Source organism: Lysinibacillus sp. NPDC056959 (assembly GCF_042674095.1).
In the GTDB taxonomy this organism is placed as follows: Bacteria; Bacillota; Bacilli; order Bacillales_A; family Planococcaceae; genus Lysinibacillus; species Lysinibacillus zambalensis.
Map to the genome: position 1 here is coordinate 1 of NZ_JBHURE010000018.1, position 57,671 is coordinate 57,671.

The window sequence follows — 57,671 nt, forward strand, 5'->3', positions numbered from 1 at the left end:
GTGCGAAAGCGAAGCGGCAGCTACAAATGTTTTAACTGTGCGAAAGCGAAGCGGCAGCTACAAATGTTTTAACTGTGCGAAAGCGAAGCGGCAGCAACAAAGCGCCCAGTCGGAACGGAAATCAAACACACGTTATCGTAATATACCTAAAAAATCCTCTACTCTACTATACCCTACAATCGGTTTATCTTCATTCAGCAGAAGATTCCCACCTCTGAAGGTAATGAGATGAATGTGGATCCTTTCAAATGGTGCAAAGACACCTACTGAAATAGAGGAACTCAATCTAAGAGCGCCACGTCCTGAGGCAACGACTGAGTGACCAACATCATGTTGCTGACGCTACGTTAGCACTGCGCTTTCGCAACAGAAAACATTTGTTGGCCCAAAGCCTCCGGCGGATGTCACGGATTTTGAATTGTGCGAGCACAATTCAAAATCCGGGCGCAATTACGCCAAGGCGAAATTGATTTTCTGTTACGATGTTTTTAAGAAAACTTATAAAATGATAAAGAGATGCCCGTTTGTGCGAACATCTCCTTAAATATATAACATGATTCAGTAATAGGTTTCACGCTTCGTGAACTAAAGAGGTTTGAAGAATTAAACTTCAAACTAAGGAGTCATTCAATAATTGCTGCATATCTTCATTTACGTTACTTGTAAATTGTAACCTTTCACCGGTCAATGGATGAAGCATCTTTAAGGACACACAATGTAATGCTTGTCTATTTATATGATCACGACTTCCACCATAAAGTTCATCTCCAACAAGTGGATGTCCCACAAAGGCCATATGCACACGAATTTGATGTGTTCGCCCTGTGTGCAACTTTAGTTGTATATGTGTCATCGGTTCACCCTTTAAATAAAAGTGCCTTAATATTGTCACATCTGTATGCGCAAATTGACCGTCCTCACGCACCTCACGCTCAATAATGCTCGTCTCCTTGCGTCCAATAGGAGCAATAATTGATTGTACATCTCGTGCCACATGTCCATGTACAATGGCTTCATATTGTCGAGAAATCTCTCCGCTACGCTGTGCAAGTCCCGTTAAATGATGAATATGAGCATGTTTGGCAATGCATAGCAAGCCAGAAGTATCACGGTCAAGTCTCGTGACGATATGAGCCGTTGATGCTAAACCTTGCTGCTGAAAATGACCACATACTAGATTCGCTACGCTATGTGTTGGATGCTCACGCGAAGGAATCGTACTTTGATGTGCTGGCTTATTAAGCACTAAAATTGCTTCATCTTCGTAAATAATAGAAAGTTCACCATGTTCAACAGCAAGCCCCTCACTTTTTTCTTCAGGAGGGAATGTAACTTCAACTCGATCGCCAATGTGAAGAGGATGTCGAACATTGCGTTCGACATCATTTACTGTCAGTAAGCCTCCATCAAATTTAATAGCTGTTAAAGCTCGCTTGGAGATGCGCCATTCAGCTAAGGCCTCCCTTAGTAGTTGGCCTTCCTTTTCCGCTATAAAATGCAGTGTAAATCTTGTATCCATTTTACTCATTGGCCACGAATGATTCATGCACTCGTTCCCAGAATGGGAATGGACGGAAACGTGCAAAACGCACTCTTTCAGTTGCTACATTAAATGCAATCGACTTCACATCACCTTGCGTGACTTGTAAATGATCAACTGTCATATTAAAGTTTTGTTCATTGACTGGACGTAAAACACAATGATGGTGTGCTGGTAATATGAGTGGTGAACCAACTGTACGGAAGACACGGTTATTGATAGATGCTATCTCAGTAATTTGGAGTGCCGCTAAAGTCGGATGAATAATTGCTCCACCGAGGGCTTTATTATAAGCTGTACTACCAGAAGGCGTTGATACACATAGACCGTCTCCACGGAAACGTTCAAACTGATTACCATTTAATTCTACATCCATTACAAGCGTGACATCAGGTGATTTCACAGTTGCTTCATTTAACGCTAAATACGTATTGGATTCCGCATTATGATGCTCCACCTTTACCTCTAGTAGAGGATATTCCACAACGTTAAAGTCCTTTTTCGCAATGGATAAAACAAGCTTTTCTAATTCAGATGGCTTCCAATCGGCATAAAATCCTAAATGTCCCGTATGAATACCTACGAAGGCAACCTGATCAAGCAAATGAGCATATCGATGAAAGGCATGTAGTAAAGTGCCATCTCCTCCAATAGAGATTACGATTTCAGGAGCCTCTTCATCATAAGTTAACCCAAAATCCTGCAAATACGTTCTAGCTAGCTCCATTAATTCGTTCGACTGTGCATCTCTACGTGATTGAATGGAAAATTTCATTTTGAGTCACGCTCCTTCTCCGATAGTAAATTAGGATTCGATGCTTCTTTATATTCGCTGAAATAAGCCTGCGCTTCTTGTATCTCACTTCGAATGGACGACATTTCCTCATCCAATCGGAAAGCAGCCTCTGCTGCACTTTGAAGGCGATTTTTAATTTCCTCAGGGAACATACCTTTATATTTATAATTTAAAGAATGCTCAATAGATGCCCAGAAATTCATGGCTAGTGTTCTTATTTGTATTTCAGCTAATACCACTTTTTTCCCCTGTATCGTCTCTACAGGATACTCCACAATCATATGATATGAGCGGTAGCCACTTGGCTTATTATGTGTAATATAGTCACGCTCTTCCACAACACGCATATCTTTACGTTGCCTTATTAGCTCTGTAACTGTCGATATATCATCTACAAATTGACACATAATACGTAAACCTGCGATATCTCCTAGCTCGTCACCTAGCTGCTTTGAAGGCTCAAAGGAAAGTCCTTTTTCTAGTGATTTATCATATATACTTGCTAAAGGCTTTACACGTCCTGTCACAAATTCAATTGGTGAATTTGCATTAACAATACCAAACTGTGAACGCATACCCTTTAATTTTACTTTTAACTCATCTACTGCTTGTTTATAAGGACTTAAAAATATTTCCCATTGTCCCATCGCAAAAACCTCCCGACATTCGGTATCGAACAAAACCAACACCGTCTGTTCGTTTTGTCTTTTTATTCAGCTAGAAATTTCTCGAAGTGTTGTTCCACCGCTTGGACAAATTCCTCCCCATAATTGTAATTTCCTTCAATATTATACACGAGCATTTCCAATTCATCGTAAAAATTGGTAAGCTCAAGTACTTCTTCACCTAGTTGTAGCTTTGGATTTTTCCCTTTTTGTAAAATATGTACAAGCTGATCCCAACTACTCGGCGGAAAACGCAAGTAATGATAATCTTCTCCTGTATCAAGTAAATAAATAAACGCAAAGTCATCAGAATCTGCAATTAATTGTGCAGCAGGTTTTAACTGTAAATTTACTTCATTGTCGTTTAAACTAAAATGAAGATCTTCGTTTTCAAAATTCAATGTTTCTATTGTATAAATTTTACGCACACGCGGTTCCCCTTTTCGTCGTACTCTTCCTCTTATTTTAGCATAGAGGGTAAATAGTTGCAGTGTGTAAATACTAAATCAATGAAATAACGAACGAAACTTTTTTATTATAGCGTGTAGTTGATTTCCGTTCCGCGACTGGGCAACTCCTTTGGGATCAGCAATAGAGAAATGAAGGCTAAAACCATCACGTCCTATGATAACGCCTCGTGACCAACATCGTGTTGACCCTAGACCCTGCAGCGAGCAAATAGAGGAACGAAGGCTAAGAACATCACATCCTGTGATAATGCCTCCGCGACCAACATCATGCCGTCGCTACGTTAGCAATAAAAGCGGCTCATCGGACGCCCCCAGGAAGCTCTGCTCTGCGCGAAAGCGAAGCGTCAGCGGCAAATGTTTTATCTGTGCGAAAGCGAAGCGGCAGCAACAAAGCGCCCAGCTGGAATGGAAATCAACCAAACGCTATGCTGTTTTCCCCTAATCAACACACTAAAAAAATAAAATAAACAGGTGAACATAATGGCACAACAAATTGAAATAGAGTTTAAAAATCTTTTAACAAAAGAGCAATACAAATATTTACTGCAAGAATTCAGCATTTCCGAAAATGCTATTCATCGTCAAACAAATCATTATTTCGACACACCTTCGCAAGCTATTCGGAAACTCCAAAGCGGACTTCGTATTAGACAAATCGACAAATACTTTGAGTGTACTTTAAAAGAAAAAAATGCAGAGCATGCACACTTAGAGACGACTGACGAATTAACTGCTGAGCAAGCTAAGAAAATGCTTGTTAGTGAAGGTTTCTATGCCCAAGAAGTAGCCAAAAGACTAGTTCTCTTTAACATTCCTTTAGAAAAATTGGAGGTATTTGGTTCACTAACAACCGATCGTGTCGAAATACCTTATAAGGATGGCCTTCTAGTATTCGATCATTCTTTCTATTTGCAGTGCGATGATTATGAGGTAGAATATGAATCAAAAGATGCAATAAAAGGAAATGTAATCTTCGACGAATTTCTACAGCAATATGGTATTGAAAAACAGGCAACAGATAAAAAAATTGCGCGTTTTATGAAAGCATTACAAATGAATAAAGAACAATCCTAATAGATCAATTATGCCCCTGCATAATTGCGTCGCGTCCTGAATCGGCTTTGGCTTGCACAAAGACTTCCTTTCCGATTCCGTGACATCCGCCGGAGGTATTAGGCCAATGTGATGTTGGTCACTCCATACGGATGTTGCTGAAATAAGTTAGCTAGATAACAAGAAAGGGTGGCAACTCCTTGGATATCCAATCACTCAGAACTTTACTTGACATTCAAGCATTACAAACACTAGGAGCTTCAGAAAATTCATCGTCAAACAATCTTACAGACAGCAATTCTATGTTTTCTGACATGATTAGCGAAATACTTGGCGACTCAACTACTACTAACAATGCAAAATTGTCTAGTTTGCTCGGAGGAGTATCAAGTGCTTCGTCTATGATGGATCAGTTTAATAGTTTAACTGGTTTATCTGAAAACATGCAAAATAATGCGTATCAAGCATTACTTTATAATGGTTCTAACAGTGTCTTTATACCTTCATCTGTACAAGCAGCTTTAGCAAACACACAATCTAGCACAACAAGTACAAAGCTAGACTCCTACGTTTCAGATAACGTAATTGGTTCAACAGCATATGCCAATTCATTAGCAGGTGCGAATCAGTACGCTTCGATAATTCAAAAGGCAGCAGCTACATATAATGTACCCGAGAAACTCATCGCTGCCGTGATTAAGCAAGAGTCTAATTTTAATGCAAATGTGGTTAGTCATGCTGGAGCACAAGGATTAATGCAATTAATGCCAAAGACAGCACAATATTTAGGCGTTACAAACGCCTTTGATCCAGAGCAAAATATTATGGCAGGAGCCAAATATTTACGCCAAATGCTAGATAAATTTGATAATGATCCTGCATTAGCATTAGCTGCTTATAACGCAGGAGCTTCACGCGTTACAAAGTATGGTGGCGTTCCTCCTTTCAAAGAAACGCAGAATTATGTCAAAAAAGTAATGAATTACTACACAGTTTAACTTCTTTCACCAAATTCACTGAAAGAAGTTAAAGCCTCCGGGATGTCACGCAATTATGCCGAGGCATAATTGATTCGCATAATCATTGTTAATACAGCGTTTTTCGGCAAATTTCACCCACGTGGTGAAATTTGTGCTTTTTTAGCGAAAACATTTCGGAAGAGCGCTTTGTTTGTGTTAACGAAAAGACGTTGATAGAATGAAGGTAGTCACAAGGAATTCACATTTAAGAAAATGACTAAGTATAAAAATATACTTTACGATATAAAGAATTAAAGGGGCATTAAACTTATGAGTCGAAAATACACTGTTCCTTATGAGGAGCTGGGGGCTGAAAAGCTTTCAGAGCTAATCCATGCGTTCTATAGAAGAGTTTCACAGCATCCTGATCTTATTCCAATCTTTCCAAAAGATTTAACGGAAACAGCACGCAAGCAAATTCAGTTTCAAACACAGTATTTAGGTGGACCAAATCTTTTTACTGAGGAGCATGGTCATCCAATGATGCGTGCACGTCATATGAATTTTCCGATTACACCTGATCGTGCTCAAGCTTGGCTTGAATGTATGTCCGAAGCGATGGATGAAGTAGGAATGGAAGGTAAGTTCCGTGAAGTTTATTATCAACGTTTAGTATTAACAGCTCATCACATGATTAATACACCAAATGACGATGAGGGGGAATTGTTACGTGAATAATATTCAAATGCTACAAGAGCCAACTCCTGAGATTTCTACTGCTAATAAGCCTATTGAATTGTATATTTTCGTAGATCCACTTTGTCCAGAAGCTTTTAAATTGCAAGCTGTTCTTCGTAAGTTACAGCTAGAGTACAATCATTACTTTACATGGCGCTTTGTACTAAGCACAGAGCTTGCTTCTTTGAATTGTTTAAGTAAGCGTGTAAAAGGTTGTGTATCTGGTATTGAACTCGACATTAATCACCCTGTTTTGCCATCAATCGCTATTAAAGCAGCAGAGTTACAGGGGAAACGTGCAGGAGCACGCTATTTGTCGAAACTACAAGAATATGTATTACTAAACCAACAAGATGTCAATTCTTATGCTACGCTGTTAAAAATTGCGGAAGATGTTCAATTAGACATGAATGAATTTTCCGCAGACTTTGGTTCAAAAGAAGCTGCACGTGCCTTCCAATGCGATTTATATATTAAACGTGAGATGGAAGTTGATGAAGTCCCTAGCATTGTGTTTTTCAATGAATGTATTGAAGATGAAGGTCTTAAAGTTAGTGGCAACTATTCCTATGAAGTTTATGAACATATTTTACAAGAAATGATGGATGAACAGCTTGTGCGTCAACCATTACCAACAATGGAAGAATTATTTACAAAATTCCATACCCTTTCAACGAATGAAGTAGCTTTCATCTACTCATCAACAGAGCAAAATGCTGAACGTGAATTAAAGAAACGTATGCTACAGCAAAAGATTGAACGAATTCAGACAGATCACGCTACATTGTGGCGTCTTAAATAATGCAATTATACTATTATTCTAAAGAACAGGGATACAACACACATTCAATGTTGTGTCCCTGTTCTCTTTTTTTATTTATCGGAACATTTTTAAGTTATATACTTCTAAAAAAAATAAAAGAAGCGCCACTATCCTCGACAGATAGTGACGCCTCTTTTTCACAAAGGGGATGGGAGAAATGTTCACGTTCAAACAAAGGGGTGTATGTTTGTTTTTGTGATTTATTTCACATGATTCAATTTATCATGGAATAGTAAATATAGCAACAAGTCCAATGATAGATTCACAAATTTGTCAAATAGAAAGCGATTACAAACAGTATTTTTTCAAGATACACGCTTTTAAACATTTAGAAATCAAAAAAAACATTATTCTTACAATTTTCATTATTTAATTAATCATAGAAAAAAGGCTGTAGGGAAATTCCTACAGCCTTCCAAATTAATTATTCAACAATAATTTTTCTAACTCATTTAAACGTTCTTCAAATACTTTACATGCATCATCAATCGGTTGTGCAACGTTCATATCAACGCCTGCTGCCTTTAATACCTCAATTGGGAAATTAGAGCAACCTGCTTTTAAGAAGTTATTAATATAACGTTCTACAGCTGGTGTACCCTCTTCTAAAATTTGTTTGCTTAATGCTGTCGCAGCTGATTTACCTGTAGCATATTGATACACATAGTAATTATAGTAGAAGTGTGGAATACGAGCCCATTCTAAGCCGATTTCCTCATCTACAACAATATCCTCACCGAAGTATTGTTTATTTAAATTATAGTAAACCTCTGTTAGACGCTCTGCTGTTAAAGATTCACCGTTCTTATCCATTTGGTGGATTAGGTGTTCAAATTCAGCAAACATTGTTTGTCTGAAAACAGTACTTCTGAAGCCGTCTAGCCAATGATTTAATAAATAAATTTTCTGTTGAGGATCTTCAATTGTTTTCAGTAAATAATCATTTAATAGCTCTTCATTACAAGTTGAAGCTACTTCAGCTACAAAAATAGAATAATCGCCATAAACGAACGGCTGATTTTTACGTGAATAATAACTGTGTACACTATGACCAAATTCATGCGCTAGTGTAAACAGATTATTAACATTATCTTGCCAGTTCATTAATATATATGGATTTGTTCCATAAGCACCTGAAGAGTATGCACCACTGCGTTTCCCTTTGTTTTCTAAGACATCCACCCAACGATTATCTAGACCACCTTGAACAATGCCTTGATATTCCTCACCTAGTGGCGCTAAAGCTTTTACTAAAATATCCTTCGCTTCGTCGTATGTGATTTTCATATCCACTTCCTTAACGAGTGGAGCAAATAAATCCCACATATGCAATTCGTCTACACCTAAAAGCTTTTTACGTAACGAAATATAGCGCTGCATAGCAGGTAAATGCTTATGGACTGTTTCTACTAATTGATCATAAACACTTTCCGGAATGAAGTTATTAGACATTGCTGCGTGACGTGCAGAATCATAATTACGAATACGTGCACTAACATTATGCTTTTTCACATTGCCCGTTAATGTAGCGGAAAACGTATTTTTAAAGTTACCGTAAGTTTCGTACATTGCTTTAAAAGCATTTTCACGAACAGTGCGATCTTTACTTTCTAAAAACTTAATATAGTTACCGTGTGTTAGCTGTACTTCTTCCCCTTCTTCATTTTTCACTTTAGGGAAGACAATATCAGCGTTATTTAACATACTAAATGCATTTGAAGCAGTACCTGTAACCTCAGACATTTGTGCAAGTAAAGCTTCCTGCTCTGCTGGTAATACATGAGGACGTGCCATCGTGATTTCTTTTAAAGATTGCTTATACAGTTGTAAGTCTTTATTTTCTGCTAAGTAACTTTCTATCGTTTCTTCACTCAATGATAAAATCTCAGGTGTTAAAAATGATAAGGCAGCTGAAATACTAGTCGCTAATGTTTGAATACGACTATTCATATCTTGATAGAAGCTATTTGTCGTATCTTGGTCATTACGCATATGAGCATACGTGTAAAGCTTCATTGCACGTTCATAAATTTCATCGTGATAAGTTAGAACTGCCGCTAATGCATCTGCTCCATTTTTCACAGTACCTGCATAACTAGGTGCTTTTTTCGCAAGTTCTGCAACTTCTTTATACTCTTCTTCCCATAGGGCATCAGTTGCGAATATATCCTCCAAGCGCCAAGTTAACTCTTTTGGAACATCATTTCTTACTAAAACTTGATTACTAGCCATGTGCCAGCCCCCTTTATATGTGTGTTTTTCCTATACTCTCATATTTTCTCAGTATATTGTGTCAATTGCAAATAAATGTGCGTACACTTGCTCATAAATATCCGGAAAATGATTATCTTTTTCATCCCTTTTCGCCAGCATCATTCCGTAATTTTTAATAGCTTGTACAGCCTGGGTTGTAAGTTCTATATGTTGTTGGCTTAAAAACAATCGTATATTTCTCTCGTCTAGTTCATGAGGTGCTAGTTGTAAACGTCGACAATAATGATGCAATATCGTCTGCCACTCAATAGAAAACATCGGTATCGCCTCTCCATCTTTTACCGGAACACCTACGTAATCAGGCATCCTCGTTAAAGCAAAACCTAACTCATAACTACTTCGTAAAAATGCATCTTGCACCCCATTTTTACTATGGAATAATCGTTGATATACGAATTGCTTACAATACTTTTTATATAGCTGCCAATAAAAATGAAATTCCTCTTTCGTAATTGTCTTAGGCTCATAAAAAGGAAAATGTTGCTTATGAGTAGTTAATTCCTGTACTTTACCTATAAAAGTATGCCCATGAACATAAAGAAGATTCGCCCAATAAATAAATCTTGATGTGTTTGCATCATATGTCACTAAATAAGATAAGCCTAGTGCTGTAGTATTTATCACTTTTTGCATAATCGGAGAAATAGAAATTTTTTGAATACCTAGTGTAGTTTGTTTTTGAGGTGTTTGAAAAAGCCACAACGGCTGTATACAATTTTTCTCATATCCAGATGTACGTAATAGCCACTTTTCATGAGAAATTGTACTACACTGAAATTCAATGGCAATTTGCTTATGCTCCTTGATCAAAAGCATATCTGGCCGCTGTGAAAGCTTCCGTAAAAAAGGCTCCAGCTTTACTGTATGCCCGAGGTTTTTCAACCATTCAAATAATTGGATTTTTCCTTGTAAATGAAGTTTTGATTCACCCTCTGCAAATAACTGTATACAGCTATTAGTAGCAATATGAGCGAAATGAGGGATATTATACTTGCCTATCTTTAATTGGACAGGCTGCTGGCATTGAGGACAATAAAATTTCATCTGCCGCCTACATCGTTGTAAAGCTTCCCTTGAATATTGGTATGGGAGAAAAATCTGCTGCTGTTCATTATAGGCCATAAGCATAAAATCATCTCCTTTTTGCCTAATTGTATAGGAGCCTTTTTATAGCGACAAATAAAGAACGGCTTTTTCTTGAAATTTAAAAATTGCTATCTTTTTTCAATTACTTACGTTACCAAAAACACTTACTGAAAGAAGTTAAATAAAAAGACTGCAAACAAACTTGATAATCACCAAGTTTATTTACAGTCTAAGCCACTGAATCAAGTACTCATTACTTTAAATAAAATATTTTCGTACTGTTTCAAAGCAATCAAATTCCATAATTTTTTCGCCATATTCCTCTAAACGATGGATTGTAAAATTCGATGGTAGTAAAAATTCTTTAATAACCGCATTTCTATCGTGATGATTTAGCTCTTCTTCTGCGTTCACAAAGTCAACTACTAGATAGTACCAATCTTCATATTTAAATAATGAGGAATCCACTAATTCATCTGTTATGCGTTTCGCTACAGGGATTAACTCATCAATATCTTTAAATTTATAAACATAAATGTCAGTATCCATAAATAATTCTGACTCATCAATGTCACCAAATTGAGTTAGTTGACTGAGAAGATCCTCTCCAACATCCTCGAATGGAGCAAACATATCTTTGTGTTCATCAAAATGCGAAGAACCATCTAAGGTTTCACCGTCTTTTAAAATATGTGCACGTGTGACAATGATCTCTAAGCCTACTTCAGAAGCATTGATATGAATCCAAATTGGACCTTCTACATCAAAATAATCCTCCGTATTTACTTCATCAATCATATCCCAAAAAAGTTGTTCACCCTTTGCTCGGTTGTACCAAATTTCCTCACGACTATAGCCGCGATCCTCTATATCATTGTACGTAATAAAGAGCTTGAGTGTATTTTCGTTTACACGTTCGATGTCCACTAGACCTCATCTCCCTTCACTGTCATTTGTCGAAAAACAGTTTGTTTCATTAGTATGCTATTATTCATTGTTTTTAACCTCATACCTCATTTTTGTTTTTCAACCTTTGACCACACTACAGTAAACCCATCGAGCAACCGAAATCAAAAAAATTTATGTCCACAGTTGTCTCTAATTATATTGTATGCTGTTCTGTCATAAAATGAAAAGGATATACACCGTTTCACAGAAGTTATTTGAATTATTGAAATTGTAGTAAACTATTAAGCTAAAATCAAGTTTAACATACTTTACCGAAATATATGACTTTTCCCTATTATTTATTATACTCTATATAGATGGATTTTCATAAGTAAAACACAAAAAAATAGATGTCACAATATGCTTGTTGCATATGTAACATCTAATACTTATTCTATGCAGAATACGGCAATATTAGTTCACCATACGCTGTGCTTCTTGCAGTTGATAAGCACGAACCTTACGAGGTAGGAAACGGCGAATTTCATCCTCGTTGTAGCCGACCTGTAAACGTTTCTCATCTAAAATAATGGGACGACGTAATAGACCTGGATATTCTTGAATTAATTCATACAAACGTTGTAATGGCAAGCTTTCCACATCAACATTTAATTTCTGGAAAATTTTTGATCGAGTCGAAATAATTTCATCCGTACCATCTTCTGTCATACGCAAAATTTCTTTAATTTCACTAATGCTTAATGGTTCAGAAAATATATTACGTTCTGTATATGGGATTTCATGCTCCTCTAACCATGCTTTAGCTTTTCGGCAAGACGTACAACTTGGTGATGTAAATAAAGTTACTATCATACTGACACATCCTTTCCTTTTAATCATTATCTATACTAGTGTGTTAAATTAGAATTAATTTAATGTAAATATACATACCATTATACAGTACTCTGTGATGTTTGAATATAGTTCCAATAAAAAAAGAATAACCATTTGACATGAAATTTTCTATTTTTTCACATAAACTTCAAAGTAGTTACTTCTTAAGATGTGTAATGAACTACTACTAATATTCCCATTCGCAGAGCATTTTAAACATCCACTGCTTGATTGTTTTTGTTCTCATTTAAGAATTTTAAACGAGAATACTGTCAATTCTGTGTGTACAAATATAGACGTATATTTACTAATATCGGTTGCATTTCCAAATAAATAGATTGTTACCATAACGTGCGGTTGATTTCCGTTCCGACTGGACGCTTTCCTAGGGGCGTCCGATGAGTCGCTCATTCGTAACAAGATCAACTTATATATATGGAATGTGTTTTAACAAATGTCATCCGCAACTTTTGGTGATGAGCCACACCTTAAAATAATTTAAGATATCGCTATAATGCTTTTCGCTTTCGACAGAAAACATTTATTGCTAAACTGAAATATAAAAGCAGCAAAAGTAGCATATAACTTTTTCCCGAGAAAAAACACCGCCAAAAGTCTGACTTTACACACTTGCTTTTCACCGAGCCTTTATAATATAATTTTTTGCAATAAATCAATTATGTCTTTGGTGAATTCACCTCGCCATCTACGCAGATGGAAGACAGGTATTGAGCTAAAAAACGCTGACGAAGAGTAGTACATTTGCCTTTTACACGTTTAGAGAGTCTGTGGTTGCTGCAAACAGATCGTGTAAGCATTTGGAATGGACTTCCGAGTTAGCTTTGTGAACGTCTTAGTTTCTTAATTTAAGTCTATTAGCAAAGTTCGTCCCTTCACGTTACGAAGAAGAGTGGCCGTTTTAGGCAAGCTGGGTGGTACCACGGATTCAAACATCATTCGTCCCTTCATTAGAAAACTAATGAGGACGCATGATGTTTTTTATTTTGGTTCATCACCAAAAATTGTGAATGACTTTTATTAGAACGTCTACTATGAAAAAGTTGATTGTAGTGGAGACTGGGCAACTCCTTGGGGATCAGCGATAGAGGAACTAAGGCTAAAACCATCACGTCCTGTGATAACGCCTTCGTGACCAACATCATGCCGCTGTCGCTACGTTAGCACTACGCTTTCGCGCAAAAAACATCTGTTGGCCCAAGCGGCTCATCGGACGCCCCCAGGAAGCTCTGCTCTGCGCGAAAGCGAAGCGGCAGCAACAATTTTTTTATCTGTGCGAAAGCGTAGCGACAGCAACAACAAAGCGCCCAGTCGGAACGGAAATCAACCACACGGTTTGGTGATGACTCTCCATTTTGGTATTTATGTAAAAATAAGGGACAGAATTCAAGGAGGAAATGACAATGACAACTATTTTTTCAGGCGTACAGCCAACAGGTATCGTTACTTTAGGGAACTATTTAGGAGCATTTAAGCAATTCCCTGCATTACAAGATGAAGGTGATGCTGTTTATTGTATCGTCGATCAGCATGCCATAACAGTGGCTCAAGATCCAAAAGAATTACGTCAAAATATTCGCAACCTAGCAGCAACGTATATTGCTACAGGCATCGACCCTAAAAAATCGACATTATTTATTCAATCAGAAGTACCAGCTCACGCACAGGCAGGCTGGATGTTACAATGTGTTGCATCGATTGGTGAGCTTGAACGTATGACACAATTTAAAGATAAATCGCACGGTAAGGAAAGCGTATCTGCCGCTCTTTTAACATATCCACCACTGATGGCAGCAGACATCCTTTTGTATAACACAAACATTGTTCCTGTCGGTGATGATCAGAAGCAGCATATTGAGCTTACTCGTGATCTAGCAGAGCGTTTTAACAAACGTTATGGTGACGTTTTAACGATTCCTGAAATTCAATTACCTAAAGCAGGAGCTCGTATCAAATCACTACAAGAACCTACAAAGAAAATGAGTAAATCTGATCCAAATACAAAAGCAACAATCAAGCTTTTAGATTCAGCGAAAGATATTGAGAAAAAAATTAAATCTGCTGTTACTGACTCTGATGGTATTGTGGCATTCGATGTGGAAAATAAACCTGGTGTTTCTAATTTACTAACAATCGAATCTGCCATTTCGGGCGTATCTATTGACGATCTTGTAAAAAAATACGAGGGCATTGGCTATGGTGGTTTCAAGCAAGGTGTTGCAGCAACAGTTATTGATCACCTGACACCAATTCAAGAGAAATTCTATCACTTGGTAGAATCATCAGAATTAGACATCATTTTGGATGAAGGTGCTGAAAAGGCAAATGCTATTGCTAGCGCTACATTAAAACGCATGGAAGAAGCAATGGGCCTTGGTCGCGCACGTCGCTAAGAAAAAAGCTTTAACGTGAAATGAAGAAATGCTATAGCATTGTTGAAATTTATCGAAAGAGCTTGGCCAAAAAGAGAGTAATTTAAGCGTTACATCTTATCCTTGTTTATCGTTTTATCATAACCAAGATCAAGCACAACAGCACATAACACAACAGCTGATCCAATTGCCACATAAAATGCTGTTGTCTGTGCCATAAATTTAAAAACAACTGTCCAGGTATATCCGAGTGTCCGATAATTCAAATACAATATGAGATTCCCAACGGAGAGAATCAATAAGCCGTAGCTCATTAAAAATAAAAAGAGTCGGAACAAGTTAAGGGCATCCTCTCTATTTTTTCTTTATTATCATCTATTCATAAAACTATAAAAAAAGACGTCAGCCACTTAAATTAGGCTGACGTTTTTTATGTTGTTTAAAAACTAGTATGTCAATAAAAGTACTGTCTGTTTATGCGAAATAAATTTTATCATATCAAAAGTAACACTATGTTTCTTACTATAATTGGAATAATTGAAATAATTGAAATAATTGAAATAATTGAAATAATTGTCATAATAGATTAATAACAGTGAAGCTATTTTACACCGGTTATTATCGCTGCTATGTTTTCGCATATAAAGGCACGTTGCTGCAGAGTGGTTGATCTTCGTTCCGACTGGGCGACTCCTTGGGGATTAGCGATAGAGGAACGAAGGCTAAAACCATCACGTCCGATGAGCCGCTTGGAAGCTCTGCTCTGTGCGAAAGCGAAGCGACAGCAACAAATGTTTTAACTGTGCGAAAGCAAAGCGACAGCAACAAAGCGCCCAGTCGGAACGGAAATCAACCCCTCGTTTTGCAGAAGAGCCTTACTTTATTTAATATGACGACATCTTAATTAACCGCCCGTAAAAGCCCGAACACTAAAAAATCAGTGGAGATGAAGCTCCCACTGATTTTAGTTTTACTTTATTATTCCTCGATTTTTTTGAATAGTAGACTTGCGTTGTGTCCACCAAACCCAAGTGAGTTACTCATAGCATATTGAATATCTACTTTTCGAGCTTCATTAGGCACATAATCTAAATCACATTCTGGATCTGCGTCTGTTAAATTAATTGTCGGTGGTAAGATACCTTCTTTAAGTGCAAGCGCTGTGAAAATTGCTTCTACACCACCAGCTGCACCTAATAAGTGACCTGTCATTGATTTTGTAGAACTCATTGCAAGCTTATAGGCATGTTCACCAAAAACAGTTTTTACTGCTTGTGTTTCAAATAAATCGTTATATGGTGTACTTGTTCCATGTGCATTAATATAGTCAACTTGTGAAGCTTCTACGCCGCCATCAGATAATGCTTGCATCATTGCACGAGAAGCACCTTCCCCTTCTGGAGCTGGAGCTGTAATATGATGTGCATCCCCTGTTGCACCATAACCAAGAACTTCTGCGTAAATTTTTGCACCGCGTGCTTTTGCGTGCTCATACTCTTCCAAAATAACAATACCAGCACCTTCACCGATAATGAAACCATCGCGATTTTTATCGAATGGACGGCAAGCTTTTTCTGGATCAGTGTTTAAAGATAATGCAGTATTAGCGCAGAAGCCTGCTACTGCCATCGTAACGATTGGCGACTCAGCACCGCCCGAAATCATAACATCTGCATCACCACGTTCAATTACTTTAAAAGCATCCCCAATAGAGTTTGTACCTGAAGCACAAGCAGTTACTGAACAAGAGTTAATGCCCTTTGCACCAAAGTGAATCGACACTTGGCCTGAAGCCATATCTGGAATCATCATTGGAATAAAGAATGGACTTACTCTTCTTGCTCCACGCTCTTGGAAAGTTAAAAATTGTTGTTCATATGTTTCCATACCGCCGATGCCAGAGCCAATCCAGACACCTGCACGTGGTGCTAGCTCTTCATCGATTGTTAATCGTGCATCTTCCATCGCCATGATAGATGCCGCTAAAGCATACTGTGTAAAGCGATCCATTTTACGAGCTTCTTTACGTTCGATATACTTTTCGATATTAAAATCCTTCACTTCAGCAGCAACTTTTGCTGCGAAAAGATCTTTATTTAAACGCGTTAATTCGCCAACGCCAGATTTTCCAGCTTTAATGTTAGTCCATGTTTCTTCGATGCTATTTCCTAGTGGTGTAACTGCGCCAATTCCTGTAATTACTACTCGTCGTTTACTCATTGTATTACTCCCCTCAAGCATTTTTCGTTTTTATTTTCCCCATCTCATTGTAACGGCGCCCCATGTTAAGCCACCGCCAAATCCAACAAGTACTAATAAATCATCATCTTTTATCTTACCTGCTTCAAGCTCATCTACCAAGGAAATACCAATAGATGCCGCAGACGTATTCCCATATTTGTGAATCGTTTTTGACATTTTTTCCGGTGGTAGCTCTAGACGCTCTCGCGCTGATTCCATAATTCGAATATTTGCCTGATGCGGCACTAAAAAATCTACGTCTTCTTTTGTTAAACCTGCTTTTTCTAAAACGTTCATTGCAGATTCACCCATTTGACGAACGGCAAATTTAAATACTTCACGTCCATTCATAGCGATTGTATCCTGCTGTGTTAAATACAAATTCTTTCCACCTGTACCGTCAGCACCAAGTTCAAATGATAAAATACCTCTACCTTCTGATACTGGACCAATAATTGCTGCACTTGCACCGTCACCGAATAATACAGCGGTATTACGATCTTCCCAGTCAAGTACTTTCGACAGCTTTTCAACACCTACTACTAAGACATATTTATAAGCATTTGATTCTACAAATTGCTTTGCCGTCACTAAACTATATATAAACCCTGCACAAGCAGCCGCTTGGTCCATCGCTGCTGCATTAACTGCTCCAATTTGCTCCTGAACCATACATGCGACACTTGGAAAATTTTGATCTTGTGTTACTGTTGCTACAAGGATTAAGCCTATTTCCTCTGGTGAGATTCCCGCTTTTGCAATAGCTTCTTTTGCTGCAGCTACTGCTAAATCTGAAGTTTCCTGATCATCAGCAGCAAAATGACGTTGCTCAATCCCTGTGCGAGTTCGAATCCATTCATCCGAAGTATCCATTATTTTTTCTAAATCAAAATTCGTAACGACCTTCTCCGGAACGTATTTGGCAATTCCTAAAATACCAGCGTTCATTTAGCAACCCCTCTGCTTTCTTACTATCAATTATTAGTAACTGGTCATAATTATAACTCATAATGACGGAGAGGTGCAAGATGAATTAAATTTAACGTTCCTCTTCACCATAACATGGGGTTGATTTCTATTCCGACTCGGGGCGTCTGATAAGTTCTATTGCATCGCTCAGTCTTCACTCCAATCAACTTATATACATGGCATACAATTTAACAAATGTCATCTCCCACTTTTAGAGCTAATGCAAGAAAAAGCATATTTTTGGGGATAAGTGAGGTTGAAAAATAATGGCGGTTAATGAAAAAAGCTGCAAATAAATTTGCAGCTTTGGCCTAACAATTATTAACAAATATTATCAACAACGTAAAAGTCGATATCGCAAAAAGATGAAAGGTGGCTCTCGCATGAATCTGCGTACTTCCAATCTATTCTCTAATAGGTCGTTAAGGATCTTGTTCTCTTTGGAACACTTAATGCTCTGAAGAAATTGCTTGATGAGTTGCAGTACAGAAGGTTTCAAACGACTTGTTGTACGTTTCTTTTTGTTAGGTTTGCTACCGTAGTTGTGTCAACGTAATCACTGATGCTTTAATCGTCTGGTGTTGCGGTGGTGTTTTTGGTTCAATAAACAACGTTGAGTAATACGCATCCGCAATGGTAATCAAGTAAATCACAAAAAGTAATCGTTTCATTCAATAGTTCAAAAATTCATTTCTCCCTTTTTTATCAATTCGAATTGTCTAGTTATAATACGAATGATACGTAAAAAAGTTTCAAATTAAACATGACCAACGCATAGATGACCCCCATAAGCTACTTCGAAATGAAATAGCTTAGATCTAAAACATTTGTTGCCTTTTAACGCCTTTAATAATTTCTTTTAAAAAATCCCCCTTTTATATTTCCGTTTATTCCCACCAACTCTCAAGACATATAAAAAGCCACACCTGAATTGCCTAAAATAACTCTTCAAACTCATAATGAAGAACAGGTGCAAGATGAATTAAAATTAATGCTTTGACGGGGCTTGAAACACTTCTACACGCTACGTCACACAAGCATTTGTGACGTTTTGAATTTCAGTGATGTATTGAAATTGCATTAAAAATAAAAAAAATGTTGTTGTTGTGACAAATTCGCCATGTTTCACAGAAAAGGTTCTTTTTATTTCGATTTATGTTATGATATGATAATGAATATGTAGTAAAATCTTATGATATAAAAAAGTTCGGTTGAGGTGAAATTAATGCGATATATCGTAACATTCATATGGTCATTCCTACTAGTTTCAATGTTAAACTACGTAGTAGGCTCTGTACTTGGTGCAGATTTTAATATCGATACTGCTATTGTTACATCAGTTGTATTTACAATTCTTGTTTTCATTATCGGTGCAATTATTCCAAACGAGTCAACTCCAGAAGCAGCAGACAATCATTAATTCAACTAGAAAAAAACCTGTTTCGCTTAATGCGGAACAGGTTTTTTTTGTTATTTTTCAACGACACATTGACCATCATGCATTTTAATGTGTAATGTTTCTCCTGGTAATACTTCACCTCGAAGCAATTCTTTTGCAATCGCAGTTTCAATATATCGTTGTACGAAGCGTTTTAATGGTCTTGCGCCGAACTGAGCATCTGCTCCTTGTTCTACAACCCAATCAACTACATTTTGTTCTACTTGTAAAGTAATGTCTTGCTCTGCAACTCGTTTGACAAGCTGTTCGATATATTTCCATGCAATGGCTGTAAAATGCTCATCTGATAGTGCATGGAACATAATAATATCATCCATACGATTTAACAGCTCTGGTTTAAAATGTTGACGCAGTGCAGCCATCACTAAATCCTCAACAGCAACATCGTCTTCTTTTGCTTCCATTAAATAGCTTGAGCCAATGTTAGAAGTTAAAATGACCACTGTGTTCGTAAAGTTAACCATACGCCCCTGGCTATCAGTAATTCGACCATCATCTAAAATTTGTAGTAAAATATTTGCGACATCCGGATGGGCCTTTTCAATTTCATCTAATAATACAACTGAATACGGATTTCGGCGAACAGCTTCTGTTAATTGCCCACCTTCCTCATAGCCAACATAGCCTGGAGGTGCCCCTACAAGACGCGATACGCTATGTTTCTCCATATATTCACTCATATCAATGCGAATAAAATGATCCTCAGAATCAAACAATTGTGCCGCTAGTGCCTTCGCAAGCTCTGTTTTACCAACACCCGTTGGTCCTAGGAATAAAAAGCTACCAATTGGTCGATGCGGATCTTTTATACCTGCTCGAGCACGCCATACCGCTTCTGTAACAAGTTGTACTGCATTATCTTGTCCGATTACACGCTCATGCAATGTATCTTTTAAGCGCAATAATTTTTCTCGCTCACCTTCTACTAATTTCGTCACTGGTATTCCTGTCCAGCGCGAAACGATTGATGCAATTTCATCAGCTGTTACCTCTTCACGCAAAATACGTGATTCCGTACCATTTTCTAATTGTTTTTCCATCTCTTGAATGTCCTTTTCAAGTGTAGGAATTTTCCCATGACGTAGTTCAGCTGCTTTATTTAAATCATATTTACTTTCTGCTTCATCTAAGTCACGGCGGTATTTATCAAGTTTTTCACGTTTTTTCTGAATGCCGTGTAACGCTTCTTTTTCGGTTTCCCATTGTTTACGCATGCCCTCAGAGGATTCTTTGAGCTTTGTTAATTCCTCACTGAGTTGCTCTAGACGTTTTTTACTCGCCTCGTCTTTTTCATTACGCAATGCTTGCTCCTCAATTTCAAGTTGCATAATACGGCGCGTTACCGCATCCAATTCCTGTGGCATGGAATCAATTTCTGTTCGAATCATCGCACATGCTTCATCGATTAAATCGATTGCCTTATCTGGCAAGAAACGCTCTGTAATATAGCGATTTGAAAGCCCAGCTGCCGCTACGATCGCACGGTCATGAATACGTACCGCATGATGCAACTCAAAGCGCTCTTTCAAGCCTCGTAAAATGGAAACTGTATCTTCAATAGACGGCTCTCGTACAAGCACCTGCTGGAAACGACGCTCTAAAGCAGGATCTTTTTCAATATACATACGGTATTCATCTAATGTTGTAGCCCCGATACAATGTAGCTCACCTCGTGCAAGCATTGGTTTTAGCATATTCCCAGCGTCCATTGCACCATCCGTTTTACCCGCACCAACAATTGTATGAATTTCATCGATAAATAAAATGATGCGTCCCTCTGATTCTTTTACTTCTTTTAATACACCTTTCAAGCGCTCTTCAAATTGGCCACGATAACTAGCACCTGCTATTAAAGCACTCATATCCAACTCATACAGTACGCAATCTTTTAACCCCTCAGGAACATCGCCCTTTACTATACGTTGAGCTAACCCTTCTACAATAGCTGTTTTACCAACCCCAGGCTCCCCTATTAAGACAGGATTATTTTTCGTTTTGCGTGTTAAAATACGAATGACATTACGAATTTCTTCGTCACGACCGATAACCGGATCCATTTTACCGTTTTTAACTTCTTCTATTAAATTACGTCCAAATTGTTCTAATGGTTTTTTGTCATTTGTTTGTTGAAATTGCATATTTAGCACTCCTTTTTAATAATGTTAAGCGGAATCCCGTTTGCCATTCTATTTCACAGAAAATGTTTGACCTTTTTTGACTAACTTTATTTTACAACACTCGACAAATCAGAGCAAAGAATTAGCCCTAAAAATTCTTCACTTATTACTGGAAAATTACGTTATAATGAAATTGTATTTCTTAGATTTAGTAAATTACTCACCTAATTTTGTAATAATTAAACAATTTTTACAAAAAAGAAAGAGATGTGTTGAAGAAATGACTATTATGGATAATATACAAGTGAAATTTCACGATCTTTTTCAAAAGCACGGTGTTTTTATTAAAGTGAATAAGGATAGTAAAATCTTTTTAGAGGGCGAACGTGCGAAAGAAATTTATTATATAAAAACAGGAGCTATCTCGATTAGTCAAGAAACGGAGAATGGGAAGGAATTAACCATTCGTATTTGTGGTCCAGATAGCATCATTGGAGAAAGCTCATTATTTTGCAACTTTACGTATAATTCGATGACCGCTAAAGTACTAGAGCCCTCCAGTTTATATGTTCTTAGCCTCGAAACATTAGAACTTTTACTAGTGGAACAACCTATTTTAATGGTGGAATATATGAAGTGGTTGCAAACAGAAAATTTAAAGCATCAAAGCCGTTTGCGTGATTTGATTTTAAATGGGAAAAAGGGCGCTTTATTTTCAACGCTTATCCGTCTTTCGAATACTTATGGGAAGCCGTTAGAAAATGACACTATTTATATTGACTTCCCGTTAACACATACAGAGATCGCTAATTTATGTGCGACGAGTCGAGAGATGATTAATCGCATGCTGAATGATTTAAAGAAGCACAATATTATATCTTTTGAAAAAGGTTATATAACCATTCACGATCTACAATTTTTAAAGGATGAAATCGCCTGTGAAAATTGCCCGTTACAAATATGTCGTATTGATTAATACACTTACATACGAAATCCCCGCTTATGAGTTATAGGCGGGGATTCTGTGTTCTATTGAAATAATTATGGCTCTTTTGCAAAGCTAGGGGTTGATTTCCGTTCCAGGCTACTCGCTTTCCTGTGGGCGAGCGTCGAGCCGCTTCCTTCGCTCCGCTCAGTCCAGGGTCTCGCCTGTCTCGCTTTCCCACGGGAGTCGAGTAGCCTTCCACTCCAATCAGCGATAGCGTAGAACTTTTATAAATTTTATATGTATTTCAAAATTGGACACTATGAAGACGCATCATAATTGAACAACTTATAGCAATAACGCGATTGTATATCTTCGTTTTCCGCAGACAAACCCTTTTGCTAAAGTAGTGTTTTTGCTCATTGGAAGCTGGATGTCGATAAAAATGAATAGAAGGGTGATGAAAAGTGAAAGTTTATCGATAAAATTTAAAAGTTTGGCGATAATTCCAGAAAGTGTTTCGATAAAACTAATAAGTTGGAATCATTTTGTTAAAACGTATGCTATGTGAATCAGTTGATTGGAGTGGAGACTGGGCGACTCCTTGGGGATCAGCGTCACAGATGAGACCCTGGAGCGAGCACCGCGAGTGAAGCGGCTCATCGGACGCCCCCAGGAAAGCGCCCAATCGGAACGGAAATCAACCACTCATTTTGCCAAAGAACCCTACTTTATATAACACCATAATTTTTTGACACAATAGTTTTAAACAGCAAAAATCCCCGCTTAGAGTTAAAAGCAGGGATTTTTTATTGTGCATTAAGCAGAGTTAGCGTACACCTAATGCCATTTTTGCATAGCGTGACATTCTATCTTTTGACCAAGGTGGATTCCATACAATATTTACATTTGTACTTTTTACCTCTGGAAGCTCACCTAATGCTGTATTCACTTGATCAACAATAACAGGTCCCATTGGGCAGCCCATAGACGTTAACGTCATTGTAACCGTTGCTGCACCCTCTTCATCTAACTCTACATCATATACTAAACCTAAGTTGACGATATCAATACCAAGCTCAGGGTCAATTACATTTTCTAATGCACCGAACATGCTGTCTTTCATATCTTGATCCATCTGTATTTCTCCTTTCGTCACAGTGTTAACTTAATCATAGCAGATGCATCTTATTATGCCAAATGCTGTGCAAGCCATTCAGTTGCTGCTAACGTACCATCACGTGAGACAGCATGACCAGCTTTCTTATTAGCTAAAAATTTCAAGTTTTCTGGATTCGTTTCATAATATTTACGTAAAGTTAAATAAAAATCATATGTTTCCTTGAAAGGTACAGTTTTATCTAACTCCCCATGCCAAAATAGGACAGGTCGTTCTGCAAATTTGTCTGGTGTTAGGCTCACATCATATTTAGCTAGAAGCTCATTCGTTTGTTGTACTTCTTCTTCGGACATTGGCAAATTCACACCGTTTTTTGCGAATTGCTGTAATTGATACTCCGCTAATTTAGTGAAACTTGGTGCACCCATACAAACTGCTGCTGTCTTGATCCAATCATAGCGCTTTAAACAGCCTGATGTGACAATACCACCCATTGATGTACCAGAAATGCCAATTTTATCATTCAGTAATAATTTTTTATTCTTTAATTCATTATATAATTGTTCCACTTCATGAATAGAATTTAAAACAATATCCCAAAAATGTAAGCTCAATTGCATCTCAGTCAGGCCTTCACTACGGTCGCCATGTAATTTTGCATCTGGCAATAGGACACGCACCCCTCTGCCTACTAATTGATATGCATAATGTAAGTTATGTTCTTTTGCACTCGTGAAACCATGTAAAAAAATTACTACCGGGGTTTCTTCATTCATATTTTCCGTATGTATATGTAATAAAGGAATATTTCCCCACAATTCTTTCTCAACAATCATCTTTGTCACTCCCAACATTTGTCTCATCTTTATGTTAGCAAACTTTTTTCACTGTGACAAAATTTTGACGAATGGTTTACAAAACGATACTATTCAAATTATAAGAAAGGGGCAAAAAGCTATGAAACCGCATTTAATCGTTTTGGACTTAGATGGTACGTTATTAACGGACCAACAACAAATTTCGGCAAAAACTAAAAAAACATTATTGCAGGCAAAGGAGCAAGGCCATCAAGTTATGATTGCTACCGGTCGTCCTTATCGTGCGAGTGATCTTTATTATCACGCACTTGGCCTTACAACGCCCATCGTAAATTTTAATGGTGCTTACGTCCACCATCCTAAAAATGCAGCTTGGCAGACTAAGCATACTCCTATTGATTTAAGCGTAGTACATGATGTCGTCAATTCCATCAATAGCTATGAATATGAAAATATTATAGCGGAGGTTAAGGACGATATTTATGTTCATACAGAGAACTCACGGATTTTAAATATATTTAATATGGGGAATCCTAAAATTACTCATGGGAATCTCTATACCCAGTTACTTGAAAACCCTACTAGTTTACTGATTCAAGCGAATGAAGTGAATTCAATGATTATTCGTGACCATTTACAGGCTGTCCATGCAGAAGTCATTGAACATCGTCGTTGGGGTGCCCCACTTCACATTATTGAAATTGTTCGCCGTGGCTTAAATAAAGCAGTAGGAATCGCTCATGTAGCACAGGATTTAGGTATCCCACGCGAGCGTATTATTGCATTCGGTGACGAGGACAATGATTTAGAAATGATTGAATATGCCGGTATCGGTGTCGCAATGGGCAATGGAATCCCTGCTTTAAAAAACATTGCCAACGAAATTACGACAACCAATAATGACGATGGCATCGCTAAAATGCTTATCGAGCGATTGAAACTATCCTAGTTAAATAAAAACACCCTATTTTTGGATCATCACCATAAGTTGTGGATGTCATTCATTAAAATGTAAGCCATCTATAAAAGTTGCGCGAAGTCCGCCCAGTCGGACGGAAATCAACCACACGTTATGGTGATGAGCCCATTTTTCACTTTAACTTTCGAGTTAACAATACACTGAGTTGCAATTATACTGAAACACGATATGATAATATATCTATATAAAATTTTATTAGGAAGTAGTTTCGAGAAATATAGAGTGGAAATTGAAAACTCGACACGTGTTCACCTGTTATGTAGTATAGGTATTTGTAAACTTCTCATATAGAGTTAAAAGAATATTAAATTAGGGGGACAAATGATGAAAATTTTTACTGATAGTGGCTGTGATCTACCAAAGTCTTACTACGAAGAAAACAATATTGAACTTCTTCCACTACGAGTGCAATTAAACAATAATGAATATGATGATGTCATTTCGATTGATTCCAAAGAAATTTACGACGCTATTCGTCAAGGTGCTCGCCCAAAAACATCCCAAGTATCACCAGAGCTATTTCTCAATCATTTCGAAAATCTAGCGAAAAATGAAGAGGAAGGAATCTATATTGCCTTTTCATCGGAATTATCAGGCACCTATAATACCGCTGTCATGATTCGCAATCAAGTACAGGAGCAATATCCCTCCCTTAAATTAGCTATTATCGATTCTAAATGTGCTTCACTAGGTTTCGGCCTAGTAGTCGAAGAAGCCGTTCGCCTTCGAAATACAGGTGCTTCACTGGAAGAAATCGAAGCAAAAATTACAGCCCTTACCCCACAGATGGAGCACTTATTTACGGTGGAAGATTTAGATTACCTTGCTAAAGGTGGTCGTGTATCTAAGGCAAGCGCATTTCTTGGGGGGCTCCTAAGCATAAAACCCATCTTAAATGTAGAGGATGGTAAACTTGTCCCGATTGAAAAATCACGCGGACGTAAAAAAGCCATCGCTCGCATGTTAGATTTAATGCAGGCGCGCGGTGAAAATTTCTCTGAAAAAGTTGTTGGTATTAGCCATAGTGATGATGTGGAATTTGCCAACGAAGTAAAGGCTTCTATCCAAGAAAGATTTTCACCAAAAGCTATTCAAGTAACAATGATTGGTTCAGCTATCGGCTCACACGTAGGACCAGGTACAATTGCCATCTTCTTTACAAATAAAAGCTATCAAGCGTAACAAAAATCCCCTCCGCACTGAAAAGTGTTAAGGGGATTTTTCATTTTATCCTACTGGGATTAATTTAGAGCATCTTGCTCTTTACGTCGTACTTTACCTCGTCTAATAATAACAACTACAAATCCTATGAATATTAACCATACTAATCCTAGTGCTACCATATAAGGTACATTTAATCCTTCATCATTTCTAACTTGATAAATCTCTACCATTTCGCGATTTAAAATAACTGGATAAACGTCTTTTTCATTAATACGAACTTTTTCTTCATGTATAATACCGTTTAGCATTTTACCTTCACCAAGCTGAGCAGGTGTTAAATCAACGCGTTGTGTTTCACTAGTATTATTAACCATGATGACCCATTTTTCTTTATCGGACGTACGTGTAAATACAAGTAGGCCATTTTCATTTGTGAGAACTTCAAAATCACCATTGCGTAATGTCTCAGATTTATTACGTAAAGATTGGACATTTTTAATATAGTCGATTAATTCTGTATCAGTTTTAAAGTTATAAATTTGGTGCGTATCTGGCTTTTTTTCACCGTTCATTGCAATTTCTGTACCATATTGTACAACTGGAATTCCTGGCATCATAAATAAAGCACCCATCGCCATTTTCAAACGCGTTGGTGGGAACATATTTTCTGTTGCAGAATCAAATGTAAATCGATGCGTATCTAGCGAATCAATCATAATCTGAGTTGGTTTCTTACCTGCAATAGGCTCCATCAACTTAGTAGAATCCATATCAACATTTTTAAAGATATTACGGTAAATATCAGCTGAACCTTTAGAAAAGCTTGCATCAAAGTTTGCATCACTTTCTTCATTTGAAATGACATAGAGTGATTTTTTCGTATCTTTTAATGCTTTAATTACTGCATTGATAAACTCTGTATCAGCACCAGCAATATTTGTTAAACGCACTCCACCAACATCGTATGTAGAGATAAAGTCTGTTGCTGATTTAACAAGTGCGTCTTGTACGTCTTTGTTTGTTAAGTCCCACTGTACTTGTCCATTATTTGTTGAAGCAATCCAGTCCTTTTTCGCTGAATCTTTTGCCCACTCATGATTCGGACTTACATTGTTTAATGGAAAATCAACCATGATCGATACGTTTTTAGCTTTATAGGCCTCAATGACACTTTGAAACTCCTCAGCCGTCCCAAAATGACGCTCAATTGAAGAGTAGCTCGTCGGCATCGATCCATCATATTTCTCAGTGGCAAAAATCGGGCCAATAGAAGCGATTGTAAAGCCCATCTCTCCGATAAATTTTAGTTTATCCTGTAAACCTGCAAAATCGCCTCCTGCAAATTTAGTAGCGTCTTGCGTATTTGTATCAAAATCGTTAGTGCCCGAACCATTAAAGAAACGGTCAACGAGTAAATCATAGATGCTTTCTTCTGCAATCGTTCTTGTCGACGTTTCATCAGCATGTGCAACTGGTGTAGCACTCACTAATGAAGTTGCTAGTAAAAGCGATGCAGCTGTCGCACTTATCCACTTTTTGAATTTCACTTTAATTCCCTCTCTTTCAAACCAATCCTCCGTCATTTTACCAAATAAAATAGTCACGTCGCTATCTTTTCAAAATATTTTCCGAAAATGACAAAATGAATTACGGCAAAAAGGTGTCAACTTCTCCTTCAAATACAATTTATCGACTTGATCGTGGGACCTAAACAATTTCTCCTTCAAAAAAAGCCGTGAAGCGAGAACTTCACGACTTTTACAAAATTATGCTAAGAAATTTTGACCCATTGGTAATTTGAAACCTAGGAACAATGTAATCAATAAGAATACTGCAAATAAAATCCAAAACATACCCGTTGGTTTGTTTTTCTTTTGACGAACTAATACCATTTCCATCATACCAATGACTAAAATACCACCTATAAATTTAAAGCCATAGAGCATACCCATACCATAATCCATGCCTTTAATAAATAGTGCTCCACCAGTAATGATAATTAAAATGTAGAATAAACGTAATGTCATATGTAAGCCTTTTGACTGCTTGCCCATTAATGCCGCAATTAAAAAGATTACGATTGCAACTACCCAAGTAGTAATATGCAAATGCGTTTGGCTAGTTAAGAAATCCATTATTGTCCCACCTCATATTCTTTTTTCTATCAAACTCTATCCTACCATGTGATGGAAAGGGTTTCAAACATTACAATAGTGTTCATATCATATACATTAATTCCCTCGGCATAATTACGTCCGAATCAGCTGAAAGAAGTTAAAAATCCGCGGAGGTAAACTCACGCGGATTTGAAAAATTATTCAAAATGATTCACTAAAGTACCGATGCCTTGGATAGATACTTTTACAGTATCACCAGCTTTTAAGAATTGTGGCGGATTCATACCTTTGCCAACACCTGCTGGAGTCCCTGTTAAAATAACGTCACCTGGCTCTAATGTAACATGCTGAGATAAAATCGATACTAATGATTCTACAGTGAACATCATATCTTTTGTTGAGCCGTTTTGACGTACTTCGTCGTTCACTTTTGTAACGACTGTTAAATCTTGTGGATTCGGAATTTCATCTTTTGTTACAAGGTAAGGTCCAAGTGGACAAGTTCCATCCAAGCTTTTTCCTAAGAAGAATTGCTTATGTTTTTCTTGTAAATCACGAGCTGTTAGATCATTGGCAATCGTATAGCCAAATACATAATCGTATGCTAAGTTTTTCGGAATATTTTTACCACGTTTACCAATGACAACCGCTAATTCGCCTTCATAATCCATTTTAGATGAAAGATCGGCATGAATAGAAATTGTTTGGCCATCAGCAGCAATAGCAGTCGGAGATTTTGTAAATACCATTAAGTCTGTTGGAGCTGCTTCTGCACCCATTTCTTTAGCATGTTCATCATAGTTTTTCCCAATACACATAATGTTTTTTGGTGTGCGTGGAATCGGTGATAACCACTCGATCACTGTAAATTCGCGTTTGAAACTATTAGCACGGTCTGATTTTTCAGCGGCTTCTACTAATTTACGAATCTGTTCAACAAAATCAAAGCCTAGAGCAATGCCATCTACAATTGAACTTGAAAAAGAAGGGAGAACTTGAAGTTCATTTTGAATAGCGAGTACATCCCATACTGCTTCTTCTTTTTTTACTTTTGGTCCAAAGCTTACATGTCCACCTAATTTAAATGATAAAATTTTCATGATTTTCAGAGCTCCTTCTTTTTTTTACATAATACAACAAAATTATAGAAATTGCCTTACTTTTACGAAAACTATTTTTATTCCGAATAATTTGCTGGTTTTTTACCATAACGTGTGGTTGATTTCCGTTCCGACTGGGCGCTTTGTTGTTGCTGTCGCTACGCTTTCGCACAGTTAAAACATTTGTTGCTGTCGCTACGCTTTCGCACAGTTAAAACATTTGTTGCTGTCGCTACGCTTTCGCACAGTTAAAACATTTGTTACTGCCGCTTCGCTTCGCTGCAGGGTCTCGGGCCAACAGATTTTTTTTTGCGCGAAAGCATAGTGCTAACGAAGCGGCAGCGGCACCGATGTTGGTCACGAAGGCGTTATCACAGGATGTGATGGTTTTAGCCTTCGTTCCTCTATCGCTGATCCCCAAGGAGTCGCCCATCCTCCACTACAATCAACTAACATACGTTTTAACAAATGCTATCCCAAACATTTTATAATGAGCAAATCGCAATTAATTATTCTTATTATACAAGACGTATTCATTAACTTTATGTTGCCCTCACATTGAAAATGCACGCTAATTTCCACCGCAGATTGCGCGCTTTTTGCACGAGAGTCAAGCCCATAACAATTATCCTGCTTTAGTTTTCGTCTTATACGTTAACTTGCGCCATAAAGCCTCTAACGGACCTTGTTGCCATTTCGCTAGCCAAATTTCTGCCACAATCATTTGTACAATAATAATGCTTACCGCAATTAGCACGCCTGTTGCGACGTTTACTTTTCCATACAAGCCAAATCCAAATTGATAAAACAGACATGTTCCAATGACCGATTGAAGTATGTACATTGTAAACGACATGCGCCCTATTTTCGCAAAAGGACTAAGCAATTTTGGTACAACTGGGAGTAAACAAAGTAAAACAATGAGCCCCGTATAGCCTACTGCTAAAATTGGACCACCTATGTATACTTTCAAGTAGTCTAATAAATACGTACGCGTAAACATGATCGGTGAGCTTTTAATAAAAATACCAATTGCTAACCCAGCTACTGCTAATGCCAGCCATAGCCATTTAAGTTCTCTCGCTCGTTCTACTAAACGCCATTTAGAGGCTGCGGCACCAATTAACATAAATGGTAGAATTGTAAATAATGCCACAAACCACATGCCGATTCCTGCCTGAAACGATAAATCAGTTAGACGTTGCATAAATGCATCAACCCAACTCCCTGTTCCATAAGCAGTTATCGCCTGCTCTACTGAAGTAATATCTAAATACTCATCAATCTTTGTATTAAAATTAATATATCCTACTACAAATAACATAAAAGCTTGCATGACGCCGCTAATCATAATGCCAATTGACAATAACCAAATTGGATGTAGACGTAGTAAGAGCACTAAAAAAACGCCGCAAAATGCATACACCATCAAAATGTCGCCCCACCAAATGAGCACAGCATGTAGCAAACCAAATACAAATAATACAGAAAGTCTTCGAAGTCCTATCGCATAAAAATTTTGTTCACGACTTTGTGCTTTCCGCCATTGCATAGCGAGTCCGTAGCCAAATAACATGGCGAACAGTGGATAAAAGCTACTTTGTACATAAATATCTAAATTTTGCTGCCACACAATATCTGACGGTGTTGTAAACCATGATGCCAAATCAATATAGGGCATTGGCAAATAAAAGGCAAACATATTAACGAGTAAAATGCCTAGTAAGCTAATACCACGTAAAATATCTAATGTTGCGATGCGCTCCTGCAACATTGTCGGTTTTAACTCCACAAAAAAAGCCTCCTCTATGTATATGGCGAAAACAGGACTCTCTAACACGCATTCCCTTATATGAAACTACCCAGATAGCCCTGTTTTCACCGCTTTCACTTATGCATGTATAGCCCGTTCAATATCAAATAAATAGAGAACCTTATCACTCACTTTAATTTGAAGGATCGATTCTATCGCCTCACTATACACTCTAAGCTGGACACCATATCGTTCTAAAAGTTCTTTCGTTAATGCTGGTTCCTCAGCAAAATGTGATTGGATACGATCGGTCTTATAATCAAGTAAGATCCATTCACCGTTTTCATCCTCAAATAAGCAATCAATAATTCCTTGTACAATTTGAGCGTCGCCATCTTCATCTACTCGACTAATCGTAAATGGCAATTCTCTGCGAATTGTTTTTGCTTTTTTAAAGCGTTGTCCAATGTCTGTTGTAAAGAAATTATATATTTTTTTCGACGGAACAACTTTCCCCTCAGCCTCGGTCAGAAGCTGTCTATTCACTAAATTAGTGACAAACTCCTGAACCTCCTGTACGTCCGTAAAGCCGTTTTGAGGGACATGTTGCATAACTGTATGAACCGCTGTACCTATTTCTGCACCTGTCAGCTGCTTGTCCTGTAAAAAGGTTGGACGGGGTGCAACGGTCGTCGATTTTTGCTTAGAAGGTGCTGAAAAGTAATACTCAGGCTCTTCCTGTCTCTGAAGATTTTCTAAACGCTTAATTTCACTTACAGATGTTTTTGAACGTTTTTGTGTTGATTTCTGAAACGCATACTGTGCTTGAAAGCGCATCGTAATTTCCGACTCCAAAGCTTCGTCCTCGGGTGTTTCTAGCAATTGCTGTACCTCGTCCTCTAACGCCTGTATATCATACGCATAATGGCTTGTTTCAATAGCTCGTACCCACCAATGCGATACATCATCTGCTGCCTTATAAGGGGAAGCAGCAATGGCTGAAAAATCTGCATGTCTTGCTACTGCAGGCCCAAGCCAATCAAAGTAACTATTTGCTCTAGCTCGTAAATACTCCTGTAAAGGGGCATCTAACGGCAAGCTTTGTGCATCCAGCCAATTGTCGCGGGTTTTATCCCAATTTTTTACCGAGCCGACTAAAATAAGTCGCTCCTTTGCACGTGTCATCGCTACGTATAATACACGCATTTCCTCAGCACGCATTTCAAGCTCTTTCTTCTCCTTCAAAGCTAAAAATGGTAGAGATGTATACGTAATACGATTTTCTGGATCAATTGCCTTCACTGCAAGACCAAAATCTTGATCGAATAAATAAGGGTTATGGAAATCCATTTTATTAAACGGTCTCCCCATCCCTGCCACAAAGACAACTGGGTACTCTAACCCTTTGGAAGAGTGAATAGTCACAAGGCGAACGACGTCATCCTTTTCTCCAATCGATTTCGCCGTCCCTAAATCATCGCCTCGTGTACGCATACGATCAATAAAACGTAAAAAGCGAAATAGTCCTCGAAAGGCTGTTTTCTCATACATTAAAGCACGGTCGTGTAAAATGCGTAAATTGGCCTGACGCTGCTTCCCATTCGGCATCGCTCCAACCATCTCATAATAATGCGTATCTAAATAAATTTTCCAAATTAAATCTGACAGCGAACCACGTCGCGCTAAATCTCGCCAGTTTTCAAATGCTAGCATAAATCGTTGAAGCTTCACAAAAGTGTCAGACTGCACACCATGCCCCTCACTTCGAATGAATTGCCTTAATGCATCATAAAACGGCGCTTTCGTATCTGCTAGTCGAATTTTTGCTAGCTCATTTTCTGTTAAGCCAACAAATGGAGCACGTAGCACTGAAGCTAAAGGAATATCCTGATATGGATTATCAACAACCTTTAGTACATTCAGCATAATCATCACTTCAAGCGCATCAAAATATCCTTTTGAGGACTCCGCATAGAGCGGGATTCCCGCAAGCTTAAATTCCTCTACTAAATCTGTTGACCATGTCATTGAACGCATTAAAATTACAATATCACTATATTTTAACGGACGTTCTGTCTTCGTTTTTGTATCGAATACGGTTGTTCCGTCCTCCATCATTTGTCGAATACGCTCAATAATAAAACGTGCCTCATACTGTGATTTTTTTAATTCCTCTAATTCAGAAGCGTTGCTTACAGTATCTTCTGCTTCTTCGTCCAACTCCTCTTCCTCGGGAGGATGCATGATGACTAGCTCTACTGGAACTTCTTTGTCATCATAGGGGGCTGCTGGCTTTAGTGAAGCATTTTCATCATAAAGAATTTCTCCAACTCGCTCACCCATAATTTGTGCAAATACATAGTTTGTAGCGTTCAACACTTCTTCTCGACTACGGAAGTTAGCGTTTAAATCTATACGCATCCCCGTCAAATCTGGCGTCTCTAGAAACTCGCTATACTTTCGCATAAAAAGCTTCGGTTCTGCTAAACGGAAACGGTAAATACTTTGTTTGACGTCCCCAACCATAAAAAGATTTCCATCTTGCTCACTACCCGTTTTCACAAGCTGTAATATAGTTTCTTGTAACATATTTGTATCTTGATATTCGTCCACAAGCACTTCTTTAAAATGTTGCTTTAAATCTAGAGCAACAGGTGAAGGCTGTAATTCACCTTCAACTTCTACAGTTAAAATTTGTAAGGCGAAATGTTCTAAATCTGAGAAATCAATAATTCCTCGTTCTAATTTCGCGATGCGGAACTGTTCACTAAAAACATTCGTCAATTCGACCAATGTTCCTATCGTAGGCCCCATTAATCGAATCTCTTCCAGCAATCGTGCAGGAGTACGAACGAAGAAAGTCTCTTTAAGCTTGTTTACAATTTTTTTAGCTGCCTCACGCTTTTTCTTAGCAAGCTCCTGTAGCTCCACATCTACTAAAGCATCCTTGGATACACGCTTTAACGTTGACCACTTTACGGTAGCAAAATAATCAAAGAGTTCTTGCCATGTTCCTTCACGACTAATGCGAATGCCTTCCTGAATCATAGCAAAATCCATTTCTGCAGTTTCAGCATATGGTCCTGGTCCAGCAGGCTGTAGCGTTATGGCACGCATTTCAGAAATTAACACAAATGCCTCTTCAAGACTATGCTTGACTGTTAATTTCACATATTTTGATAGCTCTAAATCATCAATTGTTACGTCCGCTGCTAAGTCGTATGTCTCTGGTAGACTACGAAGCCATTTTTGAGGCTCTGCATGAACACAGGACGTATCATAAAGCTTGCTTATTAAAGTTTCTATTGCCTGATCATCACGATCCGATGTAAAGCTATCAACAAGGCGATAGATTGCTTGAACCTGTGCTTCATCCTCAGAATCGTAAGCATCTTCTAATACTTCGGCTAATATATCGTCCCTTAACAAAGCAACCTCTGCCTCATTTGCTATACGAAAGCCTGGATCAATATCTAGCATATAGGCGTACTGCTTCACAATAGCTAAGCAGAAAGAATGCAGCGTTGAAATTTGCGCTTTATTGACAAGGCTTAGCTGGCGTCGCAAATGGTTAGAAGTTGGATTTTCTGCAATAGCCTTTTCAAGTGCCTCCGCCATACGGTGACGCATCTCAGCAGCGGATGCATTTGTAAATGTTACGACAAGTAACTCGTCGACATTGATGGGATCCTCTGTCGCTACTACCTTTTCAATCATTCGATTAATGAGAACTGCCGTTTTACCAGAGCCTGCCGCAGCCGATACAAGTGTATCCTGGCCGCTTGCATAGATTGCCTTCCACTGGTCGTCAGTCCATGTCACTTCCGCTGGCTTTTCAGGTATTTTTTGTACCAACTTACTTCATCTCCTTCCGAATTATTTCAACGATATCATTCGGTTTTGCTTGCTGTAACTGACGGTAGCTTTGCTTACCATCAGATGGGTCAAATTGACAAACAGCTGTAAATTGACAGTAGTCACAGGCTGTTTTTGATTTCAGTTTATACGGACTAATGGAAGTATCCCCCGCTAAAATTCCGTTACCCGCCTCTTGATGCTTGCGCCGTACAAAATGCTGTAGATTTTTCATATCATTAACAGGTACAATCCGTGACTGAGATTCTGATGGTGTCCCATCTTTTTTCATATAGACAGGAATAATTTTTGAATGTCCACTCGATTCCTCTAATTGCTCGTCCATCGATAAAATGGCCTCCGCATTTTCTGACAAAAGACCTTTCATTTTATACTGTTTTAAACGGTCTTCCTCTATTTCGCTGTCGCTTAAATCCTTATCAAGCTTTAGCATTGGATTGTGGACATGTACATAAAGAACTCCGGCTGGTTCCGCTTCACCTGGTAGCCAGTAAGAGGAATTTTCCATCGCTACATCTAAATACGTTAGTACCTGAAGTGACAATCCGTAGTAAACCTCATTCAAATCTAAATCACGGGCTGATGATTTATAATCGACGATCCGTAAATAAGAGCGGTCATCAATAGACGCACTATCCACCCTATCAATACGACCTCGCATTAACATTTTCTTACCACCTGTTAAATCAATTTCAAGCGGTGGAAGCTGTTCATTTTGGCCCGGTCCAAATGATGCTTCAATGGCGATTGGCTTAAAATGAGATACATTTGCATGCTGTGTAAGTGCAGTCATTGTTCGCTCAACAATCCGAATAAGCTTACGTTGAATGTAGCGATAACGTGCGCTTGACAGTAAGATTTGATGTGAAAACACCGGCACAATTTGCTCAACAGCTTGTCGTGCTAATTGCTTAATTTGCTGCTTTGTTAAACGTATCAATGAAAGTTGCAGACGATGTGTCTCCTCAGTAATCCATTTCAATGCCTCATGGAATAAATCGCCCATTGCGAATGTTTCTAGCCTGTACTCTGCCCGCTCTTCTAGACGAAGCCCATACGTTGTAAAATGCGAAAATGGACAACGGAAGTATTTCTCAACTCGAGACACACTAGAAGTTAGCTTTTGACCATATAATTCTTGCGTAATGTAGTTTTCTAAAGGCTCTGCCTCATTTTTATGAGTGATTGGATGTAAAACTCGATCATAAACAAGGGCCCAATAAGGGTCCTGATTATAAATTTTTTGTAACGCTACCCACTCTGGCGCAAGCTCGCGGCTATGTTCAGCTTGGCGTTTTTGCACCATTAAATGTGCTAAAGCTGTCCGAGGATGACGTATATACGGTAAAGCATTTTCATCCAGTAATTCAATTGGATCAATGACCACTCGTTCGACCTTGACACCACTCAGAAGACCAGCCGTTTTATCATTGCCGATAATTTTCTTAATATAGAGTGAAGACAATAGAGCCTTACCCTCTTCATCTGCCGTTGAATAGGACATATATAATTTATCGGATGGTGTCGTTAAAGCACGATATAACAAGAAATTTTCCTGCAGTAATCGATTTTTAGATGTTGGCGCAAGCTCATAACCAATTTGACTAAACCACTCACGCTCAGTATCTGACAGCAATCCCTCGTACTCCATACGGGTTGGATAGACCCCATCATTCATCCCTAAGACAAAAGCGACTTTTATATTGGATAAACGAGCTAAATCAACGTTCGCAACCATGACCTCATCTAATGTAGGAGGGATACGCGAAAATTCTAAAGTGTCAAAACCCTCATCTAAAATTTTAGCCGCTTCCTCCACGGACATCTCCTGCTCACCAAACATATAAACAAACTGATCGAGCACTGCAATCCATTCTTTCCAAGCTTGATCATGCTCACTTGCAGCTAATGCATCACCTCGATCAAGTTCACGGTCTTTCATTGCTTGAAGCTTTTCATAAACATTCAAATTCTCAATCAGCTCAAATAAAGCTGTCGCAACATCTTTTCCTGTTGTCGCTACCTTCAGCTTGTCCTGTAATAATTGGAGCGGTTGACGAACTTCATCGCGAACGGCCTCGATTTCTGCTTGCATAGCACGTTCTTCGTCCGTCTGTACGCGAGAATGGAATTCAAGTCCACGATACTTTTTGAAAAACCAGCGAGCTTCCTCAAACCAGCGCTCGCCAAAGATACCCTGTGCTAAACAGTAATTTTCTAAACGATCCGCCCGCTCTCGCCAAACATTTAACTCAGCATGTAACGGGAAAAATAGATCTGTTTTTACACTTCGAAAAACTGGTTCATATTTCCAGTCAGAAGTAATAACCTCTAAAGCCGAACGACTAAGCTCAATTAAAGGATGATGCAGCATCGTCTTTTTCGAATTTGTAAAAATGGGAATTTCATATTGCTGAAAAATAGTTGTAATAAGCGGATCATAAACTTCCGCTTGTCTATAAAGAAGTACGATATCTTGATAACGATACCCCGTCTCCCTTGTCAACTTTGTTATTTCCCGGGCAATGGCATGGATCTCCGCACGTCGATTAGATGCTTCAAGTACCATTACATCACCTGATGTTTCTTTCGTTTGAGGCACCAGATCAGCAAACCTTTTTTCCATATGCTGTAAATCTTCAGATTGAAAACGATGCGTATAATAAAAGTGCAATGGTGCTTCTACCTCAACGCCTTCTTCATAGGCAATATCGTGTAAACGTTGGTTCGTAGAAGCGGCTTCATGAAATAAAGATTGCTCATCATACACTTCCTCAATATGGTCAAAAGGAAGAACTACCGTTACCTGCTTCGTCACCTTTAATAACTCTTTAACAAGCTCTAGTTCCCTTACAGTAAATGCTGTAAAACCATCTATATAAATAGACGCCTGCTTCATCGTCTCAGAGTATTTCAGATGCTCCGTCAAAATCGGATAATACCCCTCACTATCGACATACGTCGTGCCCAACCGTTCCTCCAAAGCTTGTAAAACGACTTGCAAATCATTCGCCTTCGCTTGCAATGTATTAGGTGCATCTATGGCCTTCAAAGATGCTGATACTTCAGCTAACACCGAACTATTTACACTATAACGACTAAACTCTCGTAATAGCGTTTCTATTTCTTCCGTAAAGCCTCGTTTTCCAGCTGCTTGTCGAAATAACGAAAACTCACTTTTTTGTTCCTCTAAAAGTTTACGAATCAGCATTCGATAGCCATAGCCATTTACTTCTTTTCGAGCAATACCACCCGTTTCCTGTAACACTAGCCACGCCAATCGTTTAAATGTCATAACCTGCGCACGAATTAAGCCTTGCAAGCCATGCTTATTCGTTAGCTCATACTCCGTTGAGTACGACATTTGGTCGGGGACAATCACAAAAATTGGATGACCTAACGGATCCGATTTTAGTTGTTCAACAATCTCTTGATGAATAAATGTTGATTTACCTGTTCCTGAACGTCCTGATACGATACGCAATGTCATATACATTCCCCCTCCTATTATTGATCTATTAAAAAAAAGTGATAGTTGTTGCGGATCATCTTGGTTTGCTGTTTTACCTGAGCGGTTTTCGCATCGACCCGATCACTTTGCTACTCTAACTAAATATTTTATCTAAGCGCTACTCAATGCTTTTCGCGCATTGCCTACCATTTTGGAAAAACCAATTTCGCCTTGGGGTAATTGAAGTTGTCGCACAAAAACTATTTACTGCATAAAGATAAAAACCCCTTCTCTCATTTTACATGATAAAAGGGGCAAGATGTGCATATTCAACTTTCAACGTTAATGATTTTTCGTCAATTTTCGCGCTTGTTTTAAATCTTTCTCTACACGCGCGTTTAATCGCTTCTCTATAAACTTGCCGATCCACCAAAGCAGGACAATCGCAACTGCCGCAATAATTAGTCTTACGGGGCTTGTTAGGAGCGCTTTTAAATCGTAACCGAGCACGCTCATTGCTAAGATCATTACGAACTTCCCAGCCATTAACACTACAAAATAAAACTTTTTATGAATATGAGATAATCCCGCTACTATGTTTACAATGACTGATGGTGTAAAAGGAAAACAAAGTAAGACGAACAGGGGACTAATGCCATTCATATCTACCCATTTTATTAGTTGCTGTACTTTTTTACTACCTGTGACAAAACGAAGCTTTGGATGCTTGCCAAACTTTCGGACAAGCAAAAATAATGCATATGACCCTGCTACAGATCCTAACCAGGATAATAAAAATCCAAACCATAAACCGAATGCACTCGCATTAGCAACAACGAACACGACTAAAGGTAAAAACGGTAAAAACGCTTCTATAAAAGGTAATAATAAACCAATGATTGGACCGAACGTTCGGTATTGTGCCGCAATCTGTTCAATATTTTCTACAGTAAACCATTCACTCAAAATCGACACCTCTATTTATATTGCAAAATTAAATGTAAAATCGTTAGCTTTTCCGAAGTATTTTTATACTCATGTGGCTGATGTCCTGAGAATACTAGTGTATCCCCTTCTTCTAGCAATTCATGCATCTCTCCAGCAGAAATTACGGCTTGTCCTTGAATAACAGTTACAGTTTCCTCTACCCCTTCTGTGTGAGCCTCACTCCTGCTAATAGCACCGGGCTCCATTTCAATCTTATAAAGCTCCCATCCACGCTCTGGATTATAAGGAATAATGGAATACACACGATATCGACCATCATCTTCATCTACATGTGGCGCATCCTTACTACTATATTTCATGAAGCGTGCTGTCGGTGCTTGTAGTAACGAAGAAAATGAAATGCGCAATCCCGCAGCAATTTTCCAAATCGTTGATACTGTAGGATTTGCCTCTCCCTTTTCAATTTGTGCAAGTTGCGCTTTACTTACACCTGTAGTCTTGGCAACATCGTCTAAACTTAAATGACGCTGTTGTCGAATCTTTTTTAATTGAAAGGCTAAATTCCGACTCATTTGTTCCATTTTAATTCACCAATTTCTATTGTTTATTTTATCAGACATATGTATACTCTAATAAACATTATGAACTATCAAACTATTCCGCTATTAGTATACATGGAAATTTTTAAGAAAGGATGATCTATTTTATGACAAGTACAACTGATTTTCAGAATGAAACGGTTAACACGCCAGACGATAGCTATTTACAAGGCGTGAAAGATTGCATCCCCACTTTACTTGGTTATATTAGCATAGGACTCGCTTTCGGTGTAGTAGGTTCCGCTTCTGGATTATCTGTACTCGAAATTGCACTTTTATCTATACTCATTTATGCAGGCTCTGCACAATTTATCTTTTGTGCACTTCTTTTAACAAATAGCCCTGCCTCTGCTATTATTGTAACCATTTTCGTTGTAAATTTGCGACATTTACTAATGAGTTTAACATTAGCACCCCATTTCACACGCTATTCCATGCTAAGAAATGTTGGTTTCGGCACATTATTAACGGACGAAACATTTGGTGTAGCTGTTACGAAGCAAATGCAAGCCGGTAAGCTTTATGGTAAATGGATGGATGGGCTGAATATAACGGCCTACTCATTTTGGATTTTTTCTTGTGTAACGGGTGCCTACTTGGGACAATGGGTAGCAAACCCTGAAAAATGGGGCTTAGATTTCGCATTGATCGCTATGTTCGTGGCACTCCTTGTTTTACAGCTTAGCAGTGTAGGCAAAAGTAAAATAATGCATTATCTTATATTAATCGGCTATATGTTTGTTATTATGTATGGTCTTTCATATATTGTGCCTTCACATGTGGCTGTACTTCTTTCAACTATGATTGTAGCAACTATAGGGGTGGTGACAGATAAATGACGACAACTGCTACTATGGTATGGCTCATCATTGGCTGTGCACTTGTAACCTGGCTACCACGTATTATTCCCTTTATGTTCGTCCGAAGTGTGAAGCTACCAGAGGTTGTATTAAAATGGCTAAGCTTTATCCCAGTCTGTATATTGAGTGCCCTTGTCATCGAAAACTTATTAGATACCGAAAATGGAAAAATTGTTACACTTAATTGGCCTGTATTTATTACATTTGTGCCAACGCTTATGATTGCACTTGTTACCAAAAGTTTATCTATAACAGTTGTAGCGGGGGTTATCATTATGGCAGCCGTAAGATTTTTCATGTAAAAAAGGTCAGTCTTAAAAGTGAGAAAGCTATCACTTTGGACTGACCTTTTATAGTAATATCAAATATGCCTTTTCATAATTACGTACAGAATCGATTTTGTGCACCATAGGACGTGGCGTTCTTAAACTGAGTTCCTCCATTTCAGCAGGTGTCTTTTATACCGAAAGTGTAGCGACTGGTACAGGTGTATGGACAACCGCTGAAAGTAGTTAAAGCGTACTCTTGTTTTTCTTCATTTTACTTGCTAGCCAAAAGCCTACTGTTAACGAAAATGCATCGATGACGAATATAATAGACGGCGAAGTATAACCTGCATAGACAGATGCCGCCATAAGTGCAATGGCCAATATTAACGCAACATACCGATTATACGTAATTCGAGTAAACAATAATACGAGTAATGCAGGTAAAAATAACGCTAACATCATTTTCCCGAAAACATCCATCATATATCCCTCGGCTCAGCTAGTAATAATCCAATACGATAATGATCATTGCTATATATAACATGCTGTGTTAAGCGTATTTCATTGTTACGATCTACTACTTCTAGACGACAATGTGCAGCATTTAATTGCAAAGCCTCGTATAAATCATTTTCAGTAAAAATGGCCTCACCATTTACTTTACGAATACATTCCCCTGCCTGTAAGCCCATTTTTTCAGCTGGTGAATCAGGTAAGACAGCCGCAATAATAGCGCCCTTTGAACTTGGGGCAACCGCGTAAATATCCGTTTTTTCTTGTTGAGCGTAGTAGATTGAAATAATGATACGAATCACTACACCAATTGCTAGCGTTATAAAGCCGATGAATGGCTCCAAGGCAGCTGCAAGTCCACCTATTAAAATTACCTGTCCTAGCATTAGCACTGATCGGCCAATTTTAGGCAATTGCAAAGCCGGTAATTCTTTTCTAGAAAGCTTTGAAAAGCCAATAACGACTGGGAATAGTACAAGTGCAAAGGTACTCTCTCCTAATGTGAATTGTGGCCAATATGGGAAATCTACTGGAATAACATCACCAGGTAGTACAAAGAAGATTGGTAGTACCCATACATTTCTTGAACGATAGACAATTGCCTGCATACCTCGCTTCGTCTTTTCAACTTGCGGCGTCGTGACCATCATTGCTGTTCGACGAATTAACATACCCTCCGCAATCACACATAGACCTGCTAAAATCGTAATCGTTACAATGGAGCCCTCTAATAAATTTACACCTTCTAAAGAGATTTTCCACCAAGAAAATGTCCAATTGAAGTGATACATCAACCATATCGCTAACGTCGCAATCCCCATCGTATAAATAGGTGAAAGGGCATTAACGAAGTACAATAATAGTGCCAATACAGAAATAGCGATTAAAACCATGATAAAAACTTTTGGCACCGTTAAACCTAAACCAACACTCACAAGCGAAATAAGGAGGGCAGATAACCAACCATATTTCCATTGCCCCATCAGTTCTGTCCAACCCCAAATAATACGTCTATTAAAAAATTTACGCTCCTGCTTTACACGCCTATAACCTAATAAAATCGCAAATAAAATTGCGATATACATTAATGGGTTGATTAAAAAGCGGCCAATCGCTGTTACAATTTCTAATAATATATCACTAACCATACGAACACCCGCCGTTTCTATCTAGAATACTATGAATTTATTGTATCAAACGACTACACTCTTGCGTAGTACAATCTAGTAGAAAGCCTTCTATTCTTATTTTTTTCGTCATTTTGGTGGATATCCCCGTTTTTTATAATAAAAAATAAGGATATGAGACCCACTATCAGTCTATATCCTCAAATCAAACTATCACTATTTTTTATTCTTCAATATTATGCAATAAGAAGCTTGTCGCCATTTGGAACTGTAAATCATTTTGACGATCCTCTTTATATTTTTTCAACGTTTCGTTTAAGCTGTTAAAGAAGGTTGTATCCATATTAAAATTCCCTTCTGCTTTTTTCAACTTCTTATCGTCTCGATAAAGCTTAACAGCTTCCTCCGTTGATTCATCCAAGTAACCGTCTAAACGAGCAATTTTATACCCTAGCATTTTTAAAGCATTTTGCGTATACGCAACTTCCTCACTCATGTCGCCCTCTTTAAACTTCCCTGATAGTGGGTGCATTTGGAAAGCGAATAATTCATTTTGTTCAATCACTAAATTAGCCTCAATACCTTGCTTATGAATCCATTCACGCTTTGGTGTCAGCCATTTATTTGTGGACAATTTAAGCTCTCCACCATTTTTCAGTGACCAAGACTCCTGTACTGTTCCTTTTCCGAAACTCTTAACACCAACAAGGGAAGCACGTCCCCATCCTTTTAAAGCGCCACTAAGCACTTCACTAGCAGATGCACTGCCCGCATTCTGTAAAACAACAATCGGTATTTTGTACATTGACTGTAAATAATTCTCGTCAAAGCTTTTTGATTCTGTTTTTAATGGTTCCATAGCACCTTCAGCATTTTGCATATAGGCAAACACTTTGCCATTCTCCAACACTGTGCTTAGTAGCGCTGCGACGCTATGTAAATAACCACCTGGATTATCCCGCACATCAATCACTAATCCCTTAATATCTTTTCGTAGCAATTTACTCGTTTCAGCAACCCATTCATTGGCCGTTTTCTCACCAAAAATCGAAATTCCCACATAACCTATCGGCGTATTTTCTATGTTTACTACTTCGCTCGTCACTGTTTTATTAGAAATTGCTGCTCGTTCCATCGTCATTTTAATATGTTTATCTTCACTCGGACGATAGACGACAATCGTAACTTTCGTCCCTTTCTCCCCTTGAATTAAATGCATTAATTCACTCATCTTTTTACCTTCCACTCGAGTGCCATCAACTTGTACAATTTCATCGAGAGAGCGCATCCCTGCTTTATCTGCTGGGGACGAACGGACTGGAGACACAACAATAAATTTCCCGTTATTTTCTGTTAGCTCAATCCCAATGCCCACTCTTTCCTCAGCTAACATTTGCCGGTGCTGTTCCGCCTCTTCCTTCGAATAATAGGTACTATAAGGGTCCTTAATAGCATCTGCCATACCCCGAAGTGCCCCTTCCACCAACGCATCTTTTTTCGTACTGTATACAGATTTTTTTTCAATTAAATTCATCGCTTCATTAATCGAATCAACCTCTGTAACGACCGGTTCCTTCTGATCCCCTAAATTAAACCAGTCAAAATAAATGCCACTCCCTAACAATAGACTACTAGCAAGTACGCCAACACCCGCCATCATTTTGCGCAAACCTTCCCTCCTCCGTCTCTTCTACTGTATGAATTTTATTTTTCAAACATACAAAATTAAGCTTCAAAATACTTTGTTGAATCCTATGATTTTTGTTTCGCTAGTATTCTATTGTGTATCGCAGGCTTTCTATTTCATAGCGTGGGTATTCTATTTCGGATCGTGGGGATTTTCATTTTCTAGTGTGAGTGTTCTATTTCGGATCGTGGGGATTTTCATTTTCTAGCACGGGTGTTGTTTCGCTGTTCGCGGGTATTTCCTTCCCTTCCGCGGGTATTCTCTCCCCATTCGCGGGTATTTACCCTCCTTCCGCTGGTATTCTCTCCCCATTCGCGGGTATTTCCTTCCCTTCCGCGGGTATTTCCTTCCCTTCCGCGGGTATTTACCCTCCTTCCGCGGGTATTCTCTCCATTCGCGGGTATTTACCCTCCTTCCGCTGGTATTCTCTCCCCATTCGCGGGTATTTCCTTTCCTCCCGCGGGTATTCTCCCCTTCCGCGGGTATTCTCTCCCCATTCGCGGGTATTTACCCTCCTTCCGCTGGTATTCCCCTTCCTTCTTCGGGTATCCATTCACGAAGCACATGTATTTAATAAACAAGGAAATACTCACATAAAAAAAATCTGCTTCGTTTCTTCTGGTAAACGAGCAGATTTTTGTGAAATTTATTTTTTGCTTAGTCCATTGCATCTACATAGCTTTTTAACATTTCCGCATTCATCGGCCCTCTAATAGCACGTTGAATATATCCATTTGAATCAATAAAATAGGTTGTGGGAATCGTTATTACTTGGTAGTCTAAGCCGGCTGAGTTTTTCGGGTCGAGTAAAATAGGGAATGTTAAATCGAAACTTTCTCTAAATGTCATGACAGAATCTATTTTTTCGTCCTCTGTAACGTCTCGTTCAGCCTGCGTTAAATTGACAGCTATTATTTCTACATTATCTTTTTTAGCATTTTGTTCGTAATAATTTTGCATATGTGGCATTTCTGCCTTACATGGTGGACACCATGTTGCCCAAAAGTTTAATACGACTTTTTTTCCACGGAGCTCACTCAATGTTACATCTTCGCCATCCAAACTTGTTAAAGTAAAATCAGGTGGTGTATCTCCATTTTTTAAACCAATCTTTCGTTCGTCCATTTCTTTCCCTAGTGAAGCTGTTTCAATTTCACGATCTTTATCAATCTGCTGTTTAACATATGTACCAATCATCGCGACTACTAATAACACGACGATAAGTAGTCCAATATTTTTTTTCATTCCTTACCTCCAAATGATTTAGTTTCGCTAGCAAGACGCTGAACCCCTATACCTACTATAAATAATATGACGCTCACTCCTACAGCCGGTTGCCATAAACCAAGCGGCTGAAAGAAGGCCACAATTATGAGACCAAACGTATATAAAAATAATGCACGATTGATAGCGGCTATTTTCCATAATATGAGGACTGTTAGTGTGCTTAGCACAAGTAAAGTAATCACTTCGCTATTGGTTGGATTATCATTTAGTAACACCACAAGGCATTGATAGCTCGATTGCGTTAAAATGATTGCCCAGCTACAAGCAGCAATTCCAGTTTCGTCTAAGTCGATTTTTTTTCGATTCCACCAAAGCTGTAGTGATACTGCCATAGCTCCTAAAAAGACACCGATTGTTCCACCATTGAAGTAAAGGAGCGCAAACGGTTGAGCAATAACAGCTTTAAAATCAGTGACGATTACGCTAAATTTCCAAACGAGAATAAAGGTAAAGACTGCGTCTCCATATACCCCCGCCCATTTTTTCGGAAACTGTACGCGTATAACGAGCCACACAATAAAAAATGCCACAAGCAAAGCGACCGCAGTTGCTGGTAATGTTAATGTCCGGATAGAGAACCATTCTGTATTATTCACCTAATAAATCCCCCACAAAAAAAGATAGCTTCAGCATAGCATATATTCTTTATATGAACTGTCATTTCACAGTGTGTTCAAAAAATCTCCCTGAAACATGCAAAAAATAGACTTTTGCTGAACAATTTTATTGAAATACCCATCTAGGTATTCATACTATAAATATATTACATAAAATGGTGCCATACTAGGAAAAAGGCTTCCACATAATACTAGATCTTAACAAATATGCATGGCAAACAAAAAAGCTATACATTAGAAGAACTCTAATGTATAGCTTTCAATATGTTTATACCGGAATATATTTTAATGGATTCACACTTCCGACTGCTTGTCCTCGCCAAGCGCCGATGTGCACTTCAAAGTGTAAGTGAGGTCCTGTTACACGTCCAGTCATACCCATTGTTCCTATTTGCTGACCTTGGGATACTTCTGAACCAACACTAACATTGAAAGAATTTAAGTGTGCATATACTGTCGTATGGATTTCGCCATTGATAGAATGCGTAATGATAACAACATTACCATACGAGCTAAGTGGTGCAGCGTAAGAAACAACACCGTCAGCAGCTGCCCAAATTGGAGTTCCTGTGCTATTTGCAAGATCGACTCCATAGTGGAACTCTGGGCCTGCGCCAATATTACGCCAGCCATAAGGTGATGTTAAACGGCCATTTGTTGGCTTAATCCATGTACCATTCGATGGTGGCGCTTCGACTGTTGAAGACCCTCCACCACTATTATTGCTTGAACTGCTTGAATTACTTGAATTAGATGCTTTTGCTGCGGCTGCGGCAGCAGCAGCGGCTGCTTTACGTTTCTCTTCTTGTTGACGAGCAATTTCAGCTAATCGATTTTGTTCATTAATGATTTTTTGTTGTAAATCGGCACTAATATCAAGAGCCTCAGAATATTCTTTTTCAAGCAATACTTTTTCAGACTTCAGCTTTGCTTGTTCTTTTTCTAATTGATCAATTAATTTGTTTTTCTCAGTTTTTTGTCCGTTTAATGATGCTTTTAAACGATCAAGCTCAGCCTTTTTATCTTCGAGCTTTTGTCGTTTGCTTTCTAAAATTTGCTTTTGTTCCTCTAGCTTTTGCTTATCCTCTTTTTGATCTTGGATAATTTGACGATCCGCTTCTAGTAAAGCATTAACAGCTGAGAATCGATCGATAAAATCTACGAAGCTATTAGAACTAAGTAGTACATCTATATAGCTAACGGAACCACCCGCCTGAATGGCACGAGCACGATCCTCTAACAATAAGTCACGTTCTTCAATTTTACGTAGAAGCTCGGCTATATCAGCTTCTAAAGACTTTATTTCTTTATTTGTAGTTTGAATTTCTGATAATACATTTTTAATATTACTATTCGTTTTATCAATTTCAGCATTTAATGTTTGAATTTGATCTAATATTTTTTGCTGCTTGTCTTCATTTACAGTAATAGCATTTGATTTATTTTTGATGGATGAATTTAAGCCATCTTTTTTTGATTCAATTTGTCTTTTTTCATCTTTTAAATCCGATAAACTATTTGCATAAGCTGATGGAGTTTGGATAAAAAGACATAGTGCAGATGCTGCAGCAAGTAATTTCATTAAGTTTTTCGCCATACTTTTCACCGGTTGAACTCCTTTTCGACTATTAATTTTGGTTGATGCTCGTTCTGCCTCGCATACCTTAGCGAAAGCTAAATTTTTAAAAACTTACGTACTGACATGAAACTTCCCCAAATACCGATTAGCACACCGATCAGTAATAGTAGACCACTTACTTGGTACACAAGCGGTGAGAAATCAAGTACTTGAACAAGTTCGCCTTTTAATCGAGGCGCAATAATTTTATATACATTGTGGTAAAGAGTTGCGATGACCGCAATTGGAATAATAGAACCTAAAATTCCAAGCCACATTCCTTCTAATAAAAATGGGATACGCACGAATGAATTCGTTGCTCCTACAAGTTTCATAATCTCTATTTCATCTCGACGTGCAATAATAGTAATTCGAATCGTATTAGAAATTAAGAAAATCGCTGTAAATAATAATCCTAAAATAAGCACAATCCCTACGTTACGGCTAATATTTAAGAAGTTAAACAACTTTTCTACTTTGCCTTCACCATACATAACGTCATATGTAAAATTAAATTTATCAATTGTTTTAGCAACTTTAGCTGTTTGCTGAGGATCTGAAGCCTTCACATAAATAACATTACGTAATGGGTTACTTTGCTCAAATAGTTTAAAATCTTCTCCAAAATCTTTTACTAATTTGCTTAATTCATTTTCCCTTGTTGAATAGGTCATCTCTTCGATATCTGGCAATTTCTTTATTTTTTCCATGAGCGCTTTTTCATCAGCTTTACCTGCTGTTTCATCAATTAACACTTTAATTTCAACATCGTTTTCTAAATCAGATGCTACTTTATTTAAATTCATCATAATAAGCGCAAAGACACCTACTAATATTAATGTAACTGTAACTGCACTTACGGAAGCAATAGTCATCCAGCTATTACGGCCAAGAGACTTTATACTTTCTCTGAAGTGACGTTTTACTGTATTAAATTTCATAACCGTAGTCACCTCCGTGCTCATCACGGACAATCATTCCGCCTTCTATTGCAATTACTCGACGACGAATCGTATTTACGATTTCACGGTTATGTGTTGCCATTACTATAGTTGTACCTCTCGCATTAATTTCTTCAAATAAATTCATAATATCCCAAGATGTTTCAGGGTCAAGATTCCCAGTAGGTTCATCCGCAATAACGACCTTCGGCACATTCACAATCGATCGTGCAATCGAAACACGCTGTTGTTCGCCACCTGACAGTTCATTAGGGAACATTCTTGCCTTTTGCTTCAGTCCTACAAGCTCTAAAACCTCCATCACTCGACGGCGAATCTCCACTGGTTCCTCCTCGATTACCTCTAGAGCAAACGCTACGTTTTCATAAACATTCAAACGAGGTAAAAGTTTAAAATCTTGGAAAACCACTCCGATTTGACGGCGTAAAAAAGGTACTTTTTTATTTTTCAAGGAAGCTAAATCTATACCATTAACAGTGATTTCTCCCGAAGTAGCTTTTTCCTCGCGATACATTAATTTAATGAATGTAGATTTCCCCGCTCCACTTGGACCTACAACGTAGACAAATTCACCTTGCTTTATGTTAATGGAAATTCCATTTGTCGCAACAACACCATTTGGGTACTTCTTTGTCACATTTTTCATTTCTATCATATTTAAACCACCTAAATCTCTTACCATGTAAGAGGTATTTCGTTACCTATTATAACACTCTATTTCTACCTTTATTATTACAGTTTCATTTCATTCCGTGGTAGTTCCTGTTATTTCGTTATCTGATTGCCATAAATGTTTTAAAACCTCGACAAACAAAAAAACAGAAATCGAGCCCATTAGAGGAAAGTCGAATTCTGCTTTTCTAAAGTTTTTAAGCAAAAAAAAGCATTCAAACTATGTTAGTGTACATAGCCTGAATGCTTTTGTTAGTTAAACAGTTTGCTCGTCAGTCGTTGTATAGCGTACTAAAACTGCACCTGTTTTAGACTCACCTTCGATAAATAGACGATTAGCATTCTCTACTTCTTTATCGAAACGTACGACTTTTGATAAAAATTGATCCTGTGATTCCATTTTTGAAGCATCTTGAATACCTACATCTACTTTACCAAAATTCGTAACAATTTTACCGCTTAACGAGATTGTACGTGGCACATACAATTCAACAGCTCCTGCGACTGTTTGTGCTTTGATTTTCGATGAATTAGTAGAGCAAGTTGTGACCACAACATGTCCATTAACCGATTTTGCTTCAACTTCATCCAATGCGCCATCTAAATAAACACGGCCATTCAATGTTTCAGCCTCTAAATCTTTACCACGAACATTTGTTAGTTCAATGGAACCATTAGAAGAATCCACTTCTGCCTTTCCAAAGTTAAACTTAGAGCCTTTAATCGCACCGTTTAATGTCTTTACTTTTAAATGCTCGAAATCCGTATTTTGTAAAGTAACACTTCCGTTCATTAAACGTACTGATAATTTTTCTAATTTATCCTTTGGAACAAGGACTTTCACATTTACTTGCACAAGCTTAAGTTGACTTAAAATTCGCAGTGAATCTCCATCTTCCTTGACAACGAATTGCTCTAGGAAATTAGCACGTGTTTCCTCTTCACTATCATTAACAAGAGGTGCCTTTACCTTGCAAACGACTTGGAAGCTATCTCCTTCAGCGGTTTCTAATGAAAAATTGCCATTCGGTAATTCAGCAATTATTTTATCTACATGTTCAGCTGCAACTTCTTCCGTATGTGAAAACTCAAATTTATCACCAAATGGAGAAGTGACATCAAATTCTTTGACCTTTTTTACTGCCGTATTCATCATATCCATAAAAAGTGAACCAATTTGTGATAAATCTTTACGGAAGTCCTTCATTTCTTCTTGGAAATATTTAGGGAAATCTTCATCTTTTTGCGATTGTTCACTCTTATGACTGTCACCTTTAAATACTGACTCTTTCTCTGTTTGGGTATGCTGGCCTTCATTTGACACATCATTCATAACATGTTGAGTGGACTTGCTAGGTTGCTCTAATGCTTCTAATAATGTAATCGCCTCTTGCGCTGAAATTGTTCCTTTTTCCACAAGTTCTAAAATTCGTTGACGTTCATTTTGCATAATTAAAATTAGCCTCCCTCAGTTCGTTATATTATTTATACGAAACGCATTGTGAAAAGTTTCACCCAAAAACGAAAAATTGAGAATATACCTTATTTTAGGCACATTACCATAACGTGTGGTTGATTTCCGTTCCAGCTGGTCGCGTCCAGCCTTAACTCCAATCAACTTATTCATATGACATACGTTTAAATAGAATGTCACCCAACTTTTGGAGTTTATCGATTAACTTTCACTTTTTATTACCCTACTTTTAGTTCTTATCTACTTCCACCTTCCCAGTATGCCCTTAACGTAAAAAAAGTTCGCAATTTGCGAACTTTTTTTAGTGGGTACTTTATTGAGAAGCCTTGGCTAAAACATCTTCCATACGTAGACGATCTCTTGTTAATATTGGCTTTAAATATTTACCTGTGTACGAGCCACTGACTTCAACGACTTCTTCTGGTGTACCTGTCGCCACAATCGTACCACCTTTGTCGCCACCTTCAGGCCCTAAATCGATAATGTAGTCTGCCGTTTTGATGACATCTAAATTATGTTCGATGACTAGCACTGAATCGCCATTTTCTACAAGACGCTGTAAAACAACGAGTAAACGTGCAATATCATGCGCATGTAAGCCCGTTGTCGGCTCATCTAAAATATAGAATGATTTACCTGTTGAACGACGGTGCAATTCAGAGGCTAATTTTACACGCTGTGCCTCACCACCAGATAATGTTGTGGCAGGTTGTCCTAATTTCATATAGCCTAATCCTACATCCACAATTGTTTGTAGCTTACGCTGGATTTTCGGAATATTTTCGAAGAATACGACTGCGTTTTCAATCGTCATATCTAAAATATCCGCAATGCTCTTATCTTTATATTTCACTTCAAGTGTTTCACGGTTGTAACGCTTCCCATGACAAACTTCACATGGTACGTAAACATCTGGAAGGAAATGCATTTCAATTTTTATAATACCGTCACCACGACAAGCTTCACAGCGACCTCCCTTAACGTTGAAGCTAAATCGACCTTTTTTATAGCCACGTACTTTTGCTTCGTTTGTTGCTGCGAAAACATCTCGAATATCATCGAAAACGCCTGTATACGTAGCGGGGTTTGAGCGAGGTGTACGACCGATTGGTGACTGGTCAATATCAATAACCTTTTCGAGCTCATCAATCCCCGTTACCTCTTTATGTTCTCCGGGCTTCACCTTTGAACGATTTAGCTTTTGAGCTAAGGACTTATATAAAATTTCATTAATAAGCGTTGATTTACCTGAACCTGAAACCCCAGTTACTGCAACGAATAAGCCAAGTGGTACATCAACCTTCACATTTTGAAGATTATTTTCCTTGGCACCTTTAATCGATAATTTGCGTCCATTTGGTTTACGGCGCTCAATTGGTAGTGGGATAAACTTCTTACCACTTAAATATTGCCCCGTCAAAGACTCTTCATTTTCCATTACTTCCTGCGGAGTTCCTGCCGCTACAATTTGACCTCCATGCACACCTGCACCAGGACCAACATCAATAAGATAATCCGCCGCCAGCATTGTATCTTCATCGTGCTCAACAACAATAAGCGTATTGCCAATATCACGCATATTTTGCAATGTGCTAATAAGTCGATCATTATCACGTTGATGCAAGCCGATTGATGGCTCGTCTAAAATATAGAGCACACCCGTTAAACGCGAGCCGATTTGTGTTGCAAGGCGAATTCGTTGAGCTTCTCCCCCTGAAAGTGTTCCTGCCGCTCGACTTAATGTTAAATAATCTAACCCTACATTGACAAGGAAGCCAAGTCGCTCTTCAATTTCACGTAAAACAAGTCGAGCAATTTTCATATCCTTTTCTGATAAATCCAGCTCTTTGAAAAATGTATCAGCTTCCAGAATCGAATACTGTGTCACTTCACCAATATGCTTATCTGCTAGTTTTACAGCTAATGTTTCAGGCTTTAAGCGATACCCTTTACAAGATGGACATGCTTGCTGGGCCATATATTTTTCCATTTGTTCACGCACGTAATCTGACGTTGTCTCCTTAAAGCGACGTTCCACATTACGAACAACACCTTCGAATTCAATCATTTGATCTCGCACATTGCCAAACTCATTTTCATAATGGAAATGGATTTTATCTTTACCAGAACCATATAAAATTTTATCCATCTTTTCTTTCGGTAGATCCTTTACGGGTACGTCCATCGGGATATCATAATGATCGCACACAGCCTTTAATAACTGTGGATAATATTGAGAGCTTGTCGGTTCCCACGGTGCTAAAGCATGCTCTAATAAACTTCGATCCCAATCGGATACTACTAAATCAAGATCAACCTCTTGTGTCGAGCCTAAACCATCACAGCTTGTACAAGCTCCGAATGGACTGTTAAATGAAAACATACGAGGCTCTAGCTCTCCTATTGAAAATCCACATAGTGGACAAGCATGATGCTCACTAAATAATAATTCCTCATGCTCCATCACATCGACAAGTACTCGCCCATCTGCCAAACGTAATGCAGTCTCTAAGGAATCACTAAGACGTGCCGCGACACCTTCCTTCATCACAACACGATCGATAACTACTTCTATTGAATGTTTTTTATTTTTATCAAGTTCAATCGAATCATCTAAATCACGTAGCTCACCGTCGATACGTACTCGAACAAAGCCTTGCTTTTTTAAATCTTCCAGTAGCTTTACATGTGTTCCCTTACGCCCTGCTACCATTGGGGCAAGCAACTGCATTTTCGTTCTTTCTGGATAAGTTAATAAACGATCGACCATTTGCTCAATCGTTTGAGAGGTAATTTCTATACCGTGATTTGGACAAATAGGCTTACCGATACGTGCATATAGCAAACGTAAATAATCATAGATTTCCGTTACTGTCCCAACTGTCGAACGTGGGTTACGGCTCGTCGTTTTTTGATCGATTGAAATAGCAGGAGATAATCCCTCTATCGCATCGACGTCTGGTTTATCCATTTGACCAAGGAATTGACGAGCATAGGCTGAAAGGGATTCTACATAACGGCGTTGTCCCTCAGCATAAATCGTATCGAACGCTAATGATGATTTCCCTGAGCCCGATAAACCTGTTAGCACGACTAATTGATCGCGTGGAATTGTGACATTAATATTTTTTAAATTATGTGCTCGTGCGCCTTGCACGACTATTTCAGTATTTTTCACAAGCCGTTCACCCTTCTAATTTCAATTCAAATATTGTATCGCGTAGCTCAGCAGCACGTTCGAAATCGAGTGCTTTTGCCGCTTCCTTCATTTCTACTTCTAGCGTAGCAAGAAACTGCTCTTTTTCCGCCTTCGTCAGCTTCTTACCTTTCGTAGCCTTCGCTACGTAAGTCTCTTCTTCCTCTGCCACCTGTGTCGCACGAATAACATCAGGAATTTTCTTCACAATCGTTTTCGGTGTAATACCATGCTCCTCGTTATACGCCATTTGCAATACTCGGCGACGTTTCGTTTCCTCAATCGCTTTTTTCATTGAATCCGTCATATTATCTGCATACATAATGACATGACCATTAGCATTACGAGCGGCCCGTCCAATCGTTTGTATTAATGAACGCTCTGAACGTAAAAATCCTTCCTTGTCAGCATCTAAAATCGCCACAAGCGAAACTTCAGGAATATCTAGCCCTTCTCGCAATAAGTTAATGCCGATTAGAACATCGTAAGTACCTTTACGCAGCTCGCGAATAATTTCAATTCGCTCTAGCGTCTTAATCTCTGAATGCAAGTACTCCACCTTTAAGCCCATTTCTTTCAAATAAGCCGATAAATCCTCTGACATTTTTTTCGTCAATGTTGTAACGAGCACTCGTTCATCGCGAGCAATACGACCTTGAATCTCATCGATTAAATCATCAATTTGCCCTTCAATAGGACGTACGTCAATTTGTGGATCAAGCAGCCCAGTTGGACGAATAATTTGCTGCACCATTTCCGGCGTATGCTCAAGCTCATACGGGCCAGGTGTTGCCGATACATAAATAGCTTGATGTATATGTTTCTCATACTCTTCAAAACGTAAAGGGCGGTTATCTAGTGCTGATGGCAAACGGAAGCCATGCTCAACTAGCACACCTTTACGTGCTTGGTCACCGTTATACATCCCTCGAACTTGTGGCAAAGTAACGTGACTTTCATCGACAACAAGTAAAAAATCCTCAGGGAAATAGTCAATTAGTGTATATGGCGTTGCCCCCGCTTCACGCAATGTTAAATGACGCGAGTAGTTTTCAATACCCGAGCAAAAGCCCATTTCACGCATCATTTCTAAATCGTAACGAGTGCGTTGCTCTAAACGCTGCGCCTCTAATAACTTATCCTCCGAACGTAAAAGAGCTAAACGCTCCTCCAACTCTTTTTCAATATTATCAATAGCTTTTAGCATTTTTTCTTCTCGTGTAACGAAGTGGGACGCTGGGAAAATAGCAACATGATCACGCTCTGCTAGTATTTCTCCAGTTAACGCATCCACCTCGCGAATTCGATCAATCTCATCCCCGAAAAATTCCACGCGGATACAATGCTCATCACGGGATGCTGGGAAAATTTCCACTACATCACCACGTACCCGAAACGTCCCACGTGTAAAACTCACATCATTACGCTCATACTGTACATCGACCAATTTTCGAAGCAACTGATTACGTTCAATTTCCATTCCCGTACGCACTGATACGACCAGTTCACGATATTCTTCTGGAGAACCTAGACCATAAATGCAGGACACAGATGCAATAATAATGACATCATCGCGCTCGAATAATGCAGATGTCGCAGAGTGACGCAACTTATCAATTTCATCATTTATGCTTGAATCTTTCTCGATATAAGTATCCGTCTGTGGTACATAGGCCTCTGGCTGAAAGTAATCATAGTAGCTGACAAAGTATTCAACTGCATTATCAGGGAAGAACTCTTTAAACTCACTATATAATTGACCCGCTAGTGTTTTATTGTGTGCCATAATAAGTGTCGGTTTTTTAACTTCTTTAATGACATTAGAGATCGTAAACGTTTTTCCCGTTCCTGTTGCCCCAAGCAACGTTTGATGACGTTTACCTGCACGCACACCCTCCACTAATTCCGCAATTGCCTGTGGCTGATCCCCACTAGGCGTATATGGCGCTTGTAAATCAAATGTTTGCACACATGTCCCCGTCCTTTCCTACCAATTTGATACATATATTTTAGCATAGCACTATTAAAATTTCGAACATTTAACGAACGAATGTTTGTAAATTTTTTTTCGTTCGCTCTTTTTGCGACGAGTCCAACAGAACGTATGTACTACATTAATTAATCGGAACCTCTCTATCAATAGATTACCCTTTCCAAATGTTAGCTAATCGAGATGAGGTTATGTAAATACATGATCTTAGCAGGAATTTCATTGTTTGGTGATGGATTGCTCGTCGGGTTTAGGTTTACTAAAGGGTTATGTAAGCGGAGCCTAGGGGTTTTGATCGAGTAAGAGGAGAAATAATCAGGTAGATTGAAGGGAACTGATCTGCTTGATTGAAAAAGTGATAAATAATTTGAAATACAAATAAGTAGAGAAAGTGAGGTTTGCCCCACTTTCTCTACTTTTTTATTTTTGTGAATTAATCGGTAGTGTAACCTCCAGCTCAGGAATGTATTGAATCTTCGGCTCATCATTTTCATCCATTTGAAATGCCCCCATTTCGTTTTCATCAAAAAGGTATATATACGGCTTAAGGGTTATTGTTTTGGGAATAGATTCAAATGGTTGGAATCTACGATCAGAAATATGTATGTTTCCATTTGTAGCATTCCAACCATCTCCGCCAATCAATTTAAGTTTATGGCCTTGATCATCAAAAATATCTACACCCATCGTTAGTAAAAGTAGCGTAAAAATTGAGTTGTCAGTTAAAACGACTCGTGTAGTTAATCCTGTCGTTATTGGTGTAAATTCGATTTTTTCAACACTAAAATGAATATTTTTGTATTCTCGACTTACATTAGGTTGTAAAGTCAGATAGTTTTCGATTTTTTTCACAGGAATATCAATTTTGAAAGGATCCTGTATGCCAGCTATTGTAGCCGATACAGTTAAATCAAACTGTTTCGGGAAAGGACTTCCTCCCTGATTTCTCAGATCAGAAAACTCAATAATAGCAGAATCATTATCTTTACCTGGCTTCGTAACAATTCCAATAGATTTATCCGGAGCAAAGGATTTAACAGGAGCATCATTTATGAACAATTCGATATTACTGATACGTTCCATTAACGTTTCTTTCTCATCTTCTTTATGAGGGCGCCCAATACCTATTGAAACACGCGTACCATCATATACTACTTCCGATACACTTAATGTAAAATCATCATGAG

General features: G+C 38.3%; 46 protein-coding genes and 1 other annotated feature (1 of these 47 running past the window's edge). Of the genes, 12 read left to right on the top strand and 34 right to left on the bottom strand.

Features of this window, described 5'->3' with window-relative positions:
* A partial coding sequence (locus ACFTQ7_RS17770) for a hypothetical protein (protein ID WP_386830203.1) occupies positions 1 to 232 on the top strand: 232 nt, incomplete at its 5' end.
* Between the two features lie 378 nt (positions 233 to 610).
* Here ACFTQ7_RS17770 and ACFTQ7_RS17775 read toward each other — a convergent pair.
* From ACFTQ7_RS17775 to ACFTQ7_RS17790, 4 genes are all read right to left on the bottom strand, one after another.
* Positions 611 to 1,519 (bottom strand): RluA family pseudouridine synthase, encoded by a 909-nt coding sequence (locus ACFTQ7_RS17775; RefSeq protein WP_386830268.1) that lies wholly within the window; start codon positions 1,517 to 1,519, stop codon positions 611 to 613.
* 1 nt (position 1,520) lies between these two features.
* A complete protein-coding gene (locus tag ACFTQ7_RS17780) occupies positions 1,521 to 2,315 on the bottom strand; it encodes an NAD kinase (RefSeq protein ID WP_079559569.1) in 795 nt (264 codons plus the stop codon).
* Entirely contained in the window at positions 2,312 to 2,983 is a 672-nt protein-coding gene (gene yjbM / locus ACFTQ7_RS17785; protein WP_349659081.1) for a GTP diphosphokinase, read from the bottom strand. The genes ACFTQ7_RS17780 and yjbM overlap by 4 nt, the downstream gene beginning before the upstream one ends.
* Before the next feature lie 62 nt (positions 2,984 to 3,045).
* Complete coding sequence (locus ACFTQ7_RS17790) at positions 3,046 to 3,429, bottom strand: UPF0738 family protein (protein ID WP_386830204.1); 384 nt, start codon at positions 3,427 to 3,429, stop codon at positions 3,046 to 3,048.
* 522 nt (positions 3,430 to 3,951) lie between these two features.
* Here ACFTQ7_RS17790 and ACFTQ7_RS17795 point away from each other — a divergent pair.
* The 4 genes from ACFTQ7_RS17795 to ACFTQ7_RS17810 all read left to right on the top strand — a co-directional run bounded on the left by ACFTQ7_RS17795 (position 3,952) and on the right by ACFTQ7_RS17810 (position 7,023).
* Positions 3,952 to 4,545 carry a CYTH domain-containing protein gene (locus tag ACFTQ7_RS17795; RefSeq protein WP_386830205.1) on the top strand — a complete coding sequence of 198 codons (594 nt, stop codon included), beginning with the start codon at positions 3,952 to 3,954 and terminating at the stop codon, positions 4,543 to 4,545.
* A 179-nt stretch (positions 4,546 to 4,724) separates the two neighbouring features.
* Entirely contained in the window at positions 4,725 to 5,522 is a 798-nt protein-coding gene (locus tag ACFTQ7_RS17800) for a lytic transglycosylase domain-containing protein (RefSeq protein ID WP_349659084.1), read from the top strand.
* A gap of 291 nt (positions 5,523 to 5,813) precedes the next feature.
* Positions 5,814 to 6,221 (top strand): globin domain-containing protein, encoded by a 408-nt coding sequence (locus ACFTQ7_RS17805; RefSeq protein WP_386830206.1) that lies wholly within the window; start codon positions 5,814 to 5,816, stop codon positions 6,219 to 6,221.
* Positions 6,214 to 7,023 carry a DsbA family protein gene (locus ACFTQ7_RS17810; RefSeq protein ID WP_349659086.1) on the top strand — a complete coding sequence of 270 codons (810 nt, stop codon included), beginning with the start codon at positions 6,214 to 6,216 and terminating at the stop codon, positions 7,021 to 7,023. Before ACFTQ7_RS17805 ends, ACFTQ7_RS17810 begins: the two co-directional genes overlap by 8 nt.
* A gap of 441 nt (positions 7,024 to 7,464) precedes the next feature.
* Here the strand turns inward: ACFTQ7_RS17810 and pepF are convergent, their stop codons facing one another.
* The 4 genes from pepF to spxA all read right to left on the bottom strand — a co-directional run bounded on the left by pepF (position 7,465) and on the right by spxA (position 12,162).
* The gene (gene pepF / locus ACFTQ7_RS17815) at positions 7,465 to 9,276 is read right to left on the bottom strand and encodes an oligoendopeptidase F (RefSeq protein WP_349659087.1); all 1,812 of its coding nucleotides are present in this window, start codon (positions 9,274 to 9,276) and stop codon (positions 7,465 to 7,467) included.
* Between the two features lie 48 nt (positions 9,277 to 9,324).
* On the bottom strand, positions 9,325 to 10,446 hold the full coding sequence (locus tag ACFTQ7_RS17820) for a competence protein CoiA (protein ID WP_386830207.1): 1,122 nt from the start codon (positions 10,444 to 10,446) through the stop codon (positions 9,325 to 9,327).
* A 216-nt stretch (positions 10,447 to 10,662) separates the two neighbouring features.
* Positions 10,663 to 11,331 carry an adaptor protein MecA gene (gene mecA / locus ACFTQ7_RS17825; RefSeq protein ID WP_349659089.1) on the bottom strand — a complete coding sequence of 223 codons (669 nt, stop codon included), beginning with the start codon at positions 11,329 to 11,331 and terminating at the stop codon, positions 10,663 to 10,665.
* Positions 11,332 to 11,766: 435 nt separating this feature from the next.
* Positions 11,767 to 12,162: a transcriptional regulator SpxA gene (spxA, locus tag ACFTQ7_RS17830; RefSeq protein WP_024362527.1), complete on the bottom strand. Its 396-nt coding sequence runs from the start codon at positions 12,160 to 12,162 to the stop codon at positions 11,767 to 11,769.
* A 758-nt stretch (positions 12,163 to 12,920) separates the two neighbouring features.
* Positions 12,921 to 13,154 (top strand) — a binding site (T-box leader).
* A gap of 453 nt (positions 13,155 to 13,607) precedes the next feature.
* On the opposite strand from spxA, the gene trpS reads away from it, so the two are divergent.
* Positions 13,608 to 14,597: a tryptophan--tRNA ligase gene (trpS, locus tag ACFTQ7_RS17835; protein WP_349659090.1), complete on the top strand. Its 990-nt coding sequence runs from the start codon at positions 13,608 to 13,610 to the stop codon at positions 14,595 to 14,597.
* 89 nt (positions 14,598 to 14,686) lie between these two features.
* Here the strand turns inward: trpS and ACFTQ7_RS17840 are convergent, their stop codons facing one another.
* The 3 genes from ACFTQ7_RS17840 to ACFTQ7_RS17850 all read right to left on the bottom strand — a co-directional run bounded on the left by ACFTQ7_RS17840 (position 14,687) and on the right by ACFTQ7_RS17850 (position 17,765).
* A complete protein-coding gene (locus ACFTQ7_RS17840; protein WP_386830208.1) occupies positions 14,687 to 14,914 on the bottom strand; it encodes a YuzI family membrane protein in 228 nt (75 codons plus the stop codon).
* Positions 14,915 to 15,554: 640 nt separating this feature from the next.
* Positions 15,555 to 16,796, bottom strand: coding sequence for a beta-ketoacyl-ACP synthase II (gene fabF / locus ACFTQ7_RS17845; protein ID WP_386830209.1), 1,242 nt, complete (start codon positions 16,794 to 16,796; stop codon positions 15,555 to 15,557).
* 30 nt (positions 16,797 to 16,826) lie between these two features.
* Positions 16,827 to 17,765 carry a beta-ketoacyl-ACP synthase III gene (locus ACFTQ7_RS17850; RefSeq protein WP_386830210.1) on the bottom strand — a complete coding sequence of 313 codons (939 nt, stop codon included), beginning with the start codon at positions 17,763 to 17,765 and terminating at the stop codon, positions 16,827 to 16,829.
* 1,246 nt (positions 17,766 to 19,011) lie between these two features.
* On the opposite strand from ACFTQ7_RS17850, the gene ACFTQ7_RS17855 reads away from it, so the two are divergent.
* Positions 19,012 to 19,206 carry a YjzD family protein gene (locus ACFTQ7_RS17855; protein WP_386830211.1) on the top strand — a complete coding sequence of 65 codons (195 nt, stop codon included), beginning with the start codon at positions 19,012 to 19,014 and terminating at the stop codon, positions 19,204 to 19,206.
* Positions 19,207 to 19,256: 50 nt separating this feature from the next.
* Here the strand turns inward: ACFTQ7_RS17855 and ACFTQ7_RS17860 are convergent, their stop codons facing one another.
* Positions 19,257 to 21,383: an ATP-dependent Clp protease ATP-binding subunit gene (locus ACFTQ7_RS17860; protein WP_386830212.1), complete on the bottom strand. Its 2,127-nt coding sequence runs from the start codon at positions 21,381 to 21,383 to the stop codon at positions 19,257 to 19,259.
* A gap of 268 nt (positions 21,384 to 21,651) precedes the next feature.
* Here ACFTQ7_RS17860 and ACFTQ7_RS17865 point away from each other — a divergent pair, with 268 nt between their 5' ends.
* A complete protein-coding gene (locus ACFTQ7_RS17865; RefSeq protein WP_386830269.1) occupies positions 21,652 to 22,338 on the top strand; it encodes a Crp/Fnr family transcriptional regulator in 687 nt (228 codons plus the stop codon).
* A gap of 778 nt (positions 22,339 to 23,116) precedes the next feature.
* Here the strand turns inward: ACFTQ7_RS17865 and ACFTQ7_RS17870 are convergent.
* Together ACFTQ7_RS17870 and ACFTQ7_RS17875 are read right to left on the bottom strand one after the other, a co-directional pair.
* The gene (locus tag ACFTQ7_RS17870) at positions 23,117 to 23,425 is read right to left on the bottom strand and encodes a metal-sulfur cluster assembly factor (protein ID WP_197139853.1); all 309 of its coding nucleotides are present in this window, start codon (positions 23,423 to 23,425) and stop codon (positions 23,117 to 23,119) included.
* Between the two features lie 53 nt (positions 23,426 to 23,478).
* Positions 23,479 to 24,243: a prolyl oligopeptidase family serine peptidase gene (locus tag ACFTQ7_RS17875; protein ID WP_386830213.1), complete on the bottom strand. Its 765-nt coding sequence runs from the start codon at positions 24,241 to 24,243 to the stop codon at positions 23,479 to 23,481.
* Positions 24,244 to 24,364: 121 nt separating this feature from the next.
* Between ACFTQ7_RS17875 and ACFTQ7_RS17880 the strand changes: the two genes are divergently transcribed.
* Both ACFTQ7_RS17880 and ACFTQ7_RS17885 read left to right on the top strand, forming a co-directional pair.
* Entirely contained in the window at positions 24,365 to 25,174 is an 810-nt protein-coding gene (locus ACFTQ7_RS17880; RefSeq protein WP_386830214.1) for a Cof-type HAD-IIB family hydrolase, read from the top strand.
* 354 nt (positions 25,175 to 25,528) lie between these two features.
* Positions 25,529 to 26,386, top strand: a complete 858-nt coding sequence (locus tag ACFTQ7_RS17885) for a DegV family protein (protein WP_349659105.1) — start codon at positions 25,529 to 25,531, stop codon at positions 26,384 to 26,386.
* Positions 26,387 to 26,445: 59 nt separating this feature from the next.
* Here the strand turns inward: ACFTQ7_RS17885 and ACFTQ7_RS17890 are convergent, their stop codons facing one another.
* The 8 genes from ACFTQ7_RS17890 to ACFTQ7_RS17925 form a co-directional block, all read right to left on the bottom strand.
* The gene (locus ACFTQ7_RS17890; protein ID WP_386830215.1) at positions 26,446 to 27,972 is read right to left on the bottom strand and encodes an alpha-amylase family glycosyl hydrolase; all 1,527 of its coding nucleotides are present in this window, start codon (positions 27,970 to 27,972) and stop codon (positions 26,446 to 26,448) included.
* Between the two features lie 162 nt (positions 27,973 to 28,134).
* Entirely contained in the window at positions 28,135 to 28,503 is a 369-nt protein-coding gene (locus tag ACFTQ7_RS17895; protein ID WP_386830216.1) for a YisL family protein, read from the bottom strand.
* Positions 28,504 to 28,682: 179 nt separating this feature from the next.
* The gene (locus ACFTQ7_RS17900) at positions 28,683 to 29,585 is read right to left on the bottom strand and encodes a fumarylacetoacetate hydrolase family protein (protein WP_079559548.1); all 903 of its coding nucleotides are present in this window, start codon (positions 29,583 to 29,585) and stop codon (positions 28,683 to 28,685) included.
* Between the two features lie 625 nt (positions 29,586 to 30,210).
* Positions 30,211 to 31,377: a DUF418 domain-containing protein gene (locus tag ACFTQ7_RS17905; RefSeq protein WP_386830217.1), complete on the bottom strand. Its 1,167-nt coding sequence runs from the start codon at positions 31,375 to 31,377 to the stop codon at positions 30,211 to 30,213.
* 99 nt (positions 31,378 to 31,476) lie between these two features.
* Positions 31,477 to 35,193, bottom strand: coding sequence for a helicase-exonuclease AddAB subunit AddA (gene addA, locus ACFTQ7_RS17910; protein WP_386830218.1), 3,717 nt, complete (start codon positions 35,191 to 35,193; stop codon positions 31,477 to 31,479).
* Between the two features lies 1 nt (position 35,194).
* Positions 35,195 to 38,704, bottom strand: coding sequence for a helicase-exonuclease AddAB subunit AddB (addB, locus tag ACFTQ7_RS17915; protein ID WP_386830219.1), 3,510 nt, complete (start codon positions 38,702 to 38,704; stop codon positions 35,195 to 35,197).
* Positions 38,705 to 39,007: 303 nt separating this feature from the next.
* Entirely contained in the window at positions 39,008 to 39,631 is a 624-nt protein-coding gene (locus tag ACFTQ7_RS17920; protein ID WP_386830220.1) for a TVP38/TMEM64 family protein, read from the bottom strand.
* Between the two features lie 11 nt (positions 39,632 to 39,642).
* Positions 39,643 to 40,194 (bottom strand): helix-turn-helix domain-containing protein, encoded by a 552-nt coding sequence (locus ACFTQ7_RS17925; RefSeq protein WP_386830221.1) that lies wholly within the window; start codon positions 40,192 to 40,194, stop codon positions 39,643 to 39,645.
* Between the two features lie 125 nt (positions 40,195 to 40,319).
* On the opposite strand from ACFTQ7_RS17925, the gene ACFTQ7_RS17930 reads away from it, so the two are divergent.
* Together ACFTQ7_RS17930 and ACFTQ7_RS17935 are read left to right on the top strand one after the other, a co-directional pair.
* On the top strand, positions 40,320 to 41,051 hold the full coding sequence (locus ACFTQ7_RS17930) for an AzlC family ABC transporter permease (protein ID WP_349661220.1): 732 nt from the start codon (positions 40,320 to 40,322) through the stop codon (positions 41,049 to 41,051).
* A complete protein-coding gene (locus tag ACFTQ7_RS17935) occupies positions 41,048 to 41,374 on the top strand; it encodes an AzlD domain-containing protein (RefSeq protein WP_079559541.1) in 327 nt (108 codons plus the stop codon). The genes ACFTQ7_RS17930 and ACFTQ7_RS17935 overlap by 4 nt, the downstream gene beginning before the upstream one ends.
* 210 nt (positions 41,375 to 41,584) lie before the next feature.
* Here ACFTQ7_RS17935 and ACFTQ7_RS17940 read toward each other — a convergent pair whose 3' ends face one another.
* The 12 genes from ACFTQ7_RS17940 to ACFTQ7_RS17995 form a co-directional block, all read right to left on the bottom strand.
* Positions 41,585 to 41,821: a DUF2198 family protein gene (locus ACFTQ7_RS17940; RefSeq protein ID WP_349661289.1), complete on the bottom strand. Its 237-nt coding sequence runs from the start codon at positions 41,819 to 41,821 to the stop codon at positions 41,585 to 41,587.
* On the bottom strand, positions 41,821 to 43,002 hold the full coding sequence (locus tag ACFTQ7_RS17945) for a PDZ domain-containing protein (protein WP_386830222.1): 1,182 nt from the start codon (positions 43,000 to 43,002) through the stop codon (positions 41,821 to 41,823). Before ACFTQ7_RS17945 ends, ACFTQ7_RS17940 begins: the two co-directional genes overlap by 1 nt.
* 202 nt (positions 43,003 to 43,204) lie before the next feature.
* Positions 43,205 to 44,650, bottom strand: coding sequence for a S41 family peptidase (locus ACFTQ7_RS17950; RefSeq protein ID WP_483869440.1), 1,446 nt, complete (start codon positions 44,648 to 44,650; stop codon positions 43,205 to 43,207).
* A gap of 675 nt (positions 44,651 to 45,325) precedes the next feature.
* Positions 45,326 to 45,913 carry a peroxiredoxin family protein gene (locus ACFTQ7_RS17955; protein ID WP_197139832.1) on the bottom strand — a complete coding sequence of 196 codons (588 nt, stop codon included), beginning with the start codon at positions 45,911 to 45,913 and terminating at the stop codon, positions 45,326 to 45,328.
* Positions 45,910 to 46,551, bottom strand: a complete 642-nt coding sequence (locus tag ACFTQ7_RS17960) for a hypothetical protein (protein WP_386830223.1) — start codon at positions 46,549 to 46,551, stop codon at positions 45,910 to 45,912. Before ACFTQ7_RS17960 ends, ACFTQ7_RS17955 begins: the two co-directional genes overlap by 4 nt.
* A 289-nt stretch (positions 46,552 to 46,840) precedes the next feature.
* Positions 46,841 to 48,178, bottom strand: coding sequence for a murein hydrolase activator EnvC family protein (locus tag ACFTQ7_RS17965; RefSeq protein WP_386830224.1), 1,338 nt, complete (start codon positions 48,176 to 48,178; stop codon positions 46,841 to 46,843).
* Between the two features lie 68 nt (positions 48,179 to 48,246).
* A complete protein-coding gene (ftsX, locus tag ACFTQ7_RS17970) occupies positions 48,247 to 49,131 on the bottom strand; it encodes a permease-like cell division protein FtsX (RefSeq protein ID WP_349661224.1) in 885 nt (294 codons plus the stop codon).
* Complete coding sequence (ftsE, locus tag ACFTQ7_RS17975) at positions 49,121 to 49,807, bottom strand: cell division ATP-binding protein FtsE (protein WP_386830225.1); 687 nt, start codon at positions 49,805 to 49,807, stop codon at positions 49,121 to 49,123. The genes ftsX and ftsE overlap by 11 nt, the downstream gene beginning before the upstream one ends.
* Positions 49,808 to 50,080: 273 nt before the next feature.
* A complete protein-coding gene (locus tag ACFTQ7_RS17980) occupies positions 50,081 to 51,274 on the bottom strand; it encodes a DUF4097 family beta strand repeat-containing protein (RefSeq protein ID WP_386830226.1) in 1,194 nt (397 codons plus the stop codon).
* A 337-nt stretch (positions 51,275 to 51,611) separates the two neighbouring features.
* Positions 51,612 to 54,476 (bottom strand): excinuclease ABC subunit UvrA, encoded by a 2,865-nt coding sequence (gene uvrA, locus ACFTQ7_RS17985; protein WP_386830227.1) that lies wholly within the window; start codon positions 54,474 to 54,476, stop codon positions 51,612 to 51,614.
* Between the two features lie 7 nt (positions 54,477 to 54,483).
* Positions 54,484 to 56,463 carry an excinuclease ABC subunit UvrB gene (gene uvrB, locus ACFTQ7_RS17990; protein WP_386830228.1) on the bottom strand — a complete coding sequence of 660 codons (1,980 nt, stop codon included), beginning with the start codon at positions 56,461 to 56,463 and terminating at the stop codon, positions 54,484 to 54,486.
* 441 nt (positions 56,464 to 56,904) lie between these two features.
* Positions 56,905 to 57,671, bottom strand: partial view of a DUF4179 domain-containing protein gene (locus ACFTQ7_RS17995; RefSeq protein WP_386830229.1) — the 3' portion only. It continues 361 nt past the right edge of the window; 767 of the gene's 1,128 nt are visible here — the last part of the coding sequence; its start codon lies off the right edge, out of view — the gene reads right to left on this strand; its stop codon occupies positions 56,905 to 56,907.

Coding starts and splice junctions, on each gene's coding strand:
- ACFTQ7_RS17945 (WP_386830222.1), bottom strand. CDS start 43,002: ATGGTTAGTGATATATTATTAGAAATTGTAACAGCGATTGGCCGCTTT.
- trpS (WP_349659090.1), top strand. CDS start 13,608: ATGACAACTATTTTTTCAGGCGTACAGCCAACAGGTATCGTTACTTTA.
- ACFTQ7_RS17895 (WP_386830216.1), bottom strand. CDS start 28,503: ATGGATTTCTTAACTAGCCAAACGCATTTGCATATTACTACTTGGGTA.
- ACFTQ7_RS17860 (WP_386830212.1), bottom strand. CDS start 21,383: ATGCAATTTCAACAAACAAATGACAAAAAACCATTAGAACAATTTGGA.
- yjbM (WP_349659081.1), bottom strand. CDS start 2,983: ATGGGACAATGGGAAATATTTTTAAGTCCTTATAAACAAGCAGTAGAT.
- ACFTQ7_RS17875 (WP_386830213.1), bottom strand. CDS start 24,243: ATGATTGTTGAGAAAGAATTGTGGGGAAATATTCCTTTATTACATATA.
- ACFTQ7_RS17955 (WP_197139832.1), bottom strand. CDS start 45,913: ATGAAAAAAAATATTGGACTACTTATCGTCGTGTTATTAGTAGTCGCG.
- ACFTQ7_RS17940 (WP_349661289.1), bottom strand. CDS start 41,821: ATGGATGTTTTCGGGAAAATGATGTTAGCGTTATTTTTACCTGCATTA.
- ftsE (WP_386830225.1), bottom strand. CDS start 49,807: ATGATAGAAATGAAAAATGTGACAAAGAAGTACCCAAATGGTGTTGTT.
- ACFTQ7_RS17780 (WP_079559569.1), bottom strand. CDS start 2,315: ATGAAATTTTCCATTCAATCACGTAGAGATGCACAGTCGAACGAATTA.
- ACFTQ7_RS17865 (WP_386830269.1), top strand. CDS start 21,652: ATGGATAATATACAAGTGAAATTTCACGATCTTTTTCAAAAGCACGGT.
- ACFTQ7_RS17775 (WP_386830268.1), bottom strand. CDS start 1,519: ATGGATACAAGATTTACACTGCATTTTATAGCGGAAAAGGAAGGCCAA.
- ACFTQ7_RS17820 (WP_386830207.1), bottom strand. CDS start 10,446: ATGCTTATGGCCTATAATGAACAGCAGCAGATTTTTCTCCCATACCAA.
- ACFTQ7_RS17935 (WP_079559541.1), top strand. CDS start 41,048: ATGACGACAACTGCTACTATGGTATGGCTCATCATTGGCTGTGCACTT.
- ACFTQ7_RS17900 (WP_079559548.1), bottom strand. CDS start 29,585: ATGAAAATTTTATCATTTAAATTAGGTGGACATGTAAGCTTTGGACCA.
- ACFTQ7_RS17925 (WP_386830221.1), bottom strand. CDS start 40,194: ATGGAACAAATGAGTCGGAATTTAGCCTTTCAATTAAAAAAGATTCGA.
- ACFTQ7_RS17805 (WP_386830206.1), top strand. CDS start 5,814: ATGAGTCGAAAATACACTGTTCCTTATGAGGAGCTGGGGGCTGAAAAG.
- ftsX (WP_349661224.1), bottom strand. CDS start 49,131: ATGAAATTTAATACAGTAAAACGTCACTTCAGAGAAAGTATAAAGTCT.
- ACFTQ7_RS17795 (WP_386830205.1), top strand. CDS start 3,952: ATGGCACAACAAATTGAAATAGAGTTTAAAAATCTTTTAACAAAAGAG.
- ACFTQ7_RS17980 (WP_386830226.1), bottom strand. CDS start 51,274: ATGCAAAATGAACGTCAACGAATTTTAGAACTTGTGGAAAAAGGAACA.
- ACFTQ7_RS17885 (WP_349659105.1), top strand. CDS start 25,529: ATGAAAATTTTTACTGATAGTGGCTGTGATCTACCAAAGTCTTACTAC.
- fabF (WP_386830209.1), bottom strand. CDS start 16,796: ATGAGTAAACGACGAGTAGTAATTACAGGAATTGGCGCAGTTACACCA.
- ACFTQ7_RS17880 (WP_386830214.1), top strand. CDS start 24,365: ATGAAACCGCATTTAATCGTTTTGGACTTAGATGGTACGTTATTAACG.
- ACFTQ7_RS17850 (WP_386830210.1), bottom strand. CDS start 17,765: ATGAACGCTGGTATTTTAGGAATTGCCAAATACGTTCCGGAGAAGGTC.
- ACFTQ7_RS17855 (WP_386830211.1), top strand. CDS start 19,012: ATGCGATATATCGTAACATTCATATGGTCATTCCTACTAGTTTCAATG.
- addB (WP_386830219.1), bottom strand. CDS start 38,704: ATGACATTGCGTATCGTATCAGGACGTTCAGGAACAGGTAAATCAACA.
- ACFTQ7_RS17930 (WP_349661220.1), top strand. CDS start 40,320: ATGACAAGTACAACTGATTTTCAGAATGAAACGGTTAACACGCCAGAC.
- ACFTQ7_RS17870 (WP_197139853.1), bottom strand. CDS start 23,425: ATGGATCAAGATATGAAAGACAGCATGTTCGGTGCATTAGAAAATGTA.
- pepF (WP_349659087.1), bottom strand. CDS start 9,276: ATGGCTAGTAATCAAGTTTTAGTAAGAAATGATGTTCCAAAAGAGTTA.